General features: G+C 63.8%; 50 protein-coding genes and 1 tRNA gene (2 of these 51 only partly in view). 22 read left to right on the plus strand and 29 right to left on the minus strand.

Translation table 11 applies throughout. From position 1 onward, the window contains the following. From NH396_RS05045 to NH396_RS05055, 3 genes are all read right to left on the minus strand, one after another. Positions 1-1,085 carry the 5' portion of a polyamine ABC transporter ATP-binding protein gene (locus tag NH396_RS05045; protein WP_176676685.1) on the minus strand. It extends 64 nt beyond the left edge of the window, so only the first 1,085 of its 1,149 coding nucleotides appear in the window; the start codon lies at positions 1,083-1,085; its stop codon lies beyond the left edge, outside the window. Positions 1,086-1,453: 368 nt separating this feature from the next. Continuing rightward, on the minus strand, positions 1,454-1,615 hold the full coding sequence (locus tag NH396_RS05050) for a YqaE/Pmp3 family membrane protein (protein ID WP_176676684.1): 162 nt from the start codon (positions 1,613-1,615) through the stop codon (positions 1,454-1,456). A gap of 114 nt (positions 1,616-1,729) precedes the next feature. Further along, positions 1,730-1,990: a hypothetical protein gene (locus NH396_RS05055; protein WP_253062126.1), complete on the minus strand. Its 261-nt coding sequence runs from the start codon at positions 1,988-1,990 to the stop codon at positions 1,730-1,732. Positions 1,991-2,364: 374 nt separating this feature from the next. On the opposite strand from NH396_RS05055, the gene NH396_RS05060 reads away from it, so the two are divergent. The 4 genes from NH396_RS05060 (at position 2,365) to NH396_RS05075 (ending at position 7,308) form a co-directional block, all read left to right on the plus strand. After that, positions 2,365-3,114: a glutathione peroxidase gene (locus tag NH396_RS05060; RefSeq protein WP_176676682.1), complete on the plus strand. Its 750-nt coding sequence runs from the start codon at positions 2,365-2,367 to the stop codon at positions 3,112-3,114. 113 nt (positions 3,115-3,227) lie between these two features. Next, complete coding sequence (locus NH396_RS05065) at positions 3,228-4,712, plus strand: dihydrolipoyl dehydrogenase (protein WP_175089818.1); 1,485 nt, start codon at positions 3,228-3,230, stop codon at positions 4,710-4,712. A gap of 155 nt (positions 4,713-4,867) precedes the next feature. Then, positions 4,868-5,287 carry a CBS domain-containing protein gene (locus NH396_RS05070; RefSeq protein WP_175089817.1) on the plus strand — a complete coding sequence of 140 codons (420 nt, stop codon included), beginning with the start codon at positions 4,868-4,870 and terminating at the stop codon, positions 5,285-5,287. A gap of 614 nt (positions 5,288-5,901) precedes the next feature. Continuing rightward, on the plus strand, positions 5,902-7,308 hold the full coding sequence (locus NH396_RS05075; protein ID WP_176676681.1) for a D-serine ammonia-lyase: 1,407 nt from the start codon (positions 5,902-5,904) through the stop codon (positions 7,306-7,308). Between the two features lie 4 nt (positions 7,309-7,312). Here NH396_RS05075 and NH396_RS05080 read toward each other — a convergent pair whose 3' ends face one another. Both NH396_RS05080 and glcC read right to left on the minus strand, forming a co-directional pair. Beyond that, entirely contained in the window at positions 7,313-7,897 is a 585-nt protein-coding gene (locus NH396_RS05080; RefSeq protein WP_176676680.1) for a VTT domain-containing protein, read from the minus strand. 109 nt (positions 7,898-8,006) lie between these two features. Further along, complete coding sequence (gene glcC / locus NH396_RS05085; protein ID WP_253062128.1) at positions 8,007-8,822, minus strand: transcriptional regulator GlcC; 816 nt, start codon at positions 8,820-8,822, stop codon at positions 8,007-8,009. A gap of 389 nt (positions 8,823-9,211) precedes the next feature. Between glcC and glcD the strand changes: the two genes are divergently transcribed. The 4 genes from glcD to NH396_RS05105 all read left to right on the plus strand — a co-directional run bounded on the left by glcD (position 9,212) and on the right by NH396_RS05105 (position 13,875). After that, the gene (glcD, locus tag NH396_RS05090) at positions 9,212-10,711 is read left to right on the plus strand and encodes a glycolate oxidase subunit GlcD (RefSeq protein WP_176676678.1); all 1,500 of its coding nucleotides are present in this window, start codon (positions 9,212-9,214) and stop codon (positions 10,709-10,711) included. 79 nt (positions 10,712-10,790) lie between these two features. After that, positions 10,791-11,993, plus strand: coding sequence for a glycolate oxidase subunit GlcE (glcE, locus tag NH396_RS05095; RefSeq protein ID WP_306424374.1), 1,203 nt, complete (start codon positions 10,791-10,793; stop codon positions 11,991-11,993). A 28-nt stretch (positions 11,994-12,021) separates the two neighbouring features. Then, the gene (glcF, locus tag NH396_RS05100; RefSeq protein WP_253062130.1) at positions 12,022-13,389 is read left to right on the plus strand and encodes a glycolate oxidase subunit GlcF; all 1,368 of its coding nucleotides are present in this window, start codon (positions 12,022-12,024) and stop codon (positions 13,387-13,389) included. A gap of 78 nt (positions 13,390-13,467) precedes the next feature. Then, on the plus strand, positions 13,468-13,875 hold the full coding sequence (locus NH396_RS05105) for a heme-binding protein (RefSeq protein WP_176676676.1): 408 nt from the start codon (positions 13,468-13,470) through the stop codon (positions 13,873-13,875). A gap of 124 nt (positions 13,876-13,999) precedes the next feature. Here NH396_RS05105 and NH396_RS05110 read toward each other — a convergent pair whose 3' ends face one another. Next, the gene (locus tag NH396_RS05110) at positions 14,000-14,905 is read right to left on the minus strand and encodes a LysR family transcriptional regulator (protein ID WP_176676675.1); all 906 of its coding nucleotides are present in this window, start codon (positions 14,903-14,905) and stop codon (positions 14,000-14,002) included. Between the two features lie 194 nt (positions 14,906-15,099). Between NH396_RS05110 and mgrA the strand changes: the two genes are divergently transcribed. Next, entirely contained in the window at positions 15,100-16,143 is a 1,044-nt protein-coding gene (mgrA, locus tag NH396_RS05115) for an L-glyceraldehyde 3-phosphate reductase (RefSeq protein WP_176676674.1), read from the plus strand. 125 nt (positions 16,144-16,268) lie between these two features. Here mgrA and xylB read toward each other — a convergent pair whose 3' ends face one another. The 10 genes from xylB to NH396_RS05165 all read right to left on the minus strand — a co-directional run bounded on the left by xylB (position 16,269) and on the right by NH396_RS05165 (position 27,060). Beyond that, positions 16,269-17,786 carry a xylulokinase gene (xylB, locus tag NH396_RS05120; protein ID WP_176676673.1) on the minus strand — a complete coding sequence of 506 codons (1,518 nt, stop codon included), beginning with the start codon at positions 17,784-17,786 and terminating at the stop codon, positions 16,269-16,271. Positions 17,787-17,810: 24 nt separating this feature from the next. Beyond that, positions 17,811-18,512 carry a nucleoside/nucleotide kinase family protein gene (locus NH396_RS05125; RefSeq protein WP_366071459.1) on the minus strand — a complete coding sequence of 234 codons (702 nt, stop codon included), beginning with the start codon at positions 18,510-18,512 and terminating at the stop codon, positions 17,811-17,813. Between the two features lie 60 nt (positions 18,513-18,572). After that, the gene (locus NH396_RS05130) at positions 18,573-19,415 is read right to left on the minus strand and encodes an L-iditol 2-dehydrogenase (RefSeq protein ID WP_176676672.1); all 843 of its coding nucleotides are present in this window, start codon (positions 19,413-19,415) and stop codon (positions 18,573-18,575) included. A gap of 43 nt (positions 19,416-19,458) precedes the next feature. After that, positions 19,459-20,169 (minus strand): HAD family phosphatase, encoded by a 711-nt coding sequence (locus tag NH396_RS05135; RefSeq protein ID WP_253062132.1) that lies wholly within the window; start codon positions 20,167-20,169, stop codon positions 19,459-19,461. Between the two features lie 41 nt (positions 20,170-20,210). Then, the gene (ugpC, locus tag NH396_RS05140) at positions 20,211-21,458 is read right to left on the minus strand and encodes a sn-glycerol-3-phosphate ABC transporter ATP-binding protein UgpC (RefSeq protein ID WP_176676671.1); all 1,248 of its coding nucleotides are present in this window, start codon (positions 21,456-21,458) and stop codon (positions 20,211-20,213) included. 89 nt (positions 21,459-21,547) lie between these two features. After that, positions 21,548-22,435 carry a carbohydrate ABC transporter permease gene (locus tag NH396_RS05145; RefSeq protein ID WP_248379128.1) on the minus strand — a complete coding sequence of 296 codons (888 nt, stop codon included), beginning with the start codon at positions 22,433-22,435 and terminating at the stop codon, positions 21,548-21,550. Positions 22,436-22,463: 28 nt separating this feature from the next. Next, positions 22,464-23,351, minus strand: coding sequence for a sugar ABC transporter permease (locus NH396_RS05150; RefSeq protein WP_176676669.1), 888 nt, complete (start codon positions 23,349-23,351; stop codon positions 22,464-22,466). 237 nt (positions 23,352-23,588) lie between these two features. Beyond that, entirely contained in the window at positions 23,589-24,932 is a 1,344-nt protein-coding gene (locus NH396_RS05155; protein WP_176676668.1) for a sugar ABC transporter substrate-binding protein, read from the minus strand. A gap of 396 nt (positions 24,933-25,328) precedes the next feature. After that, positions 25,329-26,285, minus strand: a complete 957-nt coding sequence (locus NH396_RS05160; RefSeq protein WP_176676667.1) for a sugar-binding transcriptional regulator — start codon at positions 26,283-26,285, stop codon at positions 25,329-25,331. Between the two features lie 181 nt (positions 26,286-26,466). Further along, positions 26,467-27,060, minus strand: coding sequence for a Yip1 family protein (locus NH396_RS05165; RefSeq protein ID WP_175089801.1), 594 nt, complete (start codon positions 27,058-27,060; stop codon positions 26,467-26,469). 338 nt (positions 27,061-27,398) lie between these two features. On the opposite strand from NH396_RS05165, the gene NH396_RS05170 reads away from it, so the two are divergent. Next, positions 27,399-28,430, plus strand: coding sequence for a TRAP transporter substrate-binding protein (locus NH396_RS05170; RefSeq protein ID WP_253062134.1), 1,032 nt, complete (start codon positions 27,399-27,401; stop codon positions 28,428-28,430). 144 nt (positions 28,431-28,574) lie between these two features. After that, the gene (locus tag NH396_RS05175) at positions 28,575-29,573 is read left to right on the plus strand and encodes a TRAP transporter substrate-binding protein DctP (RefSeq protein ID WP_176676665.1); all 999 of its coding nucleotides are present in this window, start codon (positions 28,575-28,577) and stop codon (positions 29,571-29,573) included. Positions 29,574-29,817: 244 nt separating this feature from the next. On the opposite strand, the gene NH396_RS05180 is transcribed toward NH396_RS05175, so the two are convergent. Further along, positions 29,818-29,891, minus strand: a tRNA-Gly gene (locus NH396_RS05180). A gap of 158 nt (positions 29,892-30,049) precedes the next feature. Beyond that, the gene (locus NH396_RS05185) at positions 30,050-31,072 is read right to left on the minus strand and encodes an adenosine deaminase (RefSeq protein ID WP_176678309.1); all 1,023 of its coding nucleotides are present in this window, start codon (positions 31,070-31,072) and stop codon (positions 30,050-30,052) included. A 340-nt stretch (positions 31,073-31,412) separates the two neighbouring features. Between NH396_RS05185 and NH396_RS05190 the strand changes: the two genes are divergently transcribed. The 4 genes from NH396_RS05190 (at position 31,413) to NH396_RS05205 (ending at position 36,338) form a co-directional block, all read left to right on the plus strand. Then, the gene (locus tag NH396_RS05190; protein WP_176676664.1) at positions 31,413-32,480 is read left to right on the plus strand and encodes a tripartite tricarboxylate transporter substrate-binding protein; all 1,068 of its coding nucleotides are present in this window, start codon (positions 31,413-31,415) and stop codon (positions 32,478-32,480) included. Positions 32,481-33,406: 926 nt separating this feature from the next. Continuing rightward, positions 33,407-34,381 (plus strand): tripartite tricarboxylate transporter substrate-binding protein, encoded by a 975-nt coding sequence (locus NH396_RS05195; RefSeq protein ID WP_248379136.1) that lies wholly within the window; start codon positions 33,407-33,409, stop codon positions 34,379-34,381. Then, complete coding sequence (locus NH396_RS05200) at positions 34,381-34,818, plus strand: tripartite tricarboxylate transporter TctB family protein (RefSeq protein WP_253062136.1); 438 nt, start codon at positions 34,381-34,383, stop codon at positions 34,816-34,818. The genes NH396_RS05195 and NH396_RS05200 overlap by 1 nt, the downstream gene beginning before the upstream one ends. Then, positions 34,818-36,338: a tripartite tricarboxylate transporter permease gene (locus NH396_RS05205; RefSeq protein WP_176676661.1), complete on the plus strand. Its 1,521-nt coding sequence runs from the start codon at positions 34,818-34,820 to the stop codon at positions 36,336-36,338. Before NH396_RS05200 ends, NH396_RS05205 begins: the two co-directional genes overlap by 1 nt. Before the next feature lie 140 nt (positions 36,339-36,478). Here the strand turns inward: NH396_RS05205 and NH396_RS05210 are convergent, their stop codons facing one another. Further along, positions 36,479-37,144 carry a helix-turn-helix domain-containing protein gene (locus NH396_RS05210; RefSeq protein WP_176676660.1) on the minus strand — a complete coding sequence of 222 codons (666 nt, stop codon included), beginning with the start codon at positions 37,142-37,144 and terminating at the stop codon, positions 36,479-36,481. A gap of 200 nt (positions 37,145-37,344) precedes the next feature. Here NH396_RS05210 and NH396_RS05215 point away from each other — a divergent pair, with 200 nt between their 5' ends. The 4 genes from NH396_RS05215 to putP all read left to right on the plus strand — a co-directional run bounded on the left by NH396_RS05215 (position 37,345) and on the right by putP (position 44,230). Then, positions 37,345-37,710: a hypothetical protein gene (locus NH396_RS05215; RefSeq protein WP_043335450.1), complete on the plus strand. Its 366-nt coding sequence runs from the start codon at positions 37,345-37,347 to the stop codon at positions 37,708-37,710. Next, complete coding sequence (locus tag NH396_RS05220; protein ID WP_176676659.1) at positions 37,710-38,468, plus strand: AraC family transcriptional regulator; 759 nt, start codon at positions 37,710-37,712, stop codon at positions 38,466-38,468. The genes NH396_RS05215 and NH396_RS05220 overlap by 1 nt, the downstream gene beginning before the upstream one ends. 632 nt (positions 38,469-39,100) lie before the next feature. Then, positions 39,101-42,280, plus strand: a complete 3,180-nt coding sequence (gene putA, locus NH396_RS05225; protein ID WP_176678308.1) for a bifunctional proline dehydrogenase/L-glutamate gamma-semialdehyde dehydrogenase PutA — start codon at positions 39,101-39,103, stop codon at positions 42,278-42,280. A 468-nt stretch (positions 42,281-42,748) separates the two neighbouring features. After that, positions 42,749-44,230 carry a sodium/proline symporter PutP gene (putP, locus tag NH396_RS05230; protein ID WP_176676658.1) on the plus strand — a complete coding sequence of 494 codons (1,482 nt, stop codon included), beginning with the start codon at positions 42,749-42,751 and terminating at the stop codon, positions 44,228-44,230. Positions 44,231-44,373: 143 nt separating this feature from the next. Here putP and NH396_RS05235 read toward each other — a convergent pair whose 3' ends face one another. From NH396_RS05235 to NH396_RS05280, 10 genes are all read right to left on the minus strand, one after another. Continuing rightward, the gene (locus NH396_RS05235) at positions 44,374-46,200 is read right to left on the minus strand and encodes a glucosyltransferase domain-containing protein (RefSeq protein ID WP_176676657.1); all 1,827 of its coding nucleotides are present in this window, start codon (positions 46,198-46,200) and stop codon (positions 44,374-44,376) included. 144 nt (positions 46,201-46,344) lie between these two features. Beyond that, positions 46,345-47,184 (minus strand): mechanosensitive ion channel domain-containing protein, encoded by an 840-nt coding sequence (locus tag NH396_RS05240; protein ID WP_253062138.1) that lies wholly within the window; start codon positions 47,182-47,184, stop codon positions 46,345-46,347. A 207-nt stretch (positions 47,185-47,391) separates the two neighbouring features. After that, positions 47,392-48,087, minus strand: a complete 696-nt coding sequence (locus NH396_RS05245; RefSeq protein WP_176676656.1) for a hypothetical protein — start codon at positions 48,085-48,087, stop codon at positions 47,392-47,394. Further along, a complete protein-coding gene (locus tag NH396_RS05250; RefSeq protein WP_176676655.1) occupies positions 48,062-49,261 on the minus strand; it encodes a hypothetical protein in 1,200 nt (399 codons plus the stop codon). Before NH396_RS05250 ends, NH396_RS05245 begins: the two co-directional genes overlap by 26 nt. Further along, positions 49,258-49,692 carry a GtrA family protein gene (locus tag NH396_RS05255; protein ID WP_176676654.1) on the minus strand — a complete coding sequence of 145 codons (435 nt, stop codon included), beginning with the start codon at positions 49,690-49,692 and terminating at the stop codon, positions 49,258-49,260. Before NH396_RS05255 ends, NH396_RS05250 begins: the two co-directional genes overlap by 4 nt. Continuing rightward, a complete protein-coding gene (locus NH396_RS05260; RefSeq protein ID WP_253062140.1) occupies positions 49,682-50,824 on the minus strand; it encodes a glycosyltransferase family 2 protein in 1,143 nt (380 codons plus the stop codon). Before NH396_RS05260 ends, NH396_RS05255 begins: the two co-directional genes overlap by 11 nt. A gap of 480 nt (positions 50,825-51,304) precedes the next feature. Continuing rightward, a complete protein-coding gene (locus NH396_RS05265) occupies positions 51,305-51,610 on the minus strand; it encodes a cyd operon YbgE family protein (RefSeq protein WP_176676653.1) in 306 nt (101 codons plus the stop codon). A gap of 59 nt (positions 51,611-51,669) precedes the next feature. Then, positions 51,670-51,771, minus strand: a complete 102-nt coding sequence (gene cydX, locus NH396_RS05270; RefSeq protein WP_024951692.1) for a cytochrome bd-I oxidase subunit CydX — start codon at positions 51,769-51,771, stop codon at positions 51,670-51,672. Between the two features lie 80 nt (positions 51,772-51,851). After that, positions 51,852-52,985 carry a cytochrome d ubiquinol oxidase subunit II gene (gene cydB, locus NH396_RS05275; RefSeq protein ID WP_176676652.1) on the minus strand — a complete coding sequence of 378 codons (1,134 nt, stop codon included), beginning with the start codon at positions 52,983-52,985 and terminating at the stop codon, positions 51,852-51,854. A gap of 6 nt (positions 52,986-52,991) precedes the next feature. After that, positions 52,992-54,608 (minus strand): cytochrome ubiquinol oxidase subunit I, encoded by a 1,617-nt coding sequence (locus NH396_RS05280; protein WP_176676651.1) that lies wholly within the window; start codon positions 54,606-54,608, stop codon positions 52,992-52,994. A 584-nt stretch (positions 54,609-55,192) separates the two neighbouring features. On the opposite strand from NH396_RS05280, the gene NH396_RS05285 reads away from it, so the two are divergent. The 3 genes from NH396_RS05285 to NH396_RS05295 all read left to right on the plus strand — a co-directional run. Next, entirely contained in the window at positions 55,193-56,056 is an 864-nt protein-coding gene (locus tag NH396_RS05285) for a lipopolysaccharide kinase InaA family protein (RefSeq protein WP_176676650.1), read from the plus strand. Positions 56,057-56,416: 360 nt separating this feature from the next. After that, positions 56,417-57,010 carry an OmpW family outer membrane protein gene (locus NH396_RS05290; RefSeq protein WP_054556795.1) on the plus strand — a complete coding sequence of 198 codons (594 nt, stop codon included), beginning with the start codon at positions 56,417-56,419 and terminating at the stop codon, positions 57,008-57,010. Between the two features lie 343 nt (positions 57,011-57,353). Further along, on the plus strand, positions 57,354-57,671 hold the start of the coding sequence (locus tag NH396_RS05295; protein ID WP_253062142.1) for an OmpW family outer membrane protein. The gene runs 441 nt beyond the window's last position; only the first 318 of its 759 coding nucleotides appear in the window; its start codon is at positions 57,354-57,356; the stop codon falls past the right edge of the window.

Here is a 57,671-nt window from a genome sequence, read left to right on the forward strand (position 1 = left end):
AAGGACGGATAGCCCTCGGCGTTGGGTGTCTTGATGATGAATTCGTCACTGCCACACACCGCCACGCGCGTGCGCAGATGATCGCCAAGATAGATCACCTCGAGCACCTCGGCGGAGAAGACATTGTCGGGAGGGCTTGGCGTGCCCGCGCCCCCTGGCTCTTCCGCCGACAGCAGGCGCACCCGCTCCGGGCGCAGTGACAGCTGGGTGCGCTCGCCGACCTCATTGACGGCCACCTTGAGTGCCCGTACCTGCTCGCCGCTGTCGAGGGTCACCGTGCAATGCTCACCCTGAGCGTCGAGCTGCGATACCTGGCCGTTGAGGCGATTGTTCTCGCCGATGAAATAGGCGACGAAGGCATTCTCCGGCGCTTCATACAGCGCCTCGGGGGTTGCCAGCTGCTGGACGACGCCGTCATTGAAGACCGCGATGCGATCCGACATGGTCAGCGCTTCCGTCTGATCGTGGGTCACGTAGAGCATGGTGACGCCGAGGCGCTGGTGGATGCGTTTGATCTCGAACTGCATTTCCTCGCGCAGGTTCTTGTCCAGTGCCCCCAGCGGCTCATCCATCAGCACCAGCTCCGGCTCGAAGACCAGCGCACGTGCCAGGGCGACCCGTTGCTGCTGGCCACCGGAGAGCTGCCCCGGGCGGCGATCGCCAAATTCGCCGAGTCGCACCATATCCAGCGCGTTGGCTACCTTGGTCGAGATTTCCTCCTTGCTCATGCCGCGCACTTCCAATGGGAAGGCCAGGTTCTCGGCCACGCTCATGTGCGGAAACAGCGCATAGTTCTGGAAGACCATGCCGATACCGCGCTTGTGCGGTGGCAAGTCATTGATGGGGGTTCCGTCGAGGAGGATGTCGCCGTGGGTCGGCGTTTCGAAGCCTGCCATCATCATCAGGCAGGTGGTCTTGCCGGAACCGGACGGCCCCAGCAGGGTGACGAATTCGCCGCGCTGGACTTCAAGATTGAAGCCCTTGACCACCAGCGTTTCGCCGTCATAGCTCTTTTGCACATCATTGAAGATCGCGAAGCAGGAGCTGGTCTCCTGCGGCGCGTCGGGCTCAGCAGTCGTGACCATGCGGGGTATCCATACGTGTTGTTGTTATCGTGGAGCATGTGATCGAACAGGCTTCACCGGCCCTGATCGCTGCCCTCAGTCCCATTTGACCCTACGGGGGCAAGCGAGAGGCGACAAGCGCCGCGCTCGCTGAATAGCGTTGAAATCAGGCTATGCGAAAGTCTACATGTTGAACTACCGCCGCCAGCCATTCGCCGAGGGCCCTCGACAGGCCCCGCCGCTGAATCACCGACGCCACATGGCGCCTCCCCGGTGAGCGCCCACTGAAAAGCCCCCGCTGCACACAAGGCAGCGGGGGCTTTGGGTAATTCAACTCTGGGTTGCCCGAGGTGGGCAGCCATATCAGAGCATCGGGAGCTCAGCGGCGATCAGAACTTGGTAATGACCCACACCGCGTGGATGATCCCCGGCAGGAAACCGAAGCAGGTCAGGATGATGTTGATCCAGAAATGCTTGTTGGCGATCCCCACCTGCATGAGAACGCCCAGCGGCGGCAGGATGATGGCCAGAATGATGCGAATGATATCCATGAGTTGCTCCTTGCGATTGTGGCAACCGTGACTCCACGGAAGTCATGAGTACGGGGCATGAATGAGTGTACGTGCTGGCAGATCAATATCCTTCTTGATCACAGCCCTTCTTGATCACTTGTCGTCCGGGTCAGCGCCATCGTCGTGGGCGGCAGCTGATCCGCCACGCGCCTGACGATTGATCTTCTGTGTCAGTGTCTCGGAGTCCGCAGCCAGCTGCTCGTGGTAGCGCTCCCAGTCTTCCCAGTCATGCGGCGTCCCCGTGCGTGGCCGATGACTGCCGGACTCACGTGCACGTGCCCAGGCATGTTCTTCCAGACTCTGAGGCTTGTCCTCCTCCTTGTCCTTGTCGCCGTCCAGGCCGTGCTTCGCCATGTACTCTCGTGCGTTCATCTAATGCCTCACTTGCCAGACTCGACGCCTGACGATGCTGTGACGTATCGACTACTTATGGCTGATAAGGGCAAATATCAAGACTGTATAACTATTTCCGCCAAAAAGCCGCTTGCCGGCCAGCACGTTCCTGCCGAGAACAAGGCCATGCGCCAGCCCACGCCTGACTGTCAGCACCATCATCAAGAAAAGCTATCGCCTCGCTTGATGCAATCAAATTCACCCGCGAGAGGCTTGCCCCTAGACTGGCTCCAGTTTCGCAAGGCACTGATTTCTCATGCACTCGACAGCGTCATCGAGCCTCAGTCGCCTGCCATCCCTTTTACATACGTCTCATCGAGACCGGAGCCAATGTCATGCAACTCGAATCACACGAAGGCCAGCAGGTCCCGAACGTCAGCTTCAAGATCCGTCGCGACGGCCGCCTGGTCGAGCGCACCAGCGAGGAGATCTTCTCGGGCCGCAACGTGGTGGTCTTCGCCCTGCCGGGGGCCTTCACCCCGACCTGTTCCTCCACTCACCTGCCGCGCTACAACGAGCTGGCCGATCGCTTCTATGCTGTCGGCGTCGACGAGATCGTCTGCCTGTCCGTCAATGACGCCTTCGTCATGGAATCCTGGGGCGAGCATCAGGAAGCCGAGAACCTGAGCCTGATCGCCGATGGCAACGGTGATTTCGCCGCCGGCATGGGCATGCTGGTCGACAAGAGCGACATCGGTTTCGGCAAGCGCAGCTGGCGCTATTCCATGCTGGTACGCAACGGCGTGATCGAGAAGCAGTTCATCGAGCCGCAGAAGCCGGGCGACCCCTTTGAAGTCTCCGACGCCGATACCATGCTCGACTATCTGGACCCGGACGCCGGTCGCCCCAGCTTCGCTACCCTGTTCAGCAAGCCGGGCTGCCCGTACTGCGCACGTGCGAAGCAGATGCTCGACGAAGCGCGCATCAGCTACGAAGTCATCGAAGTCGGCACCCGCGGCGTGACCTCACGCACCCTGCGCGCCATGACCGGCCAAGCCACCGTGCCGCAGGTCTGGATCGACGGTGAGCATGTCGGCGGCAGCGATGAAGTCGCCCGCTACTTCGGCAGCCTGACCAGCGCTTGAACGCTACACGCTGACAGGCCCCGATAACTTTCTCTTTTCATCACGCGCGGGCCACGCCCGCGCCTGAGACCCCATTGTCAGGTGCGCTACTGGCGCGCCTTGAGGAGTACGACGTGAACGAACGCCAGGTTGAAGTCGCCATCATCGGCGCAGGCAGTGCCGGTCTGGGTGCCTATCGCGCCGCCAAGGCACACACCGATTCCGTTGTCATGATCGAAGGCGGCCCCTACGGCACCACCTGTGCCCGTGTCGGCTGCATGCCGTCCAAGCTTTTGATCAGTGCTGCAGAAGCCGCGCATCACGCCCGTGACACCGCACCGTTCGGCATCAATGTCGAAGGCGAGGTCAAGGTGGATGGCCGCGCCGTGATGGACCGCGTCAAGCGTGAGCGCGACCGCTTCGTCGGTTTCGTGGTCGAGTCCGTGGAAGGCATTCCCTCCCACGACAAGCTGCGCGGCAATGCGCGTTTCGAGACCGCCAACAGCCTGATCATCGGCGACAACGAGACCCGCGTCACCTTCGAGCGTGTCGTGATCGCCACCGGCTCACGCCCCAGCTATCCGGGCTTCTTCGAGAATGCCGGAGACCGCCTGATCATCAACGACAGCGTCTTCGACTGGGACGACCTGCCGGAATCCGTCGCCGTCTTCGGCCCGGGCGTCATCGGGTTGGAACTGGGCCAGGCGCTCACGCGTCTCGGCGTGCGCATTCGCATGTTCGGTGTCGGCGGCGCCATCGGCCCGCTGCGTGACGAGAAGCTGCGTGCCAATGCCGATCGCGTCTTCAACGAGGAGTTCTATCTCGACCCGGACGCCAAGGTCGAGAAGATCGAACGTGTCGAGGACGAGAACGGTGCCGGTGTCGAGATCACCTTCATCGAGCGTGGCAGCGAAGCTCGCCTGACCGAACGTTTCGACTATCTGCTCGCGGCCACTGGCCGTCGCCCGAATGTCGATCGCCTCAATATTGAGGCGCTGGGTCTGAAGCTGGACGAGCGCGGCGTGCCGATCTTCAATCGTCACACCCTGCAGACTCGTCTGAGCGACGACACGCCGAGCCATGTCTTCATCGCCGGCGACGCCAACAACGACCTGCCGCTGCTGCACGAAGCCTCCGATGAGGGGCGTATCGCCGGTGACAACGCCGGTCGCTTCCCCGACGTACGTGCCGGGCAGCGCAAGAGCACCATCGCTGTCGTGTTCAGTGATCCGCAGATGGCCACCATCGGCCTCTCGACCGCCGAGATCGAACAGCGCTACGGTGCCTGCGACTGCTACGCGGTGGGCGAAGTCGACTTCACCGGCCAGGGTCGCTCCCGCGTGATGCGCATGAACAAGGGCATGCTGCGCGTCTATGGCGAGCAAGGCACCGGCCTGCTGCTGGGCGCCGAGATCTTCGGCCCGCGTGCCGAGCACCTCGCCCACCTGCTGGCATGGTCCCATCAGCAACGCATGACCATCGAGCAGATGCTGGAAATGCCCTTCTATCACCCGGTGATCGAGGAAGGCCTGCGCACCGCGCTGCGTGACCTCAACGCCAACCTGCAGCTGGGCCCGGCCATCGTCGAGCGCTGCATGGAGTGCGGCCCGGGCGACTGATCGCCGCGAAGACAGCGGGTCGCGCAGCTCACGCAGTGATGCCCTATGCTCAAGTCAGAGGTTGACCCTTGCCGACAGCCATCCGAAGGCTGTCGGCATTCATCGCACGACTCCTCTGCGGGGAGTTGGAGAGCAGTGACGCAGGAGATCCGCCCATGAAAGCCACTCAGCTCAAGGTGCCCTCGACCATCCGCGACATCATGTCCCGCGACTGTTATCGCGTGAAGGCACGCACCAGCATTCTCGAACTCGCCCAGGGCCTGACCCACCACCGTCTGCCCGGTGTGCCGGTCGTGGATGATCTGGACCGTCTGATCGGCTTCATCTCCGAGCAGGACATCCTCGGCAAGCTGCTCGACAGTGCCTATCACTGCGGCCAGCATGCCCAGGTCGGCGATCTGATGCGTCACGAAGTCCTGAGCGTCGGCCCGAACGACAGCATCACGGACCTGGCGCAGCACATGAATGGGCAGCGTCCCAAGGTCTATCCGGTGGTCGAGCAGGGCCGCCTGATCGGCATGGTCACCCGCCGCGATGTCCTGAGTGCTCTGCTGGTGATGCAGAACGGCTGTTGAGACAGTTCACCCATCAAGAAACTGCCTGGAGCCAGACCTAACGCACAGAGCCCCCAGCGGTCATCGCCGCTGGGGGCTCTGTGCGTGATGGCTGAGAAAACCGTGTGCATCGAGAGCGCCTTCAGCATGCTTGCACCAGCAGGCCAACGCCTCGAAGATTACCCAATGGCTAATCCACCTCTGCCGCCAGCCTGACGCTCATCAATAGTCGAGCAGCAACCCGAGGCGGTGACAGTCGCTGGGAAGCGCTGTACCGCGCCCTGCCATCAAGACCTCTGGCCACAGTGAAAGTCGCTGAAAGTCTGGGAGAATCCGAAAGCCCTAGCGAACACCGGCAAAAGCCCACGTATTTCAGGCATAAAAAAATCCGCCAGGAAAACCGTGGCGGACCAAAGAACAGTTAAAGCCAGACATAACATCGCGATAACATCATGTCCTTGCCTACTATGACTGCACCTTTTGCATTTCTATCCCGACGGTTGCCAAAAAATCCGGTCTTTTTTGTCACTGACCTTTACGGAATGTGAAAGCTGGGCTACGTGCGTTGCCAGTGGAAGACGCGCTAACCTGTGACCTGACCTGATCGCAGGATCGAACCGCCACAAGGACACCGCATGTCTGCCACGCCCCATGACCTCCACACCCTGGCGCTGCGTCACTCGGAAATCGCCAGCCTGAGGAGCGGCGACGAATTCGCCTGGCTCAATCCCGGCCGAACAGAGACCGCCAGGGCGCTGCACTCCAGTGGCATGAGCGCACAGGAGATCGCGGACGCCGAAGCACGCCTTGCGCGCTTCGCGCCCTGGATTGCCGAAGCCTTCCCCGAGACCGCCGCCGCCTCGGGGCGCATCGAGTCACCGCTGGTGGCGGCCCCTGCCCTGCAACAGGCGCTGGGCGACAGGTTCGCGCGCGGCTCATCTCACGACGAATCCGTGCTTCCCGGCCGGCTGATGATCAAGTGTGACAACGCCCTGCCCATCTCGGGTTCCATCAAGGCGCGTGGCGGCATTCACGAGGTGCTCAAGCATGCCGAGCAGCTCGCCATCGATGCGGGACTGCTGCGTCCTGAAGACGACTATCGCGCCTTCCAGCGTGACGAGATACGCGAGCTGCTGGCCGGACACCAGGTCGTGGTGGGCTCCACCGGCAATCTGGGGCTCAGCATCGGCATCATGAGCGCGCGGCTCGGCTTTCATGTCACCGTGCACATGTCGGCGGATGCCAAGCAGTGGAAGAAGGACCTGCTGCGTTCGAAGGGGGCCGAGGTCGTGGAACACGGCGGCGACTATGGCAAGGCCGTCGCCGCTGGGCGCCAGGAAGCGCAGCAGCCCAACGCCCACTTCATCGATGACGAAAGCTCGCGGGACCTGTTCGTGGGTTATGCCACGGCGGCCAGCCGCCTCGCGGAACAGCTCTCGGCGCAGGGCATCCCGGTGGATGCCCGCCATCCGCTCTGCGTCTATCTGCCCTGCGGCGTCGGCGGCGGGCCGGGCGGCGTGGCCTGGGGCCTCAAGCTGGTCTTCGGTGACGCCGTGCACTGCTTCTTCGCCGAGCCGGTCAACTCCCCCTGCATGCTGCTGGGCATGTTGACCGGCGAACATGACGGCATCGCGGTCGAGGATATCGGGCTGGACAATCGCACCTGCGCCGATGGCCTGGCGGTGGGTCGCGCCTCAGCCTTCGTCGGGCGTGTGATGGCCCCCTTGCTCAGCGGCATCCATACCGTGCGTGATGAGCATCTGCTCGAACTGCTCGCGCTGGCATATGACAGTGAAGGACTCATGCTTGAGCCGTCCGCGCTGGCCGGCGTGCCCGGTATTCACCACGTACTGCGCAATGACGCGCCCGAGTGGCAAGCCTGGCGAACGGCTGTCGGCCTGGATGACCGGGAGGTCCAGGCCAATACCACCCATGTCGTCTGGGCTACCGGCGGCAGCATGGTGCCCGAGGCGGTCTGGCAGGCCGACTATCAGCGCGGCAAGGCGTTGCTCTTCCAGGCCAGCGCAAGCCGGCGAGAGTGAGCGATCAGGCGATGAAGGCCTGCCACAGCCAGACGCCGGTCAGCGCCAGCCCGATCACTCCCAGCGGACGCGAGTAGCGTTGCCAGAGCGCCAGCGCCTGATCCTCGACCAGTGCCACCAGGGCTGCCAGTCCGAAATAGCGCACCCCGCGCCCGACCAATGCCGCCAGCAGGAACAACGCGACCGGATAGCCGCTGGCACCGGCGACCAGCATGGCGCTCTGGAAGGGAATCGGCACGATGCCGATCAGCATGATGGCAAGGAAGCCATGCTCGCTGAAGCGCTGCTGGAAGGATTCGAAGGCCTGCTGCCCGCCGAAGAAGCCGATCAACCCATCACCCCACGCCGCCAGCGCGTAGGCACCCAGATAGAAGCCCAGCAATGCTGCGGTCAGGTTACCGGCGAGTGCCACCGCGGCCACGCGCCAGCGGCGCTCGGGATGGCGCAGCATCCACGGGATCAGAACGACCTCGATGGGAATCGGGATCAGCAGGGTTTCCAGCATCGAAGCGATGAACAGCCACAGCATGGCGTGGCGGGAGTGATTGAGGCGGTCGAGCCAATCACTCGCGGAAGAGAGTTTCCACATGAAGGCAGCACGTTGTCCTGGGCGATGAGCTGACCACTTTGCCCTGAGTCCGCCCCGCTTGCCAGCCTGCTTGTCCGCCAGCGCACGCCTGAGCCAGAACCCTGACGCGCTACTCGAAGCCTTCCAGCCGCATGGCCGAGCGCACCAGCCGCTCGTCCTCCGCCTCCAGCTCGCGCAGGTTGTCGCGAATGCTGTGCAGGTGCTCCAGCGCCGCCTTCTCCGCCGCCTCCGGCTGCTGGTCCATCACCGCGCGGTAGATGGCCGTGTGCTGGGCATTGATCTGGCCGCGGGGAATCGGGCGATGGTAGAGATTGCGCAGCGAGGCGAACACCGAGCTGAGCAGCAGGTCATTGATGCCCTTGAGCGTATGCACCAGCACCGGATTGTGGGACGCCTCACAGATGGCGTGGTGGAAGGCGTGGTCGTGACGCGCCAGCTGCTGGGCATCCGGCAGCGCCACATCGCCCGGCGCTGAGGATTCGAAGTCGAGCGGATACTCGCGCACACAGGCCGCCATTGCCTCGTAATGACGCCGGATCAATACCCTGTCCGCCGGCGTACCGCGCAGGGCAGCCAGTCGCGCCGACTGCCCTTCCAGCAAGGCCCGCACTTCCAGCAGGTCATACAGGGTGCGCGGCTGATCCCGAAACAGGTGCATCAGCGGACTGATATCGCCGCTCGGCAACAGCGCCGCTACGCTCGATCCCTTGCCGTGTCGTGTCTCGATGATGCCCTTGCCACGCAACAGCCTGAGCCCCTCGCGCAGCGAGGCCCGCGAGATGCCCAGCCGCTCACATAGCCGGCGCTCCGAGGGGATCATCTGCCCGGGCTTGAGCACGCCGTCCAGAATCAATTGCTCCAGGCGCGCCGCGGCCTGATCCGCGGCGCGGGGGTCAGCTCCTGACTCGGCGATGGTTTGCAGCATCCTGCCCCTCCCCTTTTGCTCGACCTTCGTGTGCTCGTCTTGATCAACCCGCTCGTGGCAATTGATCAACCCGTTGGCAACGCCTGGCGATTCTCAACTGGTCAGACCTGTCAATCAGCGGGCGCAAAGGCGCCTGATGGCAGCGGGTGTGAGGCCAGTAAAGCGTGGTTTTCTTTGCACAAACACTAGACGAATGTCTGGTCAGACCACTGATATGAAGCATGGACAAGGCCAGGGAGGCAGGCCAGATTGTGTGCAGATCAGGTGCGGCGGAATCGACAGGCGACTCGCTCGAACCCCGCATCAGCTGACAGTAACGTCAGACAGCACCAGCAGACAGAAGCGAAAGACAACAGCCGCGCAGACCCCAACCTCCCGGGAGGCAGTGCATGAATATCCTCTATGACCCGACGCTGGATGGACCGCGGGTCCAGCACGACAAGGGCCAGGTGCTGGCGCATCTCACCACTCTGCTACCGGACCTGACGCTGCTGCACCGCGAGGAGGACCTGCAGCCCTTCGAATGTGATGGCCTGTCCGCCTATCGCGTCATGCCGATGCTGGTCGCCCTGCCGGAGCGGGTCGAGCAGGTCGCCGCCCTGCTGCGTGAATGTCATGCGCTGGGCGTGCCGGTGGTGACACGTGGCGCCGGCACCGGGCTGTCCGGCGGCGCCTTGCCGCTGGCGCAGGGCGTGCTGCTGGTGATGTCGCGCATGGCGCGGATTCTCGAGATCGACCCCGACGCCCGCACCGCGCGCCTGCAGCCCGGGGTGCGCAATCTCGCCATTTCCGAGGCCGCCGCGCCCTTCGGACTCTACTACGCACCGGACCCCTCCTCGCAGATCGCCTGCTCCATCGGCGGCAACGTGGCCGAGAATGCCGGTGGCGTGCACTGCCTCAAGTACGGCCTGACCGTTCACAACCTGCTCAAGCTCGAGATGCTGACCATCGAAGGCGAGGCGGTGACGATCGGCGCCGACAGCCTCGACTCGCCCGGCCTGGACATGCTGGCGCTGATGACCGGCTCCGAAGGCATGCTGGGGGTGGTCACGGAAGTCACGGTGCGCCTGCTGCCCAGGCCCGAGACCGCCAAGGTGCTGATGGCGAGCTTCGCCGATATCGACAAGGCCGGCCGCGCGGTGGGCGACATCATCGCCTGCGGCATCATCCCCGGCGGGCTCGAGATGATGGACAACCTGGCGATCCGCGCCGCCGAGGACTTCATCCACGCGGGCTATCCGGTCGATGCCGCCGCCATCCTGCTCTGCGAGCTGGACGGCGCCGAGGCCGATGTCGTCGATGACTGCGCACGGGTCCGTGAGGTGCTGGAGCGCGCCGGCGCCACCGAGATCCGTCAGGCACAGGACGAGGCCGAGCGCGCGCGCTTCTGGGCCGGGCGCAAGAATGCCTTCCCCGCCGTGGGCCGCATGTCGCCGGACTATTACTGCATGGATGGCACCATTCCGCGTCGCGAGCTGCCCGCCGTCCTGAACGGCATCGCGGAGCTCTCGCGCCAATCGGGGCTCGCGGTGGCCAATGTCTTCCATGCCGGTGACGGCAACATGCACCCGCTGATCCTGTTCGATGCCAACCAGCCCGGCGAGCTTGAGCTGGCCGAGGAGGTCGGCGGCAAGATTCTCGAACTGTGCGTGGCCGCCGGCGGCAGCATCACCGGCGAACATGGCGTGGGCCGCGAGAAGATCAATCAGATGTGCGCCCAGTTCAATCACGAGGAGATCAGCGTCTTCCATGCCGTGAAGGCCGCCTTCGACCCCACAGGCCTGCTCAACCCCGGCAAGAACATCCCGACGCTGGCGCGCTGCGCCGAATTCGGTGCCATGCATGTGCATGACAACCAGTTGCCGCACCCCGAACTGCCGCGCTTCTAGACAGCTGCGGCGGGACCTTTCGCTACCTGGCGTTCGCCACTTCTTCCCCACTTCATCGCCACTTTAATAGAGACATGCCATGCCAGAGCCAGATGATTCGCTCCAGGATCAGGTGCCGAGCCACGCCGAGTGCATGACACCTGCCACCAGCCAGCCCCCGCAGCAGCAGGATGCCAGCGAGGCACTTTGCGCGCAGGTTCGCGCCGCCCATGAGGCGAGGCGCCCGCTACGCATCGCAGGCAGTGGCAGCAAGACCTTTCTCGGCCGTGAAGTGGCCGCCGAGGAGGTACTCGACATGCGCGCGCATCATGGCATCACCCACTACGACCCGGTGGAGCTGATGGTCTCGGTGCGCGCCGGCACGCCGCTTGCGACGCTTGAGGCCGCACTCGCCGAGCAGGGTCAGCACCTGAGCTGCGAGCCGCCCCACTTCGGGCCTGCGGCGACCGTCGGCGGCACCCTCGCTTCGGGTCTCAGTGGCCCACGCCGCCCCTGGAGCGGCAGCCTGCGCGACCTGGTGCTGGGCACCCGCATCATCAGCGCCGACGGCAAGTCGCTGCGCTTCGGCGGTGAAGTGATGAAGAACGTGGCGGGCTACGACCTGTCACGCCTGATGTGCGGTGCCCAGGGCACGCTGGGCGTGATCAGTGAAGTCTCGCTCAAGGTGATGCCGCGCCCGGTGGCAAGCGAATCGCTGTGTCTGGAAATCAGCCTCGCCGAGGCACTGTCTCGCCTGAATGCGTGGGGGCGCACGCCGCTGCCGATCACCGCGACCAGCTGGCATGACGGCCGCCTCACCCTGCGCCTGGAAGGGGGCGAGCGCTCGGTCCAGGCCGGGTGCGAGCAGCTGGGCGGCGAGGCCCTGACGACGGATCAGGCGACGGCGCACTGGACTGAGCTGCGTGAGCACCGCCTGCCCTTCTTCAGCGCGCGCGCACCGCATCAGGCACTGTGGCGACTGTCGCTGCCGTTGGCGCTTGACCACCTCGAGTGGCAAGCCGCCGTCAGCGAACTGCTGGGCCCTCTGGGGGATGCCGACCTGCTGTGTGACTGGGCGGGCGCCCAGCGCTGGCTCGCAAGCGATGCCCCGGCCCAGCGCATCCGCGCGCTGGCCAGTCGGCTGGGCGGCCATGCCATCTGCTATACCCCGGGCACCGTCGCCGCCGAGGACAGCCCGCTGATGCCGCTGGCCGCCCCCAATGCCCGCTACCACCTTCAGCTCAAGCATCAGCTGGACCCCCACGGCATCCTCAATCCCGGTCGCCTGTATGCCGAGATGTGACTCACGCCACGACAGGAGACGCCCCTGAATGCAGACCCACTTCAATGACGCCGCGCTTGCCAGACCGCATATCCAGCGGGCCGACAAGGTCCTGCGCAGCTGCGTGCATTGCGGCTTCTGCAATGCCACCTGCCCTACCTACCAACTGCTGGGCGATGAGCGCGACGGCCCACGCGGGCGCATCTATCTGATCAAGCAGCTGCTGGAAAGCGATCCCGAAAGTCCCGACGAGGCAGTTCGCGAGCAGGCAACGCAGATCACCCGCGAGACCCAGCAGCACCTGGATCGCTGCCTGAGCTGTCGCAGCTGCGAGACCACCTGCCCGTCGGGCGTGCAGTATCACACCCTGCTCGATATCGGGCGTCAGGAACTGGAGCGCCGCGTCGGCCGTCCGTGGCGCGAGCGCCTGCTGCGCAGCGGCCTGCGCCATGCGCTGGTCGAACCCGCGCGCTTCAAGGCCCTGCTGGCACTTGGCGTGCGCTTTCGCCCCCTCGCGCCTGGCGCGCTGGCCGACAAGATACCGCTGACCCGCGAGCGCGACCGTCAAGCCAGGCACCCGACCGCCCCCGTCACCGCAACGTCTTCTGATCAGGCGCTTTCTCGCCAAGGGCTTTCTCGGCAAGGGCTTTCTCGGCCAGTGCTTTCGCGTCAGATGCTGATGCTGGAGGGTTGTGTGCAACCGGGCCTGGCCCCCAACATCAATGCCGCCACTGCCCGCGTGCTGGCGCGCTTCGGCATCGGTGTCACACCCATACAGGAGGCCGGCTGCTGCGGTGCCATCGACTATCATCTCAACGCCCAGCAGGCCGGTCGCGCGCGCATGCGTGCCAACATCGATGCCTGGTGGCCGGCCATCGAGGCCGGCGCGGAAGCGATCGTGCAGACCGCCAGTGGTTGCGGGGCCTTCGTCAAGGAATATGGCGAGATGCTGGCCGATGACCCGGACTATGCTGAGCGCGCCGCACGCGTAAGCGCCCTGGCCCGCGATATCGTCGAAGTGCTCGGCGAGGAGATCGCGCGCGATGATCGACAGAATCTCGCGGCCGCGCCCGACCAACAGCCGCTGGCCTTCCATTGCCCCTGCACCCTGCAACATGCCCAGGGGCTGGGCGGCGAGGTGGAGAAGATCCTATCGCAACTGGGCTTCACGCTGACCCCTGTCATGGAGGGCCATCTGTGCTGCGGGTCCGCCGGCACCTACTCGATCACGCAACCGGAGTTGTCACGCCAGCTGCGAGACCGCAAGCTTGAGGCGCTGGAGGCCAACGGGCCGGCGCGCATCGCCACCGCCAACATCGGCTGTCAGACGCATCTCTCGAGCGCCGGACGCACGCCGATAAGTCACTGGATCGAGCTGGTGGATGACGCCCTGCCCGAGACGCTCCCGCAGGAATGAAGCGTCACTATCTGGTTCACTATCTGTTTCACTCTCTCTTTCACTGTCCTTTTCCCTCACCACTGCCAAGGAAGCCCGATGATCACTCGCCACGTATTGACCCTCGCTGACGTCAATCAGATGCTGGACGCCGCCCAGAAGGAAGCCGAGGCCAATGGCTGGGCCGTTTCCATCGCCGTTGCCGACGACGGCGGCCACCCGCTGGGCCTGCGTCGCCTCGACGACACCCCGGCGATGACCGGCTACTTCGCCCAGGAGAAGGCCAAGAGCGCCGCTCTGGGGCGCCGTGAGACCCAGCTGTTCGAGGACTCCATCAACGGCGGTCGCACCGCCTTCCTGTCAGCGCCGCAGCTTGAAAGCATGCTGGGCGGCGGGGTGCCGGTGATGGTCGAAGGCCAGATAGCCGGCAGCATCGGCGTGTCCGGCGTCAAACCGGAGCAGGACGCCCAGATCGCCAAGGCCGGGGTCGCCGCGCTGGGCCTCTGAGGCGCCGCCAGCCTGGATAAAGAGACCTCACCGGTCTCAATAAAAGGCGAATGAAAAGACCGCCGCGCCCCTCAGGGCACGGCGGTCTTTTTGCATATGCCCCTTTTGCTTCCGTGTCTTTCGATCACGCACTGCGAGGTGGCATGGCGGCTTCCACCGCCGCCATGAAGGCACGCAGTTTGCCCGACTGCGGCAGGCGCTGGGGATAGAGCATGTAGATGCTGTTGGGTTCGCCCTCCTCATGCGCCAGCAGACGCACCAGACGGCCCTCGGCCAATTCACGATCTACCAGATAATGGGCGACCCGGATGATGCCGGTATGACCCAGGGCCTGCTGCTTGAGCAGGCGATGATCATTGATGGCCAATCCCCCCGCGAGACTGACCTCTCCGCTGGCCAGCGGCCAGCCGGACTGCCCTGACCAGACATGGCAGCGATGATCGCCAAGCGCCGCGGCCGAGTGCGGCGTGCCATGCGCGGCAAGATACTCGGGTGAGGCGCAGCAGCAGTGGACATAATCGAGCAGGCGACGCGCGATCATGTTGTCCGGTGGCGTGCGCGTGGCACGAAATGCCACATCAAATGGCTCACGGGTCAGGTCATGGCTCTCGTAACTGACGTCCAGACGCAGCTCGACCGCCGGATGGCGGGCCTGAAAGGCATTGCAGACCTCGACCAGATAACGCTCGGCGAACAGTACCGGTGCCGTGATACGCAACACGCCGCTGTAGCCCTGGCGCTCCGACTCGCTCGTCTGCTCCAGGTCGTGTTCAAGCTCCCGCTCCAGTGCCAGCAGCTCGCCGTGTACCGACTGCATGCGCATTCGAATGCGCTCGCCCTCCTCGGTGAGACGGACCGCCCGCGTGGTGCGGATCAGCAAGGGCGCCCCGATGTCCTGCTCCAGCCGCCGCACCTGCTCGGAAAGATGAGCACGCGACACGCCCAGCGCCTTGGCCGCCCGGGTGAAGCTGAGGGCTTCCGCCACCTGAGCGAACAACATCAGTCGCTCCACCTGCTTGTGATGCCGCATCCTGCCTGCTCCTCATGCCAGCCATCCGGGATTTCAGTGAACGAGACTGCCACAGCATTGTACGCTCTGGCGAACAATCTATTCGTTCGCATGCGCTTATCAGACCTGCAGACGCGACCTAGACTGAAGGCGTCATTCGATGTCGCTTCATCTCTGTGTGACATCGACGCCTCCACTCGCGAAAGGACTCCGCCATGCGCTATACCCCGGCTGAAGATCGCTATGAACGCATGCACTACCAGCGCTGCGGCAAGAGCGGCCTCAAGCTGCCCCGCCTGTCACTGGGGCTCTGGCACAACTTCGGCAACGATGCTCAAGAAGGCCATGCCCATGAAGACAATGCTCGCGCCATCTGCCAGACCGCCTTCGATCTGGGCATCACCCACTTCGATCTGGCCAACAACTACGGGCCGCCACCGGGCAGCGCCGAGGAAATGTTCGGGCGCATGCTCAAGCGCGACTTCGCCGGCTATCGCGATGAGATGGTGATCTCCACCAAGGCGGGCTATCACATGTGGCCTGGCCCCTACGGCGAATGGGGCAGCCGAAAGTACCTGCTCTCGAGCCTGGACCAGAGCCTCAAGCGCATGGATCTCGATTATGTCGACATCTTCTATTCGCACCGCTTCGATCCGGACACGCCGCTGGAAGAGACGATGGGGGCGCTTGACAGCGCCGTACGTTCCGGCAAGGCACTCTATGCGGGCATTTCCTCCTACAATGCCCAGCGCACCCGCGAAGCCGCCGCCATTCTGCGCGAGCTGGGCACGCCGTGCATCATCCATCAGCCCAGCTATTCGATGATCAATCGCTGGATCGAGGAAGACGGCCTGCTCGACACCCTCGATGACGAGGGCATCGGTTCCATCGTGTTCTCGCCGCTGGCCCAAGGCGTGCTGACCGACAAGTATCTGGGTGGCGTGCCACAGGATAGCCGCCTGGCACGCGGCGGAGCGATCAAGGAAGACCACCTCACCGAGGACAATCTGGAGCGGGTGCGCGCCCTCAACGCCATCGCCGAGCGCCGTGGCCAATCGCTGGCCCAGATGGCCCTCGCTTGGGCGCTGCGCGGCAACCGTGTCACCACCGCACTGATCGGTGCCAGCCGCCCGGAACAGGTCAGCGATTGCGTCAAGGCGCTGGATCATCTCGACTTCACCCAGGCCGAGCTCGACGAGATCGACCGCTACGCCGTCGATGGCGGCGTCAATCTATGGGCGCGTTCGTCCAATGCCTGAGCCCGTACCTGAGCCGCGACTGATGCAGTCAAGCGCGTGAATCACATCGCCCCCGTCGAGTGAGACTCGGCGGGGGCGATGTGTTTTGACGTGACGCGCTGATGTATCGAGCTCTGACAACGTGCTCAGCCACCGGCGGCAATGCCGTGCTCGGCTTCCAGCAGCGCGCGGTAATCGGCGTAGCCCTTGCGGTAGGCGGCCACGCCTTCTGCCTGGGGCTGGGCGAGTGTCGCATGATCCAGCGCGACCAGCCGCTCACACAATTGCTCAAGCGTCTCGCTGGGGCGACCCTGCCCTTCATCGCCTGACTGGCCCAGACACCAACCTGCCTGAATGGCGGCGCCTAATGCTGCGGCCTCGGTCACCTGCGGGCAGACCACCTCGAGGCCGAGAATGTCGGCCAGCATCTGACGCCACAGCGGACTTCTGGCGCCACCGCCCACCAGACGGATCTGACGCGCCTCACTACCGAGCGACCCCATGCACTCGAGTGCGTAGCGCAGGCCGTAGCTTGCGCCTTCCATGGTCGCGCGACACAGGTTGGCCGGGGTGGCATTGCGGCTATCCAGCCCATGGAAACTGGCCTGGGCACGCGGCAGCATCGGCACGCGTTCGCCATTGAAGAACGGCAGCACCTGCACACCCTCGGCTCCGCGCGGGGCGCTTGCCACCCGGGTGGAAAAGGTGGCGATGTCGAAGCCGAACATCTCGCGTACGCGGGTGGTGGCCGAGGTCACATTCATGGTGCATACCAGCGGCAGCCAGCCGCCATCGCTGGCACTGAAGGCCGCCACCTGAGGATCACAGCCGGCCGGATAGTCCGCCGACCATGCACATACCGTGCCGGAGGTGCCCATGCTCAGCGTCACCCGCCCCGGCGCGATATTGCCGGTACCGATGGCGCTCATCATGTTGTCGCCGCCGCCACTGGAGACGATGACGTCGTCACGCAGTCCGAAGCGCGCGGCGATCTCGGGACGAATGCGCCCGGCAGGCTGATGGGATTCGATCAATCGGGGCAGCACGCGCCGGGCGTCAAGTCCCGGGGCGATCTGCGCGAAGACCTCCTGATGCCAGCAGCGCCGCCGCGTATCGAAATAGCCGGTGCCCGAGGCATCGCCGTATTCAGCGACGCGCTCGCCGGTCAGCCAGAAGTTGAGATAGTCATGCGGCAGCAGGATGCTGGCGATGCGCTGATAGCGCTCGGGATGCCGCTCTCGCAACCAGGCAAGCTTGGAGGCGGTGTAGCCGGTCTGCAGCACCAGGCCAAGCGCCTGGAGACAGCCTGTCTCGCCTCCCAGCGCCTCGATCAGGGCGGCGTTATGCTCGCTGGTCTCGGTATCGCACCACAGCTTGGCCGGATGCAGCGGCGCGCCCGCCTCATCCAGTACCACCATGCCATGCTGCTGGCCCGACACCCCGATCGCCGCGATGCGCTGCGGGTCCAGCCGCGAGGTGGCCAGTGCATCATCGAAGGCGCCCTCAAGCGCCGCCACCCAGTCCTGCGGGTCCTGCTCGCGGCGCCCGTTGGCGCCTTCCTGCAGCGCATGACTGCGCTGGCCCTGGGCCACGATGCTCCCGCAGGCCGGATCGACGATCACCACCTTGGTACTCTGGGTCCCGCAGTCAACGCCTACCCACATGAGGCTCTCCCTGCCATCCGTCATTCAGCTGTCATCCCCGTCGCGGCCGATGGGAGCATTCGCGAGGCGCCAACGCCAATCGGCGTTGAGCGAGTCCTGCTTGATCAGGTGCGCGTTGAGCATGTCCTTGTGATGGGTGCGCTCGTGGGCACCGCGCGCGTCCTGGCCCATCTCGCGCCAGCGGTGCAGCAGGCGCGGCACCAGCACCTCATCCTCGATATCCAGGAAGATGCTGATGTCGAACAGGCCGAGCAATGCATCCCAGGGCGCGTGGCGCAGCAGCAGATAATTGCCCTCGACCAGCACGATGCGATGGTGATTCTCGACCACGCGGCCACCGGCACGTGCCAGGTCCAGCGGGCGATCGAAGACCGGCACGGCGACCGGGCCATCATTGGCGCGCACCCTGACGAGATCATGATAGAGCCCGCGCGCATCGAAGGTTTCCGGGGCACCCTTGACGTATAGCAGCCCCAGCGGCGCCAGCACGGCGTTGTCGTAGTGATAGCCATCCATCGGCACCACCACGGCGATGCCGGGTTCCAGCGCATTGAGGGTCTCGCACAGGGATTCCGACAGGGTCGACTTGCCCGCTGCGGGAGGACCGGCGAGAGCCACGACGGTACGTGTGCGCTGACTGGAGGCGTGTTCCGCCAGCACACGGCTGGCCATGTCACCCAGCGAGGGCGACATGTGGGCCAGACGAGAATCGGGTAAAGATGTCACGTGACTACCTCATTCATGGATGCACACCGCTTGCTGCAGGATGGAAGGCGTTCTTCATCCTTAGCTCATCCAGTTGCCACCGTCGACATTGAGTGTCTGGGCGACGACGAAATCGCTGTCTTCACAGGCCAGAAATACCGCGGCGCCGATGTGGTCGTCAGGCCTGCCCATGCGTCCATAGGGTACCGCCTCGCCAACCAGGCGTTTCTTCTCGCCCAGCGGGCGCTGTTCGTAGTGAGCGAACAGCGCATCGACCTGGTCCCACATCGGCGTGTCCACCACGCCCGGCGCGATGCCATTGACATTGATGCCGTGGCGGATGAGATCAAGCCCGCAGGACTGGGTCAGGCTGATCACGGCAGCCTTGGAGGCACAATAGGCGCTGACCAGCGCCTCGCCGCGTCGTCCGGCCTGGGAGGCCATGTTGATGATCTTGCCACCCTGCCCGCGCTCGACCATGGTTCTGGCCACCGCCTGCAGAGTGAAGAACAGGCCCTCGACATTGACCGCCAGCTGGTGGCGCAGCATGCCCTCGCTGACCTCCAGCACCGGCGCCATGGCAAAGACGGCCGCATTGTTGACCAGAATGTCGATCGGCCCCAACTGTGCCTGCACGCATTCCAGCATGCTCTGACGCGAGACGCTGGAGGTCACATCCAGCGTCACCGCCAGCACGCGTGCCTGAGGCCCGGCCTGCTCGCGCAGTCGCTTCGCGGCACGCTCGGCGGCCTCGCCATTGATGTCCGCCAGCGCCACATAGGCGCCTTCGGCGACGTAGCGGGTAGCGATGGCCAGGCCGATGCCGCCTGCAGCGCCGGTGACCACCGCCACCTTGCCGGCGAGCCGGGCACTGCGTGGCGAGGTCAGCGCTTCACTGCCAGCGGCCCTGGATAGCGTCTGCATGTTGTTACCCCTTGCCGGTGCTCATGTGATGATCATGTGATGCTCAAGTGGCGCTCAGGTCGCTGGCCTGACCGATACGCAGCTGACGGATCAGCACACTGACTTCGTGGATGCTCGCACGGCTCTGCCAGGCACCCGCCTCCTGCTGGCGCTGGGCGTGACCCGGCGGAATATGCCCGGCACCGGTGAAGCCGATCACGCGCAGACCGGCCGCGACCGCCGCGCTGACGCCAGCGAGGCTATCCTCGACCACCACGCACTCATGGGCATCGCGCCCCAGCTGACGCAGCGCCAGCTGATAGACATCCGGCGCGGGCTTGGGTCGCGCGACCTGCTCGGCCGTGAACAGCGGCACCGACCCCAGCCAGCGGTCCAGACCGGTGGCGGCCAGCGAGGCGCGCACCCGCCGCTCGGCACTGTTGGAGACGATCGCCACGGCCACGCCATCGGCCAACAGCCCCTCCAGCAGGTCCGCCATGCCGGTGATGGGCGCAAGCTCCTTCGCCAGACGCGACTCGATGGCGTGGTCGATGCGCTCCATCGCCTGCGGCGGCAGAGTGTGAGCGCTCATGGCCTCCAGGTGCCCCAGGATGGCCTCGGTGGTCATGCCCAGCGCCGCGCGCAGCTCGGCCTCGGTGTCGAGGTCCGGCAGCCACTCGCCCAGCTGGCGACTCAGCTCCTCCTCGGCCAGTACCTCACTGTCCACCAGTACGCCATCACAATCGAAGATCACCTGCTGCAAGGGGGTACTCATCTCGTCCTCCTCTCTGGCCGTCAGCTTTCCTGCTGTCCGGTTCATGCGCGAGCTTCCTGTGCGGCACTGGCGCTGGACAGCGAATTGTCCTGACGGGTCAGGCTGGTCAGCGGGTGGCGGTTGAGATTCTGCAGCGCCAGCCCTTCGCGGGTGAAGAGGTGCGCCCGCTCGGTATCGAAGCCGTAACGGATGCTGTCACCCACGCGGCTGTTGACGTCGCCATCCGCCATCAGGATCCAGCCGCTGTCGGACTGCTCGTCGGACTTGAGGCCACCGATCGGGGTATCGCCGGAACCATCCGGAGTCGCCAGGTAAAGCGAGGTCACCCCGCCCAGCCGCTCGATGACCTGTACCTGGCCGCTGAACGGGCCCTGCCCGTCGAGCATCAGGTGCTCGGGGCGCACGCCCAGCGTCAGGGTGTCACCGACGCTGACCGAGACACCATCCTCGGTCTGGCTCGCCACCGGAATCAGGCGCTCGCTGCCATCCGGCAGGCGCACCGTGACGCCTTCGCCCGCCACGCCAGTGACGGTGATATCGAGGAAGTTCATCTTCGGTGAGCCGATGAAGCCGGCCACGAAGCGGTTGCGCGGATGATGGTAGAGCTCCATCGGCGAGCCGACCTGCTCGACCACGCCGCCCTGCAGCACGACGATCTTGTCGGCCATGGTCATGGCCTCGACCTGGTCGTGGGTCACGTAGATCATGGTCGCCTTGAGTTCGGCATGCAGGCGCGCCAGCTCGATGCGCATCTGCACCCGCAGCGCGGCGTCCAGGTTGGAGAGCGGCTCATCGAACAAAAAGATGCTCGGGTTGCGCACGATGGCGCGGCCGATGGCGACACGCTGACGCTGGCCACCGGAGAGCGCCTTGGGCTTGCGGTCCAGCAGCGGCCCGAGCTGCAGCACCTCGGCTGCGGCGTTGACCTTCTCGGCGCGCTCTTCCTTGGAGACGCCGGCGAGCTTGAGGCTGAAGCCCATGTTCTCGCCCACCGTCATGTGCGGGTAGAGCGCGTAGCTCTGGAATACCATCGCCAGGCCGCGCTCGGCCGGGCCGATGTCGTTCATGCGCTGGCCATCGATCAGGATGTCACCGGAGGTCGCGTTCTCGAGCCCGGCGATCATGCGCATCAGGGTGGACTTGCCGCAACCGGACGGGCCGACGAAGACCACGAATTCCTGGTCTTTCACTTCCAGATCGACTCCCTTGATGACCTGGGTGGTGGTCGCGCTGGCGCCGCTGCCGGAGGTGAATTCCTTGACGATGTTCTTGAGCGTGAGTGTGGACATGGGAAGTTTCCTTATCCGCACCTGCCCGTGGGCAGGTGATGGCAAATTTGGGTGGCATGGCATGCGTGCAACATGCGTATGGCGAACCGTTACTTGACGGCACCGAAGGTCAGGCCGCGTACCATCTGCTTCTGGGTCATCCAGCCGAAGATCAGGATCGGCGCGATGGCAAGCGTCGAAGCCGCGGACAGCTTGGCCCAGAACAGTCCTTCAGGACTGGAGAAGGAGGCGATGTAGGCGGTCAACGGCGCGGCGTTGGAGGTGGTCAGGTTCAGGCTCCAGAACGCCTCGTTCCAGCTCAGGATCACGCACAGCAGCCCGGTGGAGGCGATGCCCGGCAGGGTCAGCGGCAACAGCAGGTGGAAGATCTCCTGCAGGGTGCTGGCACCATCCATGCGACCGGCTTCGAGAATGTCCTTGGGAATGTCCTTGAAGAAGGTGTAGAGCATCCAGACCACGATCGGCAGGTTCATCAGCATGTAGATGATGATCAGGCCGGTACGGCTATCCAGCAGCCCCAGATCGCGGAAGATCAGGTAGACCGGCAGCAGCACGCCCACGGACGGCAGCATCTTGGTGGAGAGCATCCACAGCAGCGTGCCCTGGGTGCGCTTGGTGGGCAGGAAGGCCATCGAGTAGGCGGACGGAATCGCGATCAGCAGCGCCAGCAGCGTCGCGCCGAGTGAGATCACCACACTGTTCATGGCGTACTTGAAGTAGTCCGCGCGTGCCTGGATCTCGATATAGCCCTCGACGCTGGGCGTGAAGAACAGGCTCGGCGGCGTGGCGATCGCCTCGGCCTCGGTCTTGAAGCTGGTGAGGATCATCCAGAAGATCGGGAAGAACATCACCAGCGCGATGGTCCAGGCCACCAGGGTCAGGACAAGCTTCTTGTTGATCACGCTGCGGCGCGCGCGACTGGCACTGACGGCAGCGCTGGCGGCGGCCACGGAATTGGAAGTTGAAGTCGACATCATTGAGTCTCCCTGTGCTGAGCGCTTGTCATCAGTTCTCGAGATTCTTGGCGACGGTACGCACCAGGAAGAAGGCCACGATATTGGCCAGGATGATGGCGATCACGCCACCGGCGGAGGCACCACCCACATCGAAGTCCAGCAGCGCGCGGATGTAGATCAGGTAGGCCAGGTTGGTCGAGGCCAGCCCCGGTCCACCGGAGGTGGTGACGAAGATCTCGGCGAAGATGGTCAGCAGGAAGATCATCTCGATCATCACCACCACGCTGATGGCACGCTTGAGGTGCGGCAGGGTGATGTAGAAGAAGATCGCGATCGGCCCTGCCCCGTCCATGCGTGCGGCTTCGACCTGGTCGTCATCCAGCGACTGGATGGCGGTCAGCAGGATCAGCACCGCGAACGGCAGCCACTGCCAGGTGACGATGATCACGATGGAGGTCAGCGGCAGGCTGGCGAACCAGTCGATGGCCGGCAGACCGAACAGCCCGGCGACCCAGGCCAGAATGCCGTTGACCGGGTGCATCATCATGTTCTTCCACACCAGGGCGCTCACGGTGGGCATGATGAAGAACGGCGCGATCACGAACAGGCGCGCGACGCCACGCCCGAAGAATTCCTGCTGCAGCAATACCGCCAGCAGGGTGCCGCCGACCACGGTGGCGACCAGCACCCAGCCCACCAGCAGCAGGGTGTTGCCCATGGCGGTCCACAGGGACGGGTCGGTCAGCAGGAAGTAATAGTTGTCGACGCCGGCAAAGCCCGACACCGACGGCATCATCAGGTTGTAACGCTGGAAGGAGAACCACAGGGTCATGACCAGTGGTACCAGCATCCACATCAACAACAGGCTTACGGCTGGGGCTTGCAGCGACAGGGTTCGCAATCCCCCGACGGTGCGTCCGGATGCTCTCGTGCGCATGGTGAGTCCTTCGATACGGTGAGGAAGTCCGTTGTTGCGGTGCGCCCTTCAGGCAGAGGCTGTCCGTGCCACGCCACGAGGACGTTGCAGGAATCTCGAAAGAAAGGGAGCGCCGCTGGAGTCGGACGGGGTCCCGCCATGCCTGGTGTCAATTCAACCTGAAGCTCCAGGCAAGGCGGGAGGCCATGAGGTCGTGAGGCGGGACCAGCAGGTCAGCCCCACGACCGCTCGATCAGATCAGTAACCCGACTGGCGCATGGTGCGCTCGGTGGAACGCTGGGCCGAGGACAGGGCCTGGTCGACCGACATCTGGCCCGCGAGTGCCGCGGCGATCATCTGACCCACCTGGGTACCGATGGACTGGAATTCCGGAATGGTCACCATCTGCACGCCGACATAGGGCACCGGCTCGAGCGTCGGATCGGTCGGGTCGGCACTGGTGATGGCGTCCATCACGAAGCCGGCGAAGGGTGCGGCGTCCTTGTAGGACGGGTTCTCGTAGGTGGAGACACGGGTGCCCGGCGGGATGCTGGCCCAGCCTTCACGCTCGCCGACCAGGTTCACGTATTCCTGGGAGGTGGCCCAGGTGATGAAGGTCTGGGCGGCATCCTTGGACTTGGAGGATTCCGGAATCGCCAGCGCCCAGGACCACAGCCAATGCGAGCCTTTCTCCGTCTTGGCGATCGGTGCCGGCGCGAAGCCCAGCTTGTCGGCCACGGAAGATTCCTTCGGGTTGTAGAGCTTGCCGGCCGCCGAGGTAGCGTCGACCCACATGCCGCACTTGCCGCTGGAGAACAGTGCCAGGTTCTCGTTGAAGCCGTTGGAGGTCGCGCCCGGCGGGCCGTACTTGCCCATCATGTCGACGTAGAAGTTGATGGCCTCGCTCCAGGCCGGGGAATCCAGCTGCGGTTCCCACTCCTCGTTGAACCAGCGACCGCCGAAGCTGTTGACCATGGTGCCCAGCACCGCCATGTTCTCGCCCCAGCCCGGCTTGCCGCGCAGGCAGATGCCGTAGACGCCTTCATCCGCGGAGTTGAGCTTGGCGGCCCAGTCGTTGACCTGGCTCCAGGTCGGCTGCTCCGGCATCTCGATACCGGCCTGCTCGAAGAGGTCCTTACGGTAATAGAGCATGGAGCTTTCGCCATAGAACGGCAGCGCGTAGAGGCCCTTCTTCTCGCCTTCGGTCACGCTCAGACCATCCCGCACCGGCTTGATCAGGTCATCGACCTGATAGTCTTCCGGCAGGTTGTCGAGCTTGGTCAGCCAGCCATGCTTGGCCCAGATGGGCACTTCATAGGTGCCGATGGTCATGACATCGAACTGGCCCCCCTGGGTCGCCACATCGGTGGTCAGACGCTGACGCAGCACGTTCTCTTCCAGTATCACCCAGTCGAGGGTGATGTCCGGATGCGCCTTCTCGAATTCGCTGGTCAGGCTCTGCATGACCACCATGTCGGCGTTGTTGACGGTCGCGACGGTGATGGTCTCGGCGCTGACCTGGGCGCTTAGCGGCGCCAGGGCAGCGACACTGGCGAGCGAGAGCAGATGACGGCGGGACTTGGTGATGTGAGGTAGGCGCATAAGGGCACTCCATCGGGGCGTTATTGGCATTGTTCTTTTCGAGGGCAAAAGCGCCTTGGGCACCGTTGCCTTCCCATCAACCGGCTTGGTGAACGGATGTCCTGGCGGGACATCGCGACGCATACACGATCGATCAAAACGTCATTCAGTGAACAAATGATCGGATCAGACCTGTGAAAAAGCAAACCCTGAAGCGCTATACCTTGGGCTATACAACCTTGGGATCTGATCCTTTGGGTGTAGGCCACAAGGCGGCATGGCCACTGGGGTGGTGCTGAAATTAGTCTGAGCAAATATCAGCGTTTAATAAAATGACATCCGCCAGGAAGGTCACGCCAAGGCGCCATCATCGAGAAGAACAAAGGTGGGCGATTTTCAGACCCAGGCCGCCACCGCTCACTCCTTGAGGGCCGCGCAGACACGCTGGGCGGCCACCTCATCGATGATCAGCCCTTGCAGCCAACCACCGCGCAACGCACTCAGAATGGCCGGCACCTTGTCGTGCCCACCCGCCAGCCCGATCAGCGGCTGCGCCTTGAGCGAGGTCAGCGGCACACTGGTGATGCGCTGCGCCAGCGGACAATCGATCAGCCGGCCATGGGTGTCCAGCGGCCACCCCATCAACTCCCCCACTGCACCGACTTCCATCAGCTCATCGCGTTCCGCGGCGCTGATGAACTGATCCTGGAACAGCGTCGCCTGGGCATCGAGACGCCCGATACCGATCATGCCCACATCGGCCTCACAGGCGACCTTGAATACCGCCTTGACCAGATTCTGACTCAGCAGCGACTCCTTCTCCTCGATGCTGGCCGCCACCACGGGCGCGGGCAGCAGAAAGCGATCAGCGCCGATCTTGTCAGCCAGCAGCATCACGCCGTCATAGCGGTTGGAAGAGCCATCCAACGCCACATTGCCGACCAGTGACACGATGCGATGCTGGGGGCGCTCGCTGCGACTCAGCGCTTCCACCGCCGCACGTACCGCACGCCCGGTGCTCAGCGAAATGGTCTGCGGCTGCTGACGACCGAGATAGAACGCCAAGCGTTCGGCACCCGCCACCGCCAGATATTCCGCGATGCTTTCCGGTGACTGGGTGTCAGAGGGCACCACATCGCAGAAGCTCAGCCCGAAGTGCTCCACCAGCGTATCCGACAGCGCCATGCTGCTGGCCACGGGGTGATCGATGGAGATCTTGACCAGCCGCTCCTGGCGCGCCAACGACAGCAGGCGCTGCACGCCGGGGCGCGACACCCCCAGCTGAACCGCGATGTCGTCCTGGGTCCGTCCACCGACATATGACAACCATGCAGCCCGCGCAGCCTGCTCCAGTCGCTGTTCAAACTTGTCCATGCGCTTTCTTCCACACTGTCGATTGAGTCCAACACTTTCCACGCCGCCGCCACCGAGCACAAGTGCCACGCGCCAACCCGCGCACGAAACGACAACGCCCCGCCGATGAAGGCGAGGCGTTGCAGAGACACTTTTCTCGCGCCTATGGCATCAGCTGACTGACATCAGTGTGCCCAGAGGACTACATGAACCAGCGTGCGCCATACCCCCACAGCAGCACGGTGACCGCCAGCAGACCCTCGAGGACCAGCACCCCGATCCCCAGTGTCGACCCGGTGACAAGGAAGCCTTCCTTGTTGGAGATGTCGAGCAGTGGCGGGATGCCCAGATACAGCAGGTATGCGCTGTAACACAGGCCAATGGTCCCCGCGAGGATACACACCCAAATGACGGGATAGAGCGCGACCAGCCCCGCGAGGAACATCGGCGTGGCGACATAGCCCGCGAAGATGATGCAACGCCGGCGACTGGGGTGCCCCGAGAAACGCTTCGAGAGCATGTGAATGACAGTGCCCATGAAGCCGATCGCTGTCAGTATGGCGATATAGAACGCGATACCGGCGAAGAAGGCATCCAGTGGCTCCAGAAGAATGGCGTGGCCTTCCGTCAGGCTCCAGCCGAACTGCGTGGTCCCGATATAGGCGCAGATGACAGGCACCAGCGCCATGAGCAGCACATGATGTGCGTAGAGGTGGGTGATGGATTCGTGTTCCTTGCGGATGGTCTGCCATTCCCGTTGCGGATGCGCCATCAAGCCCCATACGTGGGTCAGCATGTGGTCTACCTCCCGTTGACAGTCGTCGACAATCCGGCCATGCGGTCCCGGCGCGGATGCGTGTCAGGGCAGTTGCACAGCCTTGTTCTGAGCGTAGACCACATTGCGCCAACTGGCAGTTCAACGCCCGTTACCCCTTCCGAATCGTGCCGGCGCAGGCATGGAACAGGCCATACTGGGAAGCGTTGACGGAGACAGCGACATCATCCTGCACCTTTGAGGGATACTTGATTTCACCTCCTATGGATGGATGACGACGAATGCCAATCGGACAGAGTAGCGGCATGCAGGCAGTGCTTGTCATGCAGGGAGTGCTCGACATGAAGAAAATGTTCGGTATGAAGAGAATGCTCGGCATCAAGAGAGAGCTCGGCATCAAGAGAGCGCTCGGCGTGGCCCTGGCGCTGGGGCTTTCCGTCCCGGGCACGCCCGCCCAGGCGGAGCCTGTCGAGCTGACCATGAGCCGCGAATACGGCCCCCAGACCATGATGGGCCAGCGCGCCCAGCAGTTCGTCGATCAGGTGGCAGCGCTCAGCGGGGGCGAGCTCGAGATCACCTTCGGAGAAGGCCCGCTGGGTCGGCTGCGCTCGGTGAATCATCTCGAGGCCATCAGCGCTGACATCATCCAGCTGGCCGACTCCCACAGCGGCGCGCTGGCCGCCGAGATGCCGCTGTTCGGCCTCAGCTCGCTGCCGACACTGGTCGATGACCCGCATCAGGCGCGCGAACTCTACCGTCTGGCGCGCCCCCACTATGAAGCGCAGCTGAAAGAGCATGACCAGCTTCTGCTCTACGCCCTGCCCTGGCCGCCCAGCGGGCTGTGGTCGCGCAAGCCGATCGCCACACGTGATGACCTCCGAGGCGTGCCAGTAAGGGCCTACGACCGCAATACCCAGCGCGTGCTGCTCAATCTCGGCGCCATCGCCACCGTGCTCGGCTGGGAGCCGATGCAGCAGCAACTGGCCGAAGGCCGTATCGAGGCGGTGATGACCTCGGCCCTGGGCGGCCTGACGGCGGAGCTCAACCGCACGCTGGATCACTACACCGCGCTGCAATACGCCATGCCGCTCAATATCGTTCACATGAGCCGGTCACGCTTCGAAGCGCTCGACGACACCCAGCGCGAGGCCCTTCTCGCTGCCGCGACCGAAATTGAAGACACCAGCTGGAACGCCATCGCCAGCGTCCTGGAACAGACCTATGCCCAGCTGGAAGAGGCCGGCGTGACGGTCAGCAATCCGCTCTCGCCCAAACTCAAGCGCTCACTGGCACGCGCCAGTGTCAGCGTGATCGAGAGCTGGCGCAGCAAGGTCGCCCCCGAGGAAAGCGAACTGCTGGACCGCTATCTCGCACAACGCGATACCCTCTGAGCCAGGCGCTCCCACGCCACCATCCTTGACCATGACGGCCACCTTCGATGGAAGTGCTGAAAGTCCGTGGAGACACGATTCATCTGAGCATAAACGCAGACATGCACTACCCTAGCGGCCAAAGATAAAAAGAAAGGATTCCCCATGACGTCTTCCTCACGTAATGCCGCCCTGTTATCCGCTTGGTTGGCAGCGGTAGGCCTGATCGGCGCACTCAGTGCGCAGGCTCAGACGACCCTCAGCATGAGCAGCGATTACAAGCCCGACACGATGATGGGCCAACGCGCTGCCGAATTCAGCCAGCAGGTCGCCAGCCAGTCCGGAGGCGACCTGACGCTGACGCTTCGCTCGGACATTCGCTCTGCCAGTCACCTGCAGGCCACTGCCGGCGGTGTCATCGACATCGCCGCGACACTCAGTGGCGCGCTCGCTGAGGAAGCCCCCTTCTTCGGCATCTCGTCGCTGCCGGCGATCGCCTACGACCTCGATGAAGCTCACCGCCTTTACGTGGTCGCGAAGCCACGCTACGAGGAACTGCTCGCCGAATACAACCAGATCCTGCTGTATGCCCTGCCGTGGACGCCCAGCGGCCTGTGGTCGAAAGTGCCCATCGCTGACGGTGATGACCTGAAGGACATGCCGATCCGCACCTACGACCGCAACACGCAGCGTGTGCTGCTCAATCTGGGCGCGGCACCTCAGGTCATGAGCTGGGGAGAGCTCAAGCCCCTGCTGCACGGTGGCAGCATCCACGGCGCGCTGACCTCCGCGATGGGCGGCGTCAGTGCGGAGCTCTACCGCTACATGCCTCACTTCACCACGCTCAACTACGCGATGCCGCTCAATATCATCCACATGAATCGCGATAGCTTCGACGACCTGACAGAGGCCCAGCAGCAGGCGTTGATCGATGCCGCGCATGCCGCTGAGTCTGCCGGCTGGACAGCCACCCACAGCGTGCTGGACCAGGCCTACGCCACCCTGCAGGAGAACGGCGCGAAGCTGATCACCCCGGCCCCACCTGAGTTGCAGGATGCCCTCGAGGAGGCCAGCCAGCATGTGGTGGAAAGCTGGAAGCAGAAGGTCACCAGTGAAGATCGCGAATTGCTGAGCAGGTACCTCGAATCACGCCCTGAGCGCTGAGCCCGAAAACGCCTGATGATCGTCAGGCTCCAGACACGACAAGGCCATCAGCACCAGTGACGGCGCCGCCCCGCCCGCCACCGTCGAGACCGAGCGGCGTCGGCCGTGGCGCAGGCCATGATCCATGCACAGCAACGCAAACGGTCTGGGAAAGGTGATCAAGAACGAATTCCATGCGCATGCATGCCGCATGGAATCCTAGACACAAAAAAGCCTCCCATTCGGGAGGCTTTTTTGAAGAATCTGGAGCGGGTGAAGGGAATCGAACCCTCGTCTTAAGCTTGGGAAGCTTCTGCTCTACCATTGAGCTACACCCGCAGGGCGGTGCATTGCGCACGCCAGAACTGCATTGTACTCAACGACTTAGCGCGGTCAAGCAACATCTGATGGAGCGGTTGCCGCAGGCGGCGTCGTGCTGACGATGTTGGTGGCCAAGCCGTTGATTGCATTCAGTATTCAAGCGCCGGTGATAATTCTCAGGCTGCGCAGCTATCGAGTTGTGCCAGCAGCACGCCACGGCGGGCGTCACTCATGCCGAGGCCTTCAGCGCGCTGCGGGAAGGCGGCGTCGATGGCGTTGCGGCACAGGGTGAGCCATTGCGCCTCGCTGAGATCCAGCGCTTGCTGCACAGCGAGGAAGTTGTCGAGCATGCCGCCACCGAAATAGGCCGGATCATCCGAGTTGAGGGTGATATTGAGGCCCGCCTCGATCAGCTTCGGCAGCGGGTGGTCTTCCATGCGCTCCACCACCTTGAGCGCGACGTTGGACAGCGGACACACCGTCAGCGGGATACGCCGCTCGGCCAGCTCCGCGACCAGGGCGGCATCTTCCAGACAGCGCACGCCGTGGTCGATACGCTCCACCCCCAGCACCTCAAGCGCCGTGCGGATGTACGCAGCCGGCCCCTCCTCACCTGCGTGCGCGACACGATGCCAGCCGCGCTCTCCCGCAAGCTGGAAGACCTCGGTGAACTTCTCCGGCGGATTGCCGATCTCGGCGCTGTCCAGGCCGACACCCACGAAGCGCGATTCAAAGGGAATCAGCGCGTCGAACAACTCGCGCGCAGACGCCGCGGAATGACAGCGCAGGAAGCTCGGCACCAGCGCCGAGGTAATATCAAATTCCTTCACCGCTTCACGACAGGCGCGCTCCAGGCCCGCGAACTGGGTTTCCAGACTCACGCCACGCGCCAGATGCGCCTGCGGATCGAAGAACAGCTCCAGATGCTTGACGCCATCGGCGCTCGCACGGCGGAAGTAGTCCTGCGCCAGGCGGTAGAAGTGCGACTCGTCATTCAAGACGCCCATGCCCTGGTAATAAAGCGCGAGGAAGGCGGGAAGATCCGCGAAGTCATAGGCGGCCTCGACCTCCTCCAGGGTGGCGTAGGGCAAGGTGATGCCCTGCTCCGCCGCCAGCTCGAACATCAAAGCCGGCGTCAGCGAGCCTTCGATGTGCAGGTGCAGCTCCACCTTGGGCAGGCGGGCGAGAAAGTCGTGCATGCGCGGGGTAAGGGTCATGGCCCGTCTCCTCAATGAAAGGCGGCGGCTGGAAGATCGCGGAGCGCTCACCACAGCCTGATGGCGCAATTCTAGCAATCCCGAGACCACCTTGAGGAGAGACGGCGCGGGAAATGCGATTTCTCTGCGCACTGCCCACCTGCCGTGCCTTTTCGCGGCTCGCCGAAATAGGCTATTTTCGTTCATTCGCACTCTCGCAAGCTCACGACACAAGCTCATCACAACAGTCATGAGCGTGCGACAGCCAGCAACGCGCAGCCCCATGCCCCGCTGACTGACATAACCATAACGATCGATGCTGAACACCAAGGACACGATTGCCATGCACGCCACATCCCATGCCCGCCATCCCTTCTCACGCAGAAAGCAATCTCGACAGCGCACTGGCACCCTGCCCACTGCGCTGTTGCTCAGCCTTGGCCTGCTGGTGCCCTTGAGCGCCAACGCCGCCCAAGAGGAACATAACGAACAGACTGGCTTCGCCCCGCAGGGCAAGACGGAGTGCATCGCGCCGGCCAAGCCCGGCGGTGGCTGGGATTTCACCTGTCGTAGCGTGGCCCGCCTGCTGGATGAGCAGAACCTGATCCCCGCCGGTATGCAGACGCTGAACGTGCCCGGCGCCAGCGGAGGCGTCGCCTTCGCGCATGTGAAGTCCAAGCGCCATGACGATGAGCAGGTCATCGTCTCCGCCTCGAGCGCGACCACCACCCGTCTGGGGCAGCATGCCTATCAGGACGGCAAGGTCGACGACGTGCGCTGGTTGATGACCCTCGGCGCCGACTACGGCGTGATTGCCGTGGCCGAGGACTCGCCCTATCACTCGCTGACCGAGCTGCTGGCCGCCATGCAGACAGACCCCAAGGCGGTGCGCTTCGCCGGTGGCGATGTCGCGGGTGGCTTCGATCATCTCAAGGTGCTGATGGCGGCGCGTGAGGCGGGTATCGACAACCTGCGCGCCCTGCCGTACCTCGCCTACGACTCAGGCTCCGTCGCCATCACCCAGGTGATGGGCGGCCACCTGGAGGCCTTCACCGGCGACATGACCGAGGCCCGTGGTTTCGTCGAATCCGGTCACCTGCGCCTGCTGGCAGTGTTCAGCGAGGAGCGTCTGCCCGGCCAGTACAGCAACATCCCCACCGCGCGTGAGCAGGGGATCGATGTGGTCGCACCCAACTGGCGCGGCTTCTACCTGCCGGGCGGCGCATCGGATGCCGCCTTCGACTGGTGGGAGCAGACTCTCAATCGCATGGCCGAGACGCCCGAGTGGCAGCAGGTGATGCAGGACAACGGCCTGATGCCGTTCCACAAGTCCGGCGAGGCGTTGGATCGCTTCATTACCCAGCAGGTCAGCGATGTCGAGCAGCTGTCGCAGGAGCTGGGCCTGCAGTGATCGACTGAAGCCCTGAGGTAGTGGCTCCCTGAGGCCCTTGAGCCCTGAGCCCTGCGCTCGCCTGGCAAACGCTCAAGACTGGCAAAAGCTCATGGCAGCCCCAAAAAAGCCGCCACACCGTTAGCCGGGGTGGCGGCTTCTTGATGACTGACTGGTTTGCCCCAGCAATCTCAGGGCATGGACGGCCAGGGCCCCTTGGGCGGCTGATGATCGGGGTCGAACTGACAGGACGATACCTGGTCGCGCTCTTCGTGCGGCTCAGAATCTGTCTCTGAATCTGCCTGTGACCGAGGCTCTGCCTCCGGCGCTGCTTCTGGCTCAGTTGTCAGCTCAGCTCCCCAGCAACAATGCCCACACACTGCCCAACACCTTGGCCATGAGCCTTCCCCCCTCCCCTGTCCCCTTGCACGATTGCCGCTGGCACCCGGACAGCATGCAGTCTGGCCACCGGCTACACGCTAGACCAGAGCCCAAGGGCCACGCTTGCGCTGCAACGCCGCATAGCGTTTCAAACACGACAGGCAAGCCATGGCGCCCGTGGGCGGATAGCTCACGCGAGCGGCGCAAGCGCCCCGCTCGAGCCTGCCGGGAGAGGGGCGAGGGAGACGTGAAGGAGAGGCGAGAGAGCATCAGACACCGCCAGATTCCGACACAACGTCCAGTCGGATCTTTCACAAAGTGAACCGCAAAGGTGCGCAAATACGCTTCTCGACCAAGGTCGGTGCGACGAATGGGTATCTTGCGAGCTGTCGGGCGGCAGTCTAATTTCACCATACAGAATAAAGTTCCGCCTTACAGAATTGTAAGGTTAGTGTCAGGTTCGCGGCTGCAGGGCGAGTTTTCCGCTCAACCGCTGCCAGCGCCTGACCCACGACATGTGCCGCTACCACAATCCAATAACACCAGAGGTCGCCATGAAACGTCATATGACACTCAAACTCCTGACAGCTGCGGTGGTCACCGCCATGTCCGCCCAGGCCTTCGCCTTCGAACCGAAAGGCAAGGTTGACTGCATCGCGCCGGCTGATCCGGGCGGCGGCTGGGACTTCACCTGCCGCAGCGTCGGCAAGATCCTGTCTGAGCTCGATTTCGTGCCGGGCAACGTGCAGACCATCAACATGGCGGGTGCCGGTGGCGGCGTCGCCTTCGCGCACACCGTCTCCAAGCGTGCCGGTGACGAGCAGCTGCTGGTGGCCGCCTCCACCGCGACCACCACCCGTCTGGCCCAGGGCCAATTCCCGGGCATGAATCAGGACCAGGTCGAGTGGATCGGCGCACTGGGCGCGGACTACGGCGCCATCGCCGTCTCCAAGGATTCGCCGTACAACACCCTGAGCGAGGTGATGGACGCGCTGAAGAAAGATCCGAAATCCGTCAAGTTCGCCGGTGGCAGTGCCGCAGGTGGCTGGGATCACCTCAAGGTGCTGATCGCCGCCCAGGCAGCCGATGTCGAGAACCTGCCCAAGGTCTCCTACCTGTCCTACAACAACGGCGGCGAAGCCATCACCCAGGTCGTCGGCGGCCACGTGCAGGCCTTCACCGGTGATATTTCCGAGATTCAGGGATTCATGGAATCCGGCGATCTGAAAGTGCTGGCCGTGCTCTCCGAAGAACGCCTGCCGGGCAAGCTGGCTGACGTGCCGACCGCTCGCGAACAGGGCATCGATGCCGTCGCCCCCAACTGGCGCGGCTTCTACATCCCGGCCGGTGTCAGCGACGATGCCGAGCAGTACTGGACCACCACGCTGGACAGCGTCTATGAAAGCGAAGAATGGAAAGACGTGATGACCAAGAGCGGCCTGATGCCGTTCCACAAATCGGGTGCCGAGTTTGATGCCTTCGTGAAGGCACAAATCCAGGACATCCAGACCCTTTCCAAGGACATTGGGCTGATTCGCTGATGAATGACCGCATCTTTGGTCTGCTGATGCTCACCTTGGCCGTCGCGTACGGCTGGGGTGCCCAGCAGTTCCCGGAACCCTTCGGCGGGGCCGAGTCCATCGGGCCCGAAACCTTCCCCACGTTGCTCTCGATCGTGCTGGCGCTGAGCAGCCTGTATCTGATCTTGCGCCCCGACCCGGACCAGCAATGGCCGTGGAGCCGCACCGGCGCCGAGATGGTGCTGGCCATCGTCATCCTGTGCCTGTACACCGCACTGCTTGAGCCGCTGGGCTTCATCGTCACGACCACCGCTGCGATCGGCACCCTGTGCTGGCGCATGGGTTCCAGGCCGATTCGCGCTTACGTGACAGGCCTGCTCGGCGGCATTGTCGTCTTCGCCCTGTTCAACTTCGTGCTTGAGCTACCACTGCCGCTGGGCATTCTGGAGGTGGCGTAATGGAAAGTCTTGGCTTCTTGATGCAGGGCTTCGGCATCGCCCTGCAGCCTGAGAATCTGATGTTCGCCGTGCTGGGGGCCTTCCTGGGCACCCTGATCGGCGCACTGCCGGGCCTGGGCCCGGCCAATGGTGTGGCCATCCTGATTCCGCTGGCCTTCACCCTGGGCCTGAGCCCGGAAACCTCGCTGATCCTGCTGACCTCGGTCTACGCCGGTGCCATGTACGGCGGGCGCATCTCTTCGATCCTGCTCAACATCCCGGGCGATGAGCCGGCGATGATGACCTGTCTCGACGGCTATCCGATGGCCCAGAAAGGCAAGGCCGCCGAAGCGATGGCCATCTCGGCGATCGCCTCCTTCATCGGCAGCCTGATCGCCACCATCGGCCTGATCGTAATGGCGCCGTGGCTGGCCAGCTTCGCGCTGACCTTCGGCCCGGCGGAATACTTCGCGCTGTTCGTGCTGGCCTTCGCCACCCTGGGCGGCATCACCGGCAAGAATCCGGTCAAGACCATCATGGCAGCCGCCATCGGCCTGATGATTGCCACCGTCGGCATCGATGGCTCCACCGGTACCCAGCGCTACACCTTTGATGTGCTGGAGCTGTTCGAAGGCATCGACTTCATCATCGCCATCGTCGGTCTATTCGCCATCTCGGAGCTGCTGTTCTTCATCGAACAGCACGCCGGTGAAGGCAAGCCGATGATCGCCATGAACAAGATGACCCTGAAGCTGAAGGAGATCGTCGCCATCCTGCCGACTTCCTTCCGCGGGGGTGTGCTGGGCTTCATTTCCGGCGTGTTGCCGGGTGCTGGTGCGTCGCTGGGCAGCTTCATCAGCTACACGCTGGAGAAGAAGACCGTCGGCAAGAAAGGCAACTTCGGCGAAGGCGACCCACGCGGCGTGGCCGCCCCGGAAGCCGGCAACAACGGTGCCGCCTCTGGCGCCCTGGTGCCGATGCTGACGCTGGGCGTGCCGGGCTCCGGTACCACCGCGGTACTGCTGGCGATGCTGATCTCGCTCAACATCACCCCGGGCCCGCTGATGTTCACCCAGCACGGCGACATCGTGTGGGGCGTGATCGCGGCGCTGCTGATCGGTAACGTCATCCTGCTGCTGATGAACATCCCGATGGTCGGCATCTTCGTCAAGCTGCTGTCCGTGCCGCCCAAGTACCTGCTGCCGGTGGTGACCATGGTTGCCTTCGTGGGCATCTACTCCATCAGCCACTCGACCTTCGATCTGTACTTCATGGTCGCCTTCGGGGTCGCCGGCTACTTCCTGCGCAAGCTGGAAATTCCGCTGGTGCCGGTCATTCTCGGCATGCTGCTGGGTCCGGAGATGGAAAAGAACCTGCGTCACGCCATGCAGCTGTCCGACGGCGACTGGACCATCCTGATCGGTAGCCCCTTGGCCGTGACCCTGTGGTGCATCGCCATCGCCGGTCTGCTGCTGCCGGTGATCGTCGGCCCCATCCTGCGTCGCCGCATGAGCGCCGCCAAGGCTGCCACCGACGCCTGATCCGGGCCAGGGCCCACGCCTCTCATGAGGTGACACGCCCTGAACGACAGCGCTCTGAAATGACATCGCCCTCGCCGGTCTTGCCGGCGGGGGCGATGTCATTTCAGCACTTCAAGACTCCTGACACTGGTGAGCGCGCCTCAGTCGCCCTGCTGCCACTGGGCGAGCAGGCGGTGGGCCTGGGCAGGCGTCAGGCGCGCCGCCGGGCCACTGAGCACGATGACCTCAGCCGGTGCCAGCCCCTCGTCGTGATGCTGGGCGACGCTGACCGCCAACGCCGCCACCGACAGGCCGGCGGCGTTGGCGGTCTCGATCTCGCCACTATCGACACACTGCTGCAGCAAGGCGGACAGCGCCTCATCGACCAGCTCGCCTTCCTCCAGCTGATGGCGCAGCGGCCACTGGCTGACATGCGCGTACTGACACATTGCCTGACGCGGTCGCGTCATGCCCTCCACCGGGCGCGCCTCGGCCAGCGGGCCATGCTCGACCAGCATCAGGCTGGCCGTCTCGCCACTGGCGGCATTCAGCGCCGCCAGCCAGCCGCGCAGCTGAACCTCGCGGGCCGGCAGCGCGGGTGCCAACTGGGCAAAACGCCCCAGCGCCGCGCCGATGGAGTAGATACCGTGGCTGTCACGCGCCACATAGCCGAAGTGCTCAAGCGAGCCCATCAGCCGCAGAATCGTGCTCTTGTAGAAACCACTGGCCTGGGCCAGCTCGTTGAGCGTCAGGCGAGGTGTCGCGGGGGTAAAGGCTTCCAGCAGCGTCAAGGCACGCTCGACCGCTTCCACACGTTGATTGGCCATGCGGCGGGACTCCCACGGCAGGTGAAGAACGAGGCTGACAGGCGGCTTGCGCCATGCCGCCTCACAGGACTTGAATCATGCCATAACGTTCTGACAGACAGAACATGACACGCCTGTCGCACTGACGATACTGGCCGTGCAGCGTGGTAGAATGGTGAGCTACGACACTATTCCCGGTTACGTCCGCACAAGGTTCACACATGTCCATCTTCATCATCACCTTCGTGGTCTGCCTGATCGTCACCGTCGGCACCGTGGCCATGCTGATGATGTCGCGTACGCCGCGCTTTCGTACCGACTACAGCGACATCGCCCGCGTGCTGGACCAGGCGATCAGCGGCGAGATCAACGAGAACGAATGGCACAGCGTGATCGGCTACCCGATTCGCCATGATGAGTATCTGGAGAGTCTGCGGCGCCGCTGCCAGGGCATCTTCGACAACCACGCTCGGCCGTGGCAGCTGGCCCAGGGCGGCGCGCTGTTCTCGCGCGCCGGTCGTGAAGAGCTCAACGTGCTGCTGGGCCATCTGCGTGCCCGCACCGGTGTCGCGGAGACTCGCGCCTGATGGCCGCCAGCGAGATGCGTCTGATCCCGCTCTCCAACCTGCGCGAGCACCACGATCACAGCTACCACCAGCTGGTGATCGGCCTCGATGGCCTGGCCGAGTTCGAGATCGAGGGTCAGGGCGGCGAGATTCGCCCGCTGACCGGCTGCATCGTGCCGGCCGATCATGTCCATTACTACGCGGGCATCGGCGAGAATCGCCAGCTGATTCTCGACCTGCCCGATGATGCCCCCTACCTGACCGGCCACCATCGCGAACTCCGGCGGCTGTTCGAGCGGCCACGTTTCTTCACGCTGGATACCCGCCTGCGCGGTTATCTCGAATTCATGCTCGCGGAAGTCAACGACTACCAGCAGGCACCGGGCGACCTGCTCGCCGCTACCTTCCTCGCCTGCCTGAACACGCGCATCGAAACGCCGATGAGCGCCCTGAATACCACGGGACGCCAGCTGGACCTGGTGGCGCTCAATCGTTTCATCGATGCCAATCTCGGCCAGCGCCTCAGCGTGGCGGATCTTGCCCGCCAGTCGCATCTCTCCGAGCAGCATTTCAGCGAGCGTTTCCGCGTACTGACCGGCCTCTCGCCCTATCAGTACCTGCTGCGCCGTCGGCTGGAGGAGGCACGCCAGCTACTGGGCACCAGCGAGCTATCCCTGTCCCAGATCGCGGATCGCTGCGGCTTTGCCAACCAGAGCGCCCTTTCCCATGCTTTCCGCAAGCATCTCGGCTTCCCGCCCTCGGCACTGCGCAAAGCCTGATCGAGTTGGCAGAAGCCGATGGGACGTGCGCACCCCCTCGGGTATCTGACACGCCCTTGCCTCCCTCATTCACGGCCGCATTTCTGACACCCCGCTCTTCAATTCCTCCCCCGCGCGGGAAGTGCGTCGCTTGGGGCACGCACGTCGTTCAACGGCACCCCCACCGTCAGCTGCAAACCAGTTCTCCTCCAGACCTCTACCACCTTGGTATAACAAGATCGCGTCATTTCGCGGCACATCCTTCGACAAAGGTCGGAGAAGCGTGTCACTTTTCTGACATGCCCGTGAATTTGACATGCGCAGCCGAGAAATTGGAAAGACCCGCCCCCCTGCGCCACCCTACATTCTCAGTCATACATCCAGACGTGCCGCTGTCGCGCTTTCTGATGCGTTCTGCATCACTCTCGGCGCTGTGACTCGGCAATCCCATTCGGCGCTTCGACGCCCAGCAGCAAGGGGTTCGCACCATGACCACCTCCACTTCCTCCGATCAGTCCAGTGCAGTGAATGCCGCGATCGCCTCGGCCACGTCCACAGCCGCCCAGTCCTCGAACAATTCGTCCACGAATACTGTCAAGCAAGGGGTTCTCAAGGGCGATGTGCTCAAGGACAACATCCTGCGCAGTGACCAGATGCTGGCCGCCAGCACCTGGCAGCAGTCTCCGGAGGCGCTGTTCTCGCGCGTCAGCGACCACTATCTGGTCGATGAAAGTGCCTACGTCAGCGAGCTGGTCGGACTTCTGAATGCCGAAGAGAAGGATGTCAAGCGCATCGGCGACAAGACGGCAGAACTGGTGCGCGAGATTCGCACCATGGACACCGCTGTCGATTCCATCGACGAGCTGCTGCAGCAGTACAGCCTCGACACTCAGGAAGGTGTGCTGCTGATGTGCCTGGCCGAGGCGCTGCTGCGCATTCCGGACAAGGAAACCGCCGATGCGCTGATCGAGGACAAGCTCGGCGTGGCCGACTGGAAGTCCCACCTGGGCCAGAGCGAGTCCTGGTTCGTCAACGCCTCCACCTGGGGCCTTCTGATGACCGGCAACGTCATCAAGATGGATCTGCCCAAGGGCGACGGCAAGCCGGCCACCTTCATCAATCGCATGGTCAATCGTCTCGGCGAGCCGGTCATCCGCCGCGCCATGTACCAGGCGATGAAGGTGATGGGCAAGCAGTTCGTGCTGGGCCGCGATATCAAGGAAGCGCTCAAGCGCTCCCAGCCGCTGTTCGACAAGGGCTACACCTATTCCTACGACATGCTGGGTGAAGCGGCCTGCACCCGCGACGACGCCAAGGGCTACTTCGACGACTACGCGCGTGCCATCCGCACCGTCGGCGAAACCTCACGCAAGCTGAAGGAATCCACCCCGTCACCGTCCGTCTCCATCAAGCTGTCCGCCCTGCATCCGCGCTATGAATTCGGCCGTCGTGAGCAGGTGCTGGAAGAGCTGGTGGCAAGCGTGCGTGAACTGGCCGGCATCGCCCGCGAGCTGAACGTCGCCATCACCATCGATGCCGAGGAAGTCGATCGCCTCGAGATCTCGCTGGAAGTGTTCCGCGCCGTCTACGAGAGCGACACCTGCCGCGGCTGGGGCAAGTTCGGCCTCGTCGTGCAGGCCTATTCGACGCGTGCCCTGCCGACCCTGCAGTACCTGAACCGCATCGCCGACCTGCAAGGCGACGAGATCCCGCTGCGCCTGGTCAAGGGCGCTTATTGGGACAGCGAGATCAAGGAATCCCAGGAGCTGGGTGTCGAAGGCTATCCGGTGTTCACCCGCAAGGCCTCCACCGACGTCAGCTACCTGGTCTGCGTGCGCTTCCTGCTGTCCGAGAACACTCGCGGACGCATCTACCCGCAGTTCGCCACCCACAATGCCCACACCATCAGCACCATCCTGGATGTGGCCAACGCCGGCGAGACACGTCAGTTCGAATTCCAGCGCCTGCACGGCATGGGCGAAGCCCTGTATGAAGCCGCGCTGAAGCGTGCCCCCAAGGGGACCTGGTGCCGTATCTATGCGCCGGTCGGCGCGCACAAGGACCTGCTCCCGTACCTGGTACGTCGTCTGCTGGAGAACGGGGCCAACTCCTCGTTCGTTCACCAGCTGGTCGACCCACGCGTGCCGGTCGAGAGCCTGTGTACCCACCCGGTGGTCACGCTCAATCAGTACAAGACCTACCACAACCCACGCATCGCGCTGCCGCCGAACATCTATGGCGCAGACCGCCTGAATTCACGGGGCATCAATCTGAACATCAATAGCCAGTACCAGCCGCTGATCGACGAGATGGCCACGCACATGGACACCACCTACGACGTGCGTCCGCAGCTGGCCTTCGATGTCGAGGTCAATGCCGAGCGTCGTCAGGCCGTCACCTGCCCGTTCGACCGTCGTGATACCCTGGGCCACGTGCAGTGGACCAGCGCCGAGGAAGCCTCCAAGGCCATCGACGCCGCCTGGGCTGCCTTCCCGCGCTGGGAGCAGACACCGGTCGAGGAACGCGCCGCAATTCTCGAGCGCTTCGGTGACCTGATGGAAACCCACACCGCCGAGCTGATGACCCTGTGCTCCCGCGAGGGTGGCAAGCTGCTGACCGACGGCATCGCCGAGATCCGCGAGGCAGTCGACTTCTGCCGCTACTACGCCAACCGTGCGCGTGCCGACTTCGCCGAGCCGACCGAGCTGCAGGGCCCGACCGGTGAGCACAACCAGATCATGCTCGGCGGCAAGGGTGTCTTCGCCTGCATCAGCCCGTGGAACTTCCCGGTCGCGATCTTCTGCGGCCAGATGGTCGCCGCTGCCGTCACCGGCAACACCGTGGTCGCCAAGCCTGCCGAGCAGACCTCGCTGGTCGCGCACCGCGTCGTGGAACTGCTGCGCGAAGCCGGCATGCCGCGCGATGTCGTCCAGCTGCTGCCGGGCGATGGCCCGACCGTGGGCAGCGTGCTGTCCAGCGACCCGCGTATCACTGGCGTGTGCTTCACCGGCTCCACCCAGACCGCACAGATCATCAACCGCTCGCTGGCCGCGCGTGAGAACGCTCCGCTGCCGAGCCTGATCGCCGAGACCGGTGGCCTCAACGCCATGATCGTCGACTCCACCGCCCTGCCGGAGCAGGTCGTCAACGACGTGGTGCAGTCCGCCTTCCAGAGTGCCGGTCAGCGCTGTTCCGCCCTGCGCGTGCTCTACGTGCAGGAAGACGTCGCCGAGCGCGTCATCAGCCTGCTCAAGGGCGCGATGGACGAGCTGAAGATCGGCGACCCGCGTGACCTGGGCACCGACGTCGGCCCGGTCATCGACGAGGAAGCGCGTGCCGGTCTGCTCAAGCACATCGAGGAATATCGCAGCCAGGGCCGCGTGATCGCCGAAGCCGCCGTCGACAAGACCATCACCGAGCACGGTACCTTCGTCGCGCCGGTCGCCCTGCGCATCGACGGCATCGATAGCCTGGAAAGCGAGCAGTTCGGTCCGGTACTGCACATCGCGACCTGGAAAGGCGGCGAAGTGGACAAGGTCATCGATACCATCAATGGCCTCGGCTACGGCCTGACCTTCGGTGTGCATTCGCGAAACGAAAGTTTTGCCAATGCCGTTGCACAGAAAATTCGTGTTGGTAATGTCTACGTCAACAGGAATATCATCGGTGCTGTAGTAGGTGTACAGCCGTTTGGTGGCCAGGGCTTCTCCGGTACTGGCCCGAAAGCCGGCGGCCCGCACTACCTGCACCGCTTCGCTACCGAGAAGACCCGTACCGTCAACACCACGGCTCTCGGCGGCAACGCGTCTCTTCTCGCCATGGGCGACGAATGACCGACGCTACCTGCTCTCGCGGCAGCAGCAGAGGTCATGCCTGGCGGAAGACTGCATGCTGGACGTGCATGAGGTAGCCAGGTGACAGGGCATCAGGACGATGCCCAGTGGATGACGGCGAGCACGCCAGGCCGTCATCTGCCCCGGACACCGACAGGGACGCCCACGGACATGGATCGCCAGCGACTGGCCCCTCATGCTCGTGCCCTGCGGTGTCCGTTGCCGTTTCCCCTTTTGACTCGACGGCAATATGCGGGGACGGACGAACGTCAGAAGATTCGTTTATGCGCTAATCTGAACGTACAAGATTGGCAGGAACTTGCGAGAGCCGCCGCGACATGGCCCTCGAAGGACGTTCGATGCATGACGCAGGACTCCCGGTGACGGTCTGACAGGAACCGTCACTGGCAGTAAATCATCACGACGCTCGCCGTCCGACAACAATAAATGCAAAGGATTTACTCCACGATGGTCGATAACAGCCCCACCATACTCATCACGTTCGCAATCTATCTGGCGGTGATGCTCGGCATTGGCCTGCTGGCCTACAAGCGCACCTCCAACATGTCGGATTACATCCTGGGTGGCCGTTCATTGGGCCCCTGGACATCCGCCATTTCCGCCGGTGCGTCTGACATGTCCGGCTGGCTTCTTCTGGGCCTGCCCGGCGCTGCCTACCTCAGCGGCCTGTCCGCTGCCTGGATCGGCATCGGTCTGCTGGCAGGTACCTGGCTCAACTGGCTGATCGTCGCCAAGCGCCTGCGTATCTACAGCTTCGTCGCCAGCGACTCGCTGACCCTGCCGGATTACTTCGAGAAGCGCTTCCGCGACAACTCCAAGATGTTGCGCGTCATCTCGGCCGTCTTCATCCTGCTGTTCTTCCTCTTCTACACCAGCTCCGGTCTGGTGGCAGGTGGCAAGCTGTTCGAGACCGTCTTCGGCCTCGACTACACCATCGCCGTGACCGTCGGTACCATCGCCATCGTGTCCTACACCTTCTTCGGCGGCTTCCTCGCCGTGTCGTGGACTGACCTGATCCAGGGTCTGATGATGGCCGCGGCCCTGATCGTGGTGCCTATCGTGGCACTCACCGACATGGGTGGCGTGGCAGAAGCGACCTCGCGCATCACCGCCGAGAACCCGCTGCTGCTGGAATGGTTCCGTGACGCCTCCACCGGCGAAGCGCTGACCCTGGTCGGCATCGTCTCCTCACTGGCGTGGGGCCTGGGCTACTTCGGTCAGCCGCATATCCTGGCGCGTTTCGCGGCCATCCGCAGCGAGAAGGACATCGGCGCGGCACGCACCATCGCCGTCGTCTGGTCTGCACTGGGTCTGTTCGCGGCCATCTGCATCGGCCTGCTGGGTCTCGTCTACGTGCCGAAGGACCTGGCCGACAGCGAGAAGATCTTCATGGTCATGGTGAACTTCATCTTCCACCCGGCGGTTGCCGGCGTGCTGCTGGCCGCCATCCTGGCTGCCGTGATGTCCACCGCTGACTCCCAGCTGCTGGTGTCGTCCTCTGCCCTGGCCGATGACTTCTACAAGGCGCTGTTCAAGAAGGATGCGACCCAGTCCGAGCTGGTGTGGGTCGGTCGCTTCGCGGTGGTAGGTATCGCCATCATCGCCTGGATCCTGGCGCTAGACCCGAACTCCAGCGTGCTGGGTCTGGTGTCCTACGCCTGGGCCGGCTTCGGTGCTGCCTTCGGTCCGGCTCTGATCATGTCGCTGTACTGGCGTCGCATGAACCGCTTCGGCGCGCTGGCCGGCATCATCGTCGGTGGCGTGACCGTGGTGGTCTGGAAGCAGCTTTCCGGTGGCATCTTCGATCTCTACGAGATCGTGCCGGGCGTCATCTTCGCCTACATCGCCATCTACGTGGTCAGCATCATGAGCGCAGCACCGGCTGATGAGGTCACCACGGAATTCGACAAGGTCGAGAACCACGCCTGATCGAGGTGTGACAGGACACTGTTGAAGCCTGTACCTATTGCCGTTCATATCGGCAATACGACAACGCCGCCCCTCGGGGCGGCGTTGTCGTTCATGGCAACTGGTCCTCACTGATTCACGCTGTCATGGCTCTCTCATATGGCCTAATCACATTGGCGAGGCTTGCGAAAATCGATCACCCAGACGCCCTCTTGCAGTGACAGCCCTGGCGATTGCACTTGCGACAGCACTTGAGATTGAGCGGATGAAGGGGCTGAGGACTGACTGGTGAGCTGATCGGAGGCCTGACTGACAGCATCGCCCGGCGCACAGGGCGACCGCGCTTGCAGGCGTGCCTTGAGCGCCTCATCGCGCAGCAAGGTCACCGCACTGGCGCCCACCAGGCGCAGCCGCACCACGGCCCAGTAGTTGTCGGGCGTGAAGGCGGCGACCAGATTCTGGCCCACGGCCGCCACCTGCTGGCGAGCGACCCGCGCCAGTGGCGCTACTGGCGCCTCGCCCAGCACCAGTACCGGCAAGGCATCGCGCGGCTGGTAGCGCTCGGCATCGCGGGGCGAGTCCAGCGGCAGCCCCTGTTCCCGAGCCTGAGCTACCAGGGTGCGGGCCAGCTGTGTCTCATGGGCCTGCTGGGCGGCCAGCGCATTGCTCCAGGCGGCGAAGATCACCTCATGGCGCACCAGCAACAGGCAGGCGACGATCAACAGGCACTGCATCAACGAGCACTGCCTCAGCCGCCGCCAGACAGGAGGCTTGCGCTGCGTGGTGGCCGTTTCCGTCATGCTCGGCGTTGCGCCGGCACTCGCTCTCGCACTCAGAACCAGCATCAGGGCACCGCCCAGCAGCGGTCCCCAGGCGATCAGGGTGCGCGAATGAAATACCGGCTCGGCCAGCAACAGCATCGGCCCCCACAGGGCGGGAGCCAGCAGCAGCGCCCACAGGGCCCAGCTCATGCGCTGCAGCGATAGCTGGCGCGCCGAGCGAGACCTGCCCTCGGGTGCGCCAGTGGCTCCCTGTCGGACAGGCGCGCCGTGAGGAAGGAGTCGCAACAGCGCCGCCCCGGCCAGCAGCGCCAGACTGAGCAGCAGCGTGACCTGCCCCAGCCCCTCACGCAGCGCGCCCAACGCCACGTTAAGGTTGTGCTCGAGCCCCGCCAGCAAGGCCTGAGGGTCGGCGAAGGGCAGCATCTGGCCATGCTGCTGACTGTACTCCCCCGCCACCAGCAGCCGCGTGATGGGCAGATAGAGCAGCAAGGCGACGGCGGCCAGTGCCCCACGCTGCAACAGCATCCGCCAACGCGACCACAGTGACGTGCTGGCAGCGCCCGCGAACAGGGCTTCGAGCAGGCTCAGCACCAGAAAGGCATTCAGGGCCGGTTGATAGCAGCACAGCGCCAGCAACAACAGCAGCAAGGCGCTCAGCGGTGGCTGCCAGGCCTGCCATAGCCCTCGTCTTTCGTTTACCCCGCCGGCCTGCTCTCCCTCTGCTCTGGTTTTCCCGCCAGTACGCAGCACCAGACTGGCCAATATGGCACTGGCCAGCGCCACACTCATCGGCAGGCTGTCGAAGGCGTAACTGAAATTCTGCAGGGTGAAGGGCGTCAGCCAGATCAGCGCATTGCCCACGACGCAGCCCGCCAGCGAGAGCCCCGGCAGCCATCGCCACCAGGCCAGTGCCATGCTCGCCGCCAGTCCCCAGGCCGCCAGCTGCGGCAAGGGCGCAACATTGACCAGCACGTCGCCAAAGCCCAGCAGACGCATGATACCCTCGGCGGCCGGGCGTGCATTGAGCATCCAGCCGAAATAGCCATCCAGCGCGCGACTCATGTCATCCAGATACAGCGCACGCGTGGCAATCAGCGGCACAAGCCCGAGGCCGATCACCACAAGACTGGCAAGCAGAATGCGCCATGCCTGACGCCGTCTGGCATCAGCAGCATCACACGCTTGGGACAACGACTGCGACCTTGTCATGCACTGGACTCCCGATCAGAACGATACCCAGGACGGATGACGTCGAGAGTACCTGACTCGGGGCGCGATGGAATGCCCCGACGAAAGCCCATCAAAAACGCCACCCGAGGGTGGCGTTGTCGACATGCTTACGTCTTGCGGGAGTTACTCGGCCGGCGTGCTGGCCTGATGGAAGTGCACATCGCGCTGCGGGTAGGGAATGCTGATGCCGCGCTCATCGAAGGTCAGCTTGATGCGTTCGGTCATGTCCCACTTCAGCGCCCAGTAGTCGGAGGCCTTGCACCACATGCGGAAGTTGAAGTTGACCGAGCTGTCGGCCAGCTCCGACACGGCGATCAGGTGAGATGGCTCCTTCATGATGCGCTCGTCACCGGCGACCAGCTCCTCGAGCACCGCCTTGACCTGACGGATGTCGTCGTCGTAGCTGACACCGACGACCAGGTCCAGACGACGCGTCGGCAGCGCCGAGTAGTTGGTGATGGTGTTGGACATGACGCTGGAGTTCGGCACGGTGACCTTGCGGTTGTCCGGCGTCACCAGACGGGTCTGCAGCATGGTGATCTGATCGACGCTGCCGGCGGTACCGGCGGCTTCGACGTAATCGCCCTTCTTGAACGGACGCAGCGTGACCAGCAGGAAGCCCGAAGCCAGATTGGACAGCGAGCTCTGCAGCGCCAGACCGATCGCCAGACCCGCCGCACCCAGCGCGGCGATCATCGAGGTGGTATCGACACCGAGCTGGTCCAGGGCGGTCAGCAGCACCATGACCACCAGGATGGCGTAGGCGATCTGACCGACGAAACCGGCCGCTGCCTCGTCCATGCTCTTGCGGTGCAGCAGCGAGGTCGCCCACTGGGTCAGACGCTTGGCGACCCACATGCCGAAGACCAGCACGGCCAGCGCCGACAGCAGGGTTCCGCCCCATTGCAGCCCTATCTCGAACAGCTGACTGGTATCCATGGGAATGGCATTCAAAAATTCCACGACAACTCCTTGAGCATCCCTTGCGTGGCAGTCAGCAGACTACCGGGTGCTTTATCGTTATAAGGCACGAGGCGTGCGCCGGGGACGCACTGACACTCGGCCGAACGGATTATTGGGTATTCACGCGCGCACAATCTACCTGACTATTGGCGTCACGTCAGTGCTCTTACCGCTGAAGCAGCACGCCCTGCCAGGCCATTCATCCATTCAGGGCTGTGCCCGAGCGGGCGTCAGTCCCAGCGGTGAGCGCAGCGTCAGCGCGTCCAGACGCAGGCCCACGGGAAACTTGTTGGCATCCAGCCCCACATCGCGCGGCGCAATGGGCGGCGGCCCCTTGAGGGTCAGGCTGAAACTGCCATCGCTCGCGATCAGCGCGGCGGGCACCTCGACCTCGAAGCGCTCATAATCACCGCCCACCGGCCAGCGTGTGACGGTCTGCTCTTGGATCATGACTTCCACCGGCAGCGCGGTGGCCGAATCCGGGAAGCGTGACAACTCAAGCGCCACGACCACGGCCTGCGAGCCTGCCGGCGAGACCTCGGGCGCCACCCGCAGGCGCAAGGTAACCTCCGCCAGCCGCGCACTGACCGGCACGTCTGGCTGGGGCGAGTAGAAACCGGCCCACAGCACGCCGCAATTGCCCAGCGGCTCGCCCTTGCGGATGGAGTAGCGCTCACCGGGCGTCAGTACCGGCACCTCGCCCATCGGCCGGTAACAGGTGGTGGCATGCTCGATGAAGTAGCGCCGGTAATGATCATCGACCCTGGGCGTGCGCGCCAGCCACAGCATGGTGAGTTCAAAGGCCAGCACCACCACGGTGGCCAGCAGCCACCAGATCCGCTGGCTGCGGCGCCTGCGTGGCGCGCCATACAGGGCATCAGACGAGCCAGAAGACGGCGTCATACCAGTTCTCCACCAGCCAGAGATTAGCGAGCGCACCCAGCATGACAAGGCCCCAGGCCAGCGTGCGTGGCAGACGAGTGAGCAGGTCATGGAGGGCCAGCACGAACACCGGCATGCCGATCATGTAGCGCGGAATGGCGTCCAGCCCGGTCGCCAGCGGTATGAACAGCGTGAAGCCCGCCAGCCCCATCTCCAGCCAGCGCCGCTGCAGGCCCAGCCAGCCGATCAGACCGACACCGACCAGCGCCATGCTCGCCTGCCACGCCGGACGCAGCGTCTCCGGCGCGCTCTGCCAGTAGCTCAGTCCTTCAATGAGGTTGATGAGGGGGTTGCCCATCTCACGGCCCCAGGAAATCTGCACATGGCTGAAGGCCAGCGCGTCGCCTGTGCGGTGATAGAGCAGCGCCATGAACAGAAACAGCCCCAATGGCCCCACCACACCGATCAGCAGCCAATCGGGCCGCCGCCACAGCTCGGCGAAGGCCCGCAGGCGCAGGCGCGCCACAAGTTCGATTCCCATCGCGATGACCCAGAACACCCCGGTGGCGCGGGTCATCGACAACAGCAGCGTCCAGAGCATCACGCGGCCAGTGCGCTGACAGCGCCAGTCGATCAATGACGCCAGACACAGCAGCCAGAACAGTGACTCGGAATAGAGCGCGCTGAAATAGAAGCTGTACGGCATGCTGGCCACCAGCCACACGAACAGCAGCAACGGCGCGCCGGGACGCGTGATGGCCAGATAGCGACAGCCCAGCCCCAGCGCCACTGCCAGCAAGGCATTGCTCAAGAGCACGCCCATCAGTTCGGGGTCCAGCTGACCGCCCAGCGTCACCAGCCACAGCAGCGCCGGATAGAGCGGGAAGAAGGCCCAGTTGGCGGCGTCGCCATCACTCATGCCGCGCGCCTCGATATCGTAGCCGCGCGTCATGATGCCCTTGAACCAGCTGCCATCGAACTGCGCCATGGCGTGCAGATAGCCGTGATCGCCCCACAGCGCGATGGCGATCCAGACGGCGCGCGTTACCAGCAGCGCCAGCAGGATATGCCCCCAGGGAATGCGCACGGCCTGCGCCCGCGCGAGTGCCTCGGCAGGGGGTGGCGTCTCGGCCGCCAGGGACTTGAGGCGCTCTCCCAGCGCCGAGCGCGGTCCTGCGGTGACACTGTCATTCATGCAGGGTCTTCCTTGAAAGCCCACAGCCGTGAGGCCATATAGGTCACGATCGGCACCGAGAGCGTGGCGATCGCGATGGCGACGAAGCCCGACAGGTCCAGCCCCTGCATCAGAAGGGCCAACAGGCCATTGTTGAGCGCAAAGCCGCCCGCCGCGACCAACCCGAAGCGCCAGGCACTGCCCTGGCGCTTGAAGGTCAGCCGGCGATGGCCGACCAGCGAGACCTGAAAGGCGACGCAGAAGGCAATGATATTGGCGATGAACTCATTGAGCTGCGGCCACAGGAACAGCAGCAAGGCGGCGACGCCCAGGTGCACGCCAGTGGCGGCCAGCCCGACCAGCCCGAAGCGGGTCGCGGTGCCCGCCTCCTCCCTGGCGCGCGCAGTGACTGACCTGTCGGACTCGCTGACACCTTCACGATCAGGGCTCAAGTGATTCACCTCGCGACGCATCGCGTGGCCCACCGCGCACGACTCGCGCAGTGCTCAGGCCGCTGTCGAGCCCCCTGTCCGGTGACACGCTGCCCGGCGGGCTGTCGTGCAGGCTGTCATGGTCGATCAGGTAAAGCGGACGCTGCTTGGTTTCCATGAACAGGCGACCGAGGTATTCGCCCAGCACGCCGATCGAGATCAGCTGCATGCCGCCGAAGAACAGGATCGCGACCATCAGTGAGGCATAGCCCGGCACATCGACGCCGAACAGCACCGTCTTGCTGATGATCACCAGGATATAGAGGAAGGAAAGAGCGGCGACGACACTGCCGATATAGGTCCAGACCCGCAGCGGCCAGGTCGAGAAGCTCACCACGCCATCGAGGGCGAAGTTCCACAGCTTCCAGTAGTTGAACTTGGTGGTGCCGGCCGTGCGCGACGGGCGCTGGTAAGTGACGCTCACCGAGCGATAGCCGGGCCACGAGAACAGGCCCTTCATGAAGCGGTTGCGCTCGGGAAGGCGCCGCAGCGCCTCGACGACACGGCGGTCCAGCAGGCGGAAGTCGCCCGCATCGCGCGGTATCTCGGTGAAGGTCAGGCGGTTGAAGATGCGGTAGAACCAGCCTGCCGTCTTGCGCTTGGTGGCGGTGTCTTCAGGGCGCGCGGCGCGCACGCCATAGACCATGTCGTAGCCGGCCTGCCATTGACTGATGAACTCGAGGATCACCGCTGGCGGGTCCTGCAGATCGACATCCATCGGCACGATGGCATCGCCGCGCGCCTGCTCGATGCCCGCGGACATGGCCGCTTCCTTGCCGAAGTTGCGTGTCAGGCTCAGGTAGCGCACACGAGCGTCGCCGGCTGCCGCGGCCTCCAGACACGCCAGGGTGCCGTCGGTCGAGCCATCATCGACGAACAGCACTTCAAGATGCGGTACCTGCGAGCCCAGTGTCTTCTCGATGGCCTCCAGAAAGAGACCGATGGTCTCCTCCTCGTTCATCACCGGCACTACCAATGACAAGACCCAGTCACCGGAAAGGCGTCGCGACATGTCGCGGGGAATATGCCCCGACGAAGTCGAGGACTGCCTGCCAGACGTCTGGCCGCAGGATGCATCAGCTAAGGACCGCATGGTATTTCCTCCATCGAGAGCCCCGTCATTCATGCACGCCAGGGCGTCATCATCTGACAAAATGAGAATGAAGAGGACACAGGGGCTGCACCAGCGCCTTGCCAGACACTCTCCCGCTCTCGATCGGTGCCTCTCCTCCCTCCGCTCCATTACCTCTTGGGGCCGAGGGCGACGATTACAACGCAGCGTCAATGCTGACGGTGACCCGCGCGAACGGACCTGCCAACTGCAAGAATCCGTGAAAAGCCCCCGCACGGCGCCAGACATCGGCAAGGGCTTGCGAGGGGCAATGAGCGCGACACCACCTCGCTGCGTTATAGAGCCTGCGGCCTCGACAAGCAAAGCCTGAATCACTCAAGGGCTCGCAAGCCATGCCCATGAGCCATGCCCTCGAGCCATGCCTTTAGCCCTAAACAAACACGGCCGCTCCCTGGAGCGGCCGTGTTTGTTTATGTAATGAATGGAATCTGCGCAATCGCGTTACTGGCTGGACGCGAGGACCACCAGCGTGATGAGCAGAAGACACCAGTTCAGCGGCGCCCCCAGCAGCCAGGCGCGAGTCGCATGGCGCGGCACCAGGCCGACGCCATGCGTGAAGCCGGCGCCCAGCCCCCAAAGCGCGACCAGCAACATCAGATAGCGCGGCCCTGTCTGCATCGAGGCTATCGCATCCGGCCCCAGCAGCATCCAGATGGCCACCATGGCAGACAGCAGCAGCGAGGCCAGATGGGCAGGTCGAGTTCGGCACCAGGCCGGTGGTCGTGAGGCGTACCAGGGTCGTGACATCAAGCTCTCCTTGATCGGAACGGTCAGCGGCGCAGAAGTAACGTTGGGGGCCGCCTCACTCAATCATCGTCAAAGGTGTGGGTCTGCTCAAGCCACAATGCATTGATGATGCCCGCGAAGCAGGCCAGCAACACACCGAGAATCCAGGCGAAATACCACATGGTGTCGTCTCCTGACGAAGGCACTGCCCTCGCCTGTTGATAGCAAATGGGAGCAATTGGCTCAGCTAGCTCAACTCAACTCAATACAGACTGTGACCGTCCTGCTCGATATGCGCGACGGTGACGCGACGCCACATCTTCACGTAGCACCAGGTGGTGTAGAGGATGATGGTCGGCACCATCACCAGACCCGCCACGGTGACGATGGAGAGCGTCAGCTCGCTGGAAACGGAATCCCACAGCGTCAGACTGGCCTCGCTCATGCGCGAGGACGGCACGATGAACGGGAACATGCTGATGCCTGCGGTGGCGACCACACCTCCTACCCCGACGGAGCTTGCCGTGAAGGCCGCGCCGCCCTTGCGGCGAGCCGACAGCACCATCGCGGCCAGCACACCGACCACCGCGCTGAGCGGGGCCAGCAGCGTCAGCGGCTCACGCGCATAGACATCCAGCCAGCTACCCGGCCCGACCTGCTTGTCGAGCAGCTTGAGGGCCGAGGCGGTATCGCCCATCTGATCGATGCTGTAGCCCATGCCGGACAGCCACACCCACAGCCCGCCCAGCGCGAACAGCCCCAGCGTCAACAGGCCCAGCGGCTGCACCAGACGCGCGCTGCGTGCGGCGACGGCCTCATCGGCACGTGCCACCAGCCAGGTGCCGCCATGCAGCATCACCATCACCACGGACAGCGCGGCGCACAGCAGAGCGAAGGGGTTGAACAGGCCCAGGTAGCTGCCGGCGTAGCTGGCACGCATGAACTGATCGACTTCCAGCGGCACGCCCTGCAGCAGGTTGCCGAAGATCAGCCCGAAGAAGGCGGTGGGAATCAGACTGCCGGAGACGATGCCGCGGTCCCACCAGCCACGCCACTGGGTATTCTCGAGCTTGGAGCGGTAGTCAAAGCCCAGCGGACGGAAGAACAGTGAGAACAGGATGGTCAGCATCGCGAAATAGAAGCTGGAGAACACGGCGCCGTAGACCACCGGCCACACCGCGAACACCGCGCCGATGGCCGTGACCAGCCATACCTGATTGCCGTCCCAGTGCGGGGCCAGGGTATTGATCACCACACGGCGCTCGCTGTCATTGCGGCTGACCAGCGGCATCAGCATTGCCGCGCCCATGTCCATGCCATCGGTGATGACGAAGCCGATCAGCAGCAGCCCCACCGCCACCCACCAGAACAGCTTGAGGATCTCGTAATCCCACATGATCCGTTACTCCTTGAATGACAGCGAAGGATTGAGTGACATGCCGTCATTTTCGGACATGGCGCCATGGTGGATGCCGCCACGCTCGAAGTGATAGCGACCGGTGTGCAGGGAAGACGGCCCCTTGCGTGCGAAGTGGAACATCAGCCACATCTCGATGACGAAGAACAGGCTGTAGAAGGCCAGGAAACCACCGATGGACCACCACAGGTCGGACTCATCCAGACTCGAGGCCGCCATGAAGGTCGGCAGGATCTCCCCCACCGCCCACGGCTGACGCCCGAATTCGGCCACGAACCAGCCAGTCTCCACGGCGATGAACGGCAGCGGGATCGACAGCAGGCAGATCCACAGGAAGGGACGCACGTCGAAGCGATGCCTGGCGGTCATCCACACCGCCGCGATGAAGATCACCAGCATCGCCATGCCGCAGGCGACCATGATGCGAAACGAGAAGAACATCGGCGCGACCGGCGGAATCGAGTCGGCGGCGGCCTTGTCGATCATCTCCGGCGTGGCATCAGACGGAGTCTCGACGTAGCGCTTGAGCAGCATGCCGTAGCCGAGATCATCCTTGACCGCATCGAAGGCCTTGCGGGTCGCGATGTCATCCTGGCCATCACGCAGCTGCTGGAGCAGGTCATAGGCCTGCATGCCATTGAGGATGCGCCCGCGGTGCTCCTCGGTCAGCTCCTTGATGCCGGGGATCTCGGTATCCAGCGAGCGCGTACCGATCAGGCCCATCACATAGGGAATATGGATGCCGTAATCGGTGTGCTGGGTCTCCTCGTTGGGCAGGCCGATCAGCGTGAAGGACGCCGGTGCCGGCTCGGTTTCCCACATCGCCTCGATGGCGGCCATCTTGGCCTTCTGGACATCTCCGACCTCGTAGCCGGACTCATCGCCCAGCACGATCACCGAGGCTACCGAGAACAGGCCGAAGGCGGCGGCGATGGCGAAGCTGCGCTTGGCAAAGCCCAGGTCACGCCCCTTGAGCAGATAGAAGGCGCTGATGCCGAGCACGAACATGGCGCCGGTGACATAGCCTGCCGACACGGTATGCACGAACTTGGCTTGGGCGACCGGGTTGAAGATGACATCCGCGAAGCTGGTCAGCTCCATGCGCATGGTCTCGAAGTTGAAGGCCGCACCGACCGGATTCTGCATCCAGCCGTTGGCGATCAGGATCCACAGTGCCGAGAAGTTGGAGCCGAAGGCGACAAGCCAGGTCACCATCAGGTGCTGACGCTTGCTCAGGCGGTCCCAGCCGAAGAAGAACAGGCCGACGAAGGTGGACTCGAGGAAGAAGGCCACCAGGCCCTCGATGGCCAGCGGCGCACCGAAGATGTCGCCGACGTAATGCGAGTAGTAGGCCCAGTTGGTGCCGAACTGGAATTCCATCGTCAGGCCCGTGGCCACGCCAAGAGCGAAGTTGATACCGAACAGCTTGCCCCAGAACTTGGTCATGTCCTGGTAGACCTGCTTGCCGGTCATGACATACAGGGATTCCATGATGGCCAGCAGAAAGGCCATGCCGATGGTCAATGGTACGAACAGGAAGTGGTAGAGCGCGGTCATGCCGAACTGGAACCGCGACAGCTCCACGACGGTATCGGAGATCATGTCTTAACCCCTTTACGATAAGGCGGACGGTCAGGCGCCGTCCCTGCATGCGCTTGCCACCGACGCCGAAAGGACACATCAGGCCGACTCTCGCCGGCAAGCACACAGGCAATGGCACCGTGGCACCAAGACCTTGGTCGGCATTGTCTACCCTCCCGCGCCAGCCTCCAGATGTCAGGTTGTCGCACTCACCGAGCGAATGTCGCACCCTCCACCTCCGCCAAGTGCCTGTCGTCACAGGACAACTCCGCTGCAAGCCGCATGGATGCTGGAGCGACGGACCTCGCTGGCATGGCGCCAACTCAACGCTGACTCCTCGCCCCCCTGCGCGCGCTGCGACCATCGACCACACTGCGACGTTCAACCACGCTGCGACCGACTGGCGCACCCAAGCGGCGCCAGCGCCACGCTCAAAACCATCACGCCTTCACGCCATTGCCGCAGTGGGAAGGAGAGTTTTGTGCCGCAGGCCTGTCACTTCCCCAGCAGGCTAACTATCATGGCCACTCATCGCAGCGCTCACCGACAAGGATTGCCAGTGGACGCTTACCGCCCATCACCCGAGACCGTGATTCCTACCTGACATGACGCATCGCTCCCCCGTTCATCCTTCTGCTGGTCATACCGCCACCACCAGCCCCAGCGCCACGGCGCCGCGCGGCCACGGCGATTACTGCGAAGCCGGGCTTGCCCGCCTGCTGGAGCAGCACGACCTCAATAGCTTCGATGCCCTGTGGCAAGTGGCAGCCCACGACGTCGACGCGCCGAATCGTGAACGCGGCGGCGTCTCGACGGTTTCGCTGCTGACACTCGAGGATGAGGACGGCAACAGTCATCGCCTCTATCTCAAGCGCCAGACCAACCACCTGGGCCGCAGCCTGGCGCGACCGCTGGGCGAACCGACCTTCTCTCGCGAATGGCGTGCCATCCGTCACTATCACGCGCTGGGGATACCGGCAGTGGACGCAGGCTGGTACGGCGAGCGGCGCGCAGGCCGGGAATGGCGCGCCATCCTGATCACCTTCGGTCTCGCCGGGCGCGATGATCTGGATCACTGGCATCAACGCTGGGCGGAACTCGATACCGGCATGCGCTCCCAGATCATCACCGCCAGCGCTCGCCTGGTTCGCGAGATCCATCAGGCTGGCCTGATGCATGGCTGTCTGTTCCCCAAGCACATCTTCCTCAGTCGCCCGCCGAGTGAGTCGCCGGACAGCACCTGGCAGATGGACGCCGTCATCATCGACCTCGAGAAGACGCGCCGCTTCGTGCTGCGCCGCCACGAGTGCCTGCGCGATCTCTACGTGCTGTGGCGCCGCCTGAAGGGCTGGCAGCACGATGAATGGCGACAATTTCTTGCTGTCTATCGCGATGCGGATGCGCAGAGCGCCGAGGTCAGTCAGTGGCTGAAAGAGCTGGAAGCACGCGCCGCACGCAAGCGGCGCTGAGCCTGCAGATGCCGGTGACGATCATTGGCGCAGTGAGTACTGACCTCGCGCACGGCATGCGACCAAGGTCCTGGTCACCTTGCACGAGGATGAATGAGGATGTCGCTCGAATGCGTCACCACAAGTCTCATTCGTGAGACATTAAACTTCCCTGAAATAATCAGTAACATCCGCCAACAGGACGCCTAAAAAGTTCTCAAACAACGTTCTAAAAAATGCTTGCCAAACAGAACACTGTTTTTTATAGTTTGCTGCGTCCCCTGATCGACGCAGCCACGCAGAGCACACGGCCCACGCCGTAGGGTAGCGAGGCACTGCCGACAGGCAGCTTACGAAGCCAAGCTTCAAGGAGAACTACACATGAAAGCTATCAAGATCCTGACCGCTACTGTTATCGCCGGCACCATGGCAATGGGCGCACAATCCGCCATGGCCTATGGCAAGGGTGATATCTTCCTGCGCGGTGGCGTTGCCAAGGTCGACGGCAAGAGCAACAACGGCAACGGTCTGATCGCCAAGGACGAATCTGGCTTCGCCGGTTCCGTGGGCTACATGTTCCACGACAATCTGGCCATCGCCCTGCAGTCCACTGAAGAATTCAGCACCGACTGGGAAAACAGCGCCGGTGGTTTCGATCAGATGCCGATCAACCTGATGCTGCAGTATTACCCGCTGGGCGGTACTGAAGCCCGCGTCCAGCCGTACGCTGGTGTCGGCCTGAACTACACCCACTTCTCCGGTGAGTCTGCCGGTGGCCAGAGCATGGACATCGATGACAGCTACGGCGCCGCTGCCGAGCTGGGTGTGGACCTCAAGATCACCGAAGCCTGGGCCGTCAACGGCTTTGCTCGTTACGCCGACGTCAAGGCCGATACCAAGATCGCCGGTCAGGACGTGAACGACACCGAGCTGGACCCGGTCACTGTCGGTGCCGGTGTCACCTACCGCTTCTAAGTCCTTGCGCGAGGCGTGAACATGCCTCCAGCGAGTACCTGGCAAGCCATGTGATGCCACGTCATGAAAACGTCAGCGATGGAGCTCGGCAACGCCGAGCCGTCCAGGCGCCAGATGGGCATCACACACAAACGCCGCAGACCTTTGGGTCTGCGGCGTTTTCGTTGTGGAAAGCCAACGGCTACATGGCCGATCTTCGCCGGCGCGGCGCATAAATTGACCTGGATCAACCACGCCCCTGACCGGGCAAGAACGCCCGTAAACTCTTGCCCCAGATCAAATTTCTCGAAACTCGGCTACCTAGAATGAAGGCATTGCTTCCCGCCACCCTTCAGGAGCCATCATGTCCGACGTCGCCACTCGCTCAGCCTCCCTCCCCGCGCGCTTGACTTCGCGTAGCCCACGCTCTGCAGCACGCCCGTGGCAGCTTCTGGCACTGGCAGGCCTCACCAGCCTCGCGACTCTCGGCGCCGCACCGACCATGGCCGCCGACTCGCTGAATGCCAGCTCCCACGGCTCTCACAGCTCTCACAACTCTCTCAGCTCTCTGAACTACGGCGCCGGTCAGTTCTGGACGCGTGCGGGTGTCGCCAAGGTCTCGCCGAAGAGTGACAACGGCCGCATCGATGCCATCGGTGCCGGCGTGGATGTCGATGATGAC

This window comes from Cobetia sp. Dlab-2-AX (genome assembly GCF_024124625.1).
Classification (GTDB): Bacteria; Pseudomonadota; Gammaproteobacteria; order Pseudomonadales; family Halomonadaceae; genus Cobetia.

Coding starts and splice junctions, on each gene's coding strand:
- NH396_RS05050 (WP_176676684.1), bottom strand. CDS start 1,615: ATGGATATCATTCGCATCATTCTGGCCATCATCCTGCCGCCGCTGGGC.
- NH396_RS05055 (WP_253062126.1), bottom strand. CDS start 1,990: ATGGCGAAGCACGGCCTGGACGGCGACAAGGACAAGGAGGAGGACAAG.
- NH396_RS05060 (WP_176676682.1), top strand. CDS start 2,365: ATGCAACTCGAATCACACGAAGGCCAGCAGGTCCCGAACGTCAGCTTC.
- NH396_RS05070 (WP_175089817.1), top strand. CDS start 4,868: ATGAAAGCCACTCAGCTCAAGGTGCCCTCGACCATCCGCGACATCATG.
- NH396_RS05075 (WP_176676681.1), top strand. CDS start 5,902: ATGTCTGCCACGCCCCATGACCTCCACACCCTGGCGCTGCGTCACTCG.
- NH396_RS05080 (WP_176676680.1), bottom strand. CDS start 7,897: ATGTGGAAACTCTCTTCCGCGAGTGATTGGCTCGACCGCCTCAATCAC.
- glcC (WP_253062128.1), bottom strand. CDS start 8,822: ATGCTGCAAACCATCGCCGAGTCAGGAGCTGACCCCCGCGCCGCGGAT.
- glcD (WP_176676678.1), top strand. CDS start 9,212: ATGAATATCCTCTATGACCCGACGCTGGATGGACCGCGGGTCCAGCAC.
- glcE (WP_306424374.1), top strand. CDS start 10,791: ATGCCAGAGCCAGATGATTCGCTCCAGGATCAGGTGCCGAGCCACGCC.
- glcF (WP_253062130.1), top strand. CDS start 12,022: ATGCAGACCCACTTCAATGACGCCGCGCTTGCCAGACCGCATATCCAG.
- NH396_RS05105 (WP_176676676.1), top strand. CDS start 13,468: ATGATCACTCGCCACGTATTGACCCTCGCTGACGTCAATCAGATGCTG.
- NH396_RS05110 (WP_176676675.1), bottom strand. CDS start 14,905: ATGCGGCATCACAAGCAGGTGGAGCGACTGATGTTGTTCGCTCAGGTG.
- mgrA (WP_176676674.1), top strand. CDS start 15,100: ATGCGCTATACCCCGGCTGAAGATCGCTATGAACGCATGCACTACCAG.
- xylB (WP_176676673.1), bottom strand. CDS start 17,786: ATGTGGGTAGGCGTTGACTGCGGGACCCAGAGTACCAAGGTGGTGATC.
- NH396_RS05130 (WP_176676672.1), bottom strand. CDS start 19,415: ATGCAGACGCTATCCAGGGCCGCTGGCAGTGAAGCGCTGACCTCGCCA.
- NH396_RS05135 (WP_253062132.1), bottom strand. CDS start 20,169: ATGAGTACCCCCTTGCAGCAGGTGATCTTCGATTGTGATGGCGTACTG.
- ugpC (WP_176676671.1), bottom strand. CDS start 21,458: ATGTCCACACTCACGCTCAAGAACATCGTCAAGGAATTCACCTCCGGC.
- NH396_RS05145 (WP_248379128.1), bottom strand. CDS start 22,435: ATGATGTCGACTTCAACTTCCAATTCCGTGGCCGCCGCCAGCGCTGCC.
- NH396_RS05150 (WP_176676669.1), bottom strand. CDS start 23,351: ATGCGCACGAGAGCATCCGGACGCACCGTCGGGGGATTGCGAACCCTG.
- NH396_RS05155 (WP_176676668.1), bottom strand. CDS start 24,932: ATGCGCCTACCTCACATCACCAAGTCCCGCCGTCATCTGCTCTCGCTC.
- NH396_RS05160 (WP_176676667.1), bottom strand. CDS start 26,285: ATGGACAAGTTTGAACAGCGACTGGAGCAGGCTGCGCGGGCTGCATGG.
- NH396_RS05165 (WP_175089801.1), bottom strand. CDS start 27,060: ATGCTGACCCACGTATGGGGCTTGATGGCGCATCCGCAACGGGAATGG.
- NH396_RS05170 (WP_253062134.1), top strand. CDS start 27,399: ATGAAGAGAATGCTCGGCATCAAGAGAGAGCTCGGCATCAAGAGAGCG.
- NH396_RS05175 (WP_176676665.1), top strand. CDS start 28,575: ATGACGTCTTCCTCACGTAATGCCGCCCTGTTATCCGCTTGGTTGGCA.
- NH396_RS05185 (WP_176678309.1), bottom strand. CDS start 31,072: ATGCACGACTTTCTCGCCCGCCTGCCCAAGGTGGAGCTGCACCTGCAC.
- NH396_RS05190 (WP_176676664.1), top strand. CDS start 31,413: ATGCACGCCACATCCCATGCCCGCCATCCCTTCTCACGCAGAAAGCAA.
- NH396_RS05195 (WP_248379136.1), top strand. CDS start 33,407: ATGACACTCAAACTCCTGACAGCTGCGGTGGTCACCGCCATGTCCGCC.
- NH396_RS05200 (WP_253062136.1), top strand. CDS start 34,381: ATGAATGACCGCATCTTTGGTCTGCTGATGCTCACCTTGGCCGTCGCG.
- NH396_RS05205 (WP_176676661.1), top strand. CDS start 34,818: ATGGAAAGTCTTGGCTTCTTGATGCAGGGCTTCGGCATCGCCCTGCAG.
- NH396_RS05210 (WP_176676660.1), bottom strand. CDS start 37,144: ATGGCCAATCAACGTGTGGAAGCGGTCGAGCGTGCCTTGACGCTGCTG.
- NH396_RS05215 (WP_043335450.1), top strand. CDS start 37,345: ATGTCCATCTTCATCATCACCTTCGTGGTCTGCCTGATCGTCACCGTC.
- NH396_RS05220 (WP_176676659.1), top strand. CDS start 37,710: ATGGCCGCCAGCGAGATGCGTCTGATCCCGCTCTCCAACCTGCGCGAG.
- putA (WP_176678308.1), top strand. CDS start 39,101: ATGCTGGCCGCCAGCACCTGGCAGCAGTCTCCGGAGGCGCTGTTCTCG.
- putP (WP_176676658.1), top strand. CDS start 42,749: ATGGTCGATAACAGCCCCACCATACTCATCACGTTCGCAATCTATCTG.
- NH396_RS05235 (WP_176676657.1), bottom strand. CDS start 46,200: ATGACAAGGTCGCAGTCGTTGTCCCAAGCGTGTGATGCTGCTGATGCC.
- NH396_RS05245 (WP_176676656.1), bottom strand. CDS start 48,087: ATGACGCCGTCTTCTGGCTCGTCTGATGCCCTGTATGGCGCGCCACGC.
- NH396_RS05250 (WP_176676655.1), bottom strand. CDS start 49,261: ATGAATGACAGTGTCACCGCAGGACCGCGCTCGGCGCTGGGAGAGCGC.
- NH396_RS05260 (WP_253062140.1), bottom strand. CDS start 50,824: ATGCGGTCCTTAGCTGATGCATCCTGCGGCCAGACGTCTGGCAGGCAG.
- NH396_RS05265 (WP_176676653.1), bottom strand. CDS start 51,610: ATGTCACGACCCTGGTACGCCTCACGACCACCGGCCTGGTGCCGAACT.
- cydX (WP_024951692.1), bottom strand. CDS start 51,771: ATGTGGTATTTCGCCTGGATTCTCGGTGTGTTGCTGGCCTGCTTCGCG.
- cydB (WP_176676652.1), bottom strand. CDS start 52,985: ATGTGGGATTACGAGATCCTCAAGCTGTTCTGGTGGGTGGCGGTGGGG.
- NH396_RS05280 (WP_176676651.1), bottom strand. CDS start 54,608: ATGATCTCCGATACCGTCGTGGAGCTGTCGCGGTTCCAGTTCGGCATG.
- NH396_RS05285 (WP_176676650.1), top strand. CDS start 55,193: ATGACGCATCGCTCCCCCGTTCATCCTTCTGCTGGTCATACCGCCACC.
- NH396_RS05290 (WP_054556795.1), top strand. CDS start 56,417: ATGAAAGCTATCAAGATCCTGACCGCTACTGTTATCGCCGGCACCATG.